This window comes from Streptomyces sp. NPDC054786 (assembly GCF_053611685.1).
Genome location: NZ_JBSHAW010000042.1, coordinates 1 through 55592 on the forward strand (window position 1 = coordinate 1; position 55592 = coordinate 55592).

General features: G+C 72.3%; 50 protein-coding genes, 1 pseudogene and 1 riboswitch (1 of these 52 running past the window's edge). Of the genes and pseudogenes, 23 read left to right on the forward strand and 28 right to left on the reverse strand.

Going from position 1 to position 55592, the window contains the following annotated elements; genetic code table 11:
• Positions 1 to 303: 303 nt before the first annotated feature.
• The gene (locus ACWGI6_RS29925; RefSeq protein ID WP_453270456.1) at positions 304 to 1209 is read right to left on the reverse strand and encodes a DUF3027 domain-containing protein; all 906 of its coding nucleotides are present in this window, start codon (positions 1207 to 1209) and stop codon (positions 304 to 306) included.
• A 430-nt stretch (positions 1210 to 1639) separates the two neighbouring features.
• Between ACWGI6_RS29925 and ACWGI6_RS29930 the strand changes: the two genes are divergently transcribed.
• From ACWGI6_RS29930 to ACWGI6_RS29945, 4 genes are all read left to right on the forward strand, one after another.
• On the forward strand, positions 1640 to 3028 hold the full coding sequence (locus ACWGI6_RS29930; RefSeq protein WP_453270457.1) for an MFS transporter: 1389 nt from the start codon (positions 1640 to 1642) through the stop codon (positions 3026 to 3028).
• 70 nt (positions 3029 to 3098) lie between these two features.
• Positions 3099 to 3602 carry a hypothetical protein gene (locus tag ACWGI6_RS29935; protein ID WP_453270401.1) on the forward strand — a complete coding sequence of 168 codons (504 nt, stop codon included), beginning with the start codon at positions 3099 to 3101 and terminating at the stop codon, positions 3600 to 3602.
• A 17-nt stretch (positions 3603 to 3619) separates the two neighbouring features.
• Positions 3620 to 4399 (forward strand): futalosine hydrolase, encoded by a 780-nt coding sequence (locus tag ACWGI6_RS29940; RefSeq protein WP_453270402.1) that lies wholly within the window; start codon positions 3620 to 3622, stop codon positions 4397 to 4399.
• A complete protein-coding gene (locus ACWGI6_RS29945) occupies positions 4396 to 5247 on the forward strand; it encodes a 1,4-dihydroxy-6-naphthoate synthase (RefSeq protein ID WP_393908521.1) in 852 nt (283 codons plus the stop codon). Before ACWGI6_RS29940 ends, ACWGI6_RS29945 begins: the two co-directional genes overlap by 4 nt.
• Positions 5248 to 5296: 49 nt before the next feature.
• Here the strand turns inward: ACWGI6_RS29945 and ACWGI6_RS29950 are convergent, their stop codons facing one another.
• The gene (locus ACWGI6_RS29950; RefSeq protein WP_018089689.1) at positions 5297 to 5680 is read right to left on the reverse strand and encodes a cold-shock protein; all 384 of its coding nucleotides are present in this window, start codon (positions 5678 to 5680) and stop codon (positions 5297 to 5299) included.
• A gap of 227 nt (positions 5681 to 5907) precedes the next feature.
• On the opposite strand from ACWGI6_RS29950, the gene ACWGI6_RS29955 reads away from it, so the two are divergent.
• Positions 5908 to 6168, forward strand: a complete 261-nt coding sequence (locus ACWGI6_RS29955) for a hypothetical protein (protein ID WP_453270403.1) — start codon at positions 5908 to 5910, stop codon at positions 6166 to 6168.
• Here the strand turns inward: ACWGI6_RS29955 and ACWGI6_RS29960 are convergent.
• Together ACWGI6_RS29960 and ACWGI6_RS29965 are read right to left on the reverse strand one after the other, a co-directional pair.
• Positions 6123 to 6770, reverse strand: a complete 648-nt coding sequence (locus ACWGI6_RS29960; RefSeq protein WP_453270404.1) for an HAD family hydrolase — start codon at positions 6768 to 6770, stop codon at positions 6123 to 6125. The two genes, ACWGI6_RS29955 and ACWGI6_RS29960, sit on opposite strands and share 46 nt — an antisense overlap.
• 58 nt (positions 6771 to 6828) lie before the next feature.
• Positions 6829 to 8013 (reverse strand): hypothetical protein, encoded by a 1185-nt coding sequence (locus tag ACWGI6_RS29965; protein ID WP_453270405.1) that lies wholly within the window; start codon positions 8011 to 8013, stop codon positions 6829 to 6831.
• A gap of 176 nt (positions 8014 to 8189) precedes the next feature.
• Here ACWGI6_RS29965 and ACWGI6_RS29970 point away from each other — a divergent pair, with 176 nt between their 5' ends.
• Both ACWGI6_RS29970 and ACWGI6_RS29975 read left to right on the forward strand, forming a co-directional pair.
• Entirely contained in the window at positions 8190 to 10733 is a 2544-nt protein-coding gene (locus ACWGI6_RS29970; RefSeq protein ID WP_453270406.1) for a helicase-associated domain-containing protein, read from the forward strand.
• 229 nt (positions 10734 to 10962) lie between these two features.
• A complete protein-coding gene (locus ACWGI6_RS29975) occupies positions 10963 to 12615 on the forward strand; it encodes a DNA repair helicase XPB (RefSeq protein ID WP_453270407.1) in 1653 nt (550 codons plus the stop codon).
• A 39-nt stretch (positions 12616 to 12654) separates the two neighbouring features.
• Here ACWGI6_RS29975 and ACWGI6_RS29980 read toward each other — a convergent pair whose 3' ends face one another.
• Together ACWGI6_RS29980 and ACWGI6_RS29985 are read right to left on the reverse strand one after the other, a co-directional pair.
• The gene (locus ACWGI6_RS29980) at positions 12655 to 13857 is read right to left on the reverse strand and encodes a glycosyltransferase 87 family protein (protein WP_453270458.1); all 1203 of its coding nucleotides are present in this window, start codon (positions 13855 to 13857) and stop codon (positions 12655 to 12657) included.
• Positions 13858 to 14132: 275 nt separating this feature from the next.
• Positions 14133 to 14342 (reverse strand): hypothetical protein, encoded by a 210-nt coding sequence (locus ACWGI6_RS29985; RefSeq protein WP_453270408.1) that lies wholly within the window; start codon positions 14340 to 14342, stop codon positions 14133 to 14135.
• A 370-nt stretch (positions 14343 to 14712) separates the two neighbouring features.
• Here ACWGI6_RS29985 and ACWGI6_RS29990 point away from each other — a divergent pair, with 370 nt between their 5' ends.
• The gene (locus tag ACWGI6_RS29990) at positions 14713 to 16857 is read left to right on the forward strand and encodes a HelD family protein (RefSeq protein WP_453270409.1); all 2145 of its coding nucleotides are present in this window, start codon (positions 14713 to 14715) and stop codon (positions 16855 to 16857) included.
• Between the two features lie 19 nt (positions 16858 to 16876).
• Here ACWGI6_RS29990 and ACWGI6_RS29995 read toward each other — a convergent pair whose 3' ends face one another.
• Together ACWGI6_RS29995 and ACWGI6_RS30000 are read right to left on the reverse strand one after the other, a co-directional pair.
• Positions 16877 to 19024 (reverse strand): serine/threonine-protein kinase, encoded by a 2148-nt coding sequence (locus tag ACWGI6_RS29995; RefSeq protein WP_453270410.1) that lies wholly within the window; start codon positions 19022 to 19024, stop codon positions 16877 to 16879.
• Positions 19025 to 19174: 150 nt separating this feature from the next.
• Positions 19175 to 19897, reverse strand: a complete 723-nt coding sequence (locus tag ACWGI6_RS30000) for a copper homeostasis protein CutC (protein ID WP_453270411.1) — start codon at positions 19895 to 19897, stop codon at positions 19175 to 19177.
• A 344-nt stretch (positions 19898 to 20241) separates the two neighbouring features.
• Between ACWGI6_RS30000 and ACWGI6_RS30005 the strand changes: the two genes are divergently transcribed.
• Both ACWGI6_RS30005 and ACWGI6_RS30010 read left to right on the forward strand, forming a co-directional pair.
• A complete protein-coding gene (locus tag ACWGI6_RS30005; protein WP_393908531.1) occupies positions 20242 to 20925 on the forward strand; it encodes an HD domain-containing protein in 684 nt (227 codons plus the stop codon).
• A gap of 330 nt (positions 20926 to 21255) precedes the next feature.
• Positions 21256 to 22584 (forward strand): Cmx/CmrA family chloramphenicol efflux MFS transporter, encoded by a 1329-nt coding sequence (locus tag ACWGI6_RS30010; protein WP_453270412.1) that lies wholly within the window; start codon positions 21256 to 21258, stop codon positions 22582 to 22584.
• A 201-nt stretch (positions 22585 to 22785) separates the two neighbouring features.
• On the opposite strand, the gene ACWGI6_RS30015 is transcribed toward ACWGI6_RS30010, so the two are convergent.
• The 3 genes from ACWGI6_RS30015 to ACWGI6_RS30025 form a co-directional block, all read right to left on the reverse strand.
• The gene (locus ACWGI6_RS30015; RefSeq protein ID WP_453270413.1) at positions 22786 to 23328 is read right to left on the reverse strand and encodes a pyridoxamine 5'-phosphate oxidase family protein; all 543 of its coding nucleotides are present in this window, start codon (positions 23326 to 23328) and stop codon (positions 22786 to 22788) included.
• A gap of 209 nt (positions 23329 to 23537) precedes the next feature.
• Positions 23538 to 23813, reverse strand: coding sequence for a DUF4031 domain-containing protein (locus ACWGI6_RS30020; protein ID WP_453270414.1), 276 nt, complete (start codon positions 23811 to 23813; stop codon positions 23538 to 23540).
• A 51-nt stretch (positions 23814 to 23864) separates the two neighbouring features.
• Entirely contained in the window at positions 23865 to 24227 is a 363-nt protein-coding gene (locus ACWGI6_RS30025; RefSeq protein WP_453270459.1) for a hypothetical protein, read from the reverse strand.
• A gap of 128 nt (positions 24228 to 24355) precedes the next feature.
• On the opposite strand from ACWGI6_RS30025, the gene ACWGI6_RS30030 reads away from it, so the two are divergent.
• The 3 genes from ACWGI6_RS30030 (at position 24356) to ACWGI6_RS30040 (ending at position 28137) form a co-directional block, all read left to right on the forward strand.
• On the forward strand, positions 24356 to 25303 hold the full coding sequence (locus ACWGI6_RS30030) for a MurR/RpiR family transcriptional regulator (protein ID WP_453270415.1): 948 nt from the start codon (positions 24356 to 24358) through the stop codon (positions 25301 to 25303).
• Positions 25304 to 25434: 131 nt separating this feature from the next.
• Positions 25435 to 26373, forward strand: a complete 939-nt coding sequence (gene murQ / locus ACWGI6_RS30035; RefSeq protein ID WP_393908537.1) for an N-acetylmuramic acid 6-phosphate etherase — start codon at positions 25435 to 25437, stop codon at positions 26371 to 26373.
• A gap of 117 nt (positions 26374 to 26490) precedes the next feature.
• Positions 26491 to 28137 carry a PTS transporter subunit EIIC gene (locus tag ACWGI6_RS30040; protein WP_453270416.1) on the forward strand — a complete coding sequence of 549 codons (1647 nt, stop codon included), beginning with the start codon at positions 26491 to 26493 and terminating at the stop codon, positions 28135 to 28137.
• A gap of 318 nt (positions 28138 to 28455) precedes the next feature.
• Here the strand turns inward: ACWGI6_RS30040 and ACWGI6_RS30045 are convergent, their stop codons facing one another.
• The 5 genes from ACWGI6_RS30045 to thrC all read right to left on the reverse strand — a co-directional run bounded on the left by ACWGI6_RS30045 (position 28456) and on the right by thrC (position 33574).
• Positions 28456 to 28665 carry a hypothetical protein gene (locus ACWGI6_RS30045; protein ID WP_393908539.1) on the reverse strand — a complete coding sequence of 70 codons (210 nt, stop codon included), beginning with the start codon at positions 28663 to 28665 and terminating at the stop codon, positions 28456 to 28458.
• Between the two features lie 671 nt (positions 28666 to 29336).
• Positions 29337 to 30962 (reverse strand): chaperonin GroEL, encoded by a 1626-nt coding sequence (gene groL / locus ACWGI6_RS30050; protein ID WP_453270417.1) that lies wholly within the window; start codon positions 30960 to 30962, stop codon positions 29337 to 29339.
• 345 nt (positions 30963 to 31307) lie between these two features.
• Positions 31308 to 31511: a cold-shock protein gene (locus ACWGI6_RS30055; RefSeq protein WP_003986833.1), complete on the reverse strand. Its 204-nt coding sequence runs from the start codon at positions 31509 to 31511 to the stop codon at positions 31308 to 31310.
• A 423-nt stretch (positions 31512 to 31934) separates the two neighbouring features.
• On the reverse strand, positions 31935 to 32213 hold the full coding sequence (locus ACWGI6_RS30060; protein WP_453270418.1) for a MoaD/ThiS family protein: 279 nt from the start codon (positions 32211 to 32213) through the stop codon (positions 31935 to 31937).
• Between the two features lie 77 nt (positions 32214 to 32290).
• Positions 32291 to 33574 (reverse strand): threonine synthase, encoded by a 1284-nt coding sequence (gene thrC / locus ACWGI6_RS30065; RefSeq protein ID WP_393908542.1) that lies wholly within the window; start codon positions 33572 to 33574, stop codon positions 32291 to 32293.
• 17 nt (positions 33575 to 33591) lie between these two features.
• Positions 33592 to 33752, reverse strand: a riboswitch (SAM riboswitch).
• Between the two features lie 170 nt (positions 33753 to 33922).
• Here thrC and ACWGI6_RS30070 point away from each other — a divergent pair.
• Positions 33923 to 34885, forward strand: a complete 963-nt coding sequence (locus tag ACWGI6_RS30070) for a glucosyl-3-phosphoglycerate synthase (protein WP_453270419.1) — start codon at positions 33923 to 33925, stop codon at positions 34883 to 34885.
• A 4-nt stretch (positions 34886 to 34889) separates the two neighbouring features.
• On the opposite strand, the pseudogene ACWGI6_RS30075 reads toward ACWGI6_RS30070, so the two are convergent.
• Positions 34890 to 35646 (reverse strand): annotated as a pseudogene (locus tag ACWGI6_RS30075) (GntR family transcriptional regulator).
• Between the two features lie 275 nt (positions 35647 to 35921).
• On the opposite strand from ACWGI6_RS30075, the gene ACWGI6_RS30080 reads away from it, so the two are divergent.
• The gene (locus tag ACWGI6_RS30080) at positions 35922 to 36152 is read left to right on the forward strand and encodes a hypothetical protein (RefSeq protein ID WP_453270420.1); all 231 of its coding nucleotides are present in this window, start codon (positions 35922 to 35924) and stop codon (positions 36150 to 36152) included.
• 71 nt (positions 36153 to 36223) lie between these two features.
• Positions 36224 to 37687, forward strand: a complete 1464-nt coding sequence (locus ACWGI6_RS30085; RefSeq protein WP_453270421.1) for an alpha,alpha-trehalose-phosphate synthase (UDP-forming) — start codon at positions 36224 to 36226, stop codon at positions 37685 to 37687.
• Positions 37688 to 37729: 42 nt separating this feature from the next.
• Here the strand turns inward: ACWGI6_RS30085 and ACWGI6_RS30090 are convergent, their stop codons facing one another.
• The 4 genes from ACWGI6_RS30090 to ACWGI6_RS30105 form a co-directional block, all read right to left on the reverse strand.
• Entirely contained in the window at positions 37730 to 38266 is a 537-nt protein-coding gene (locus tag ACWGI6_RS30090; protein WP_453270422.1) for a hypothetical protein, read from the reverse strand.
• Between the two features lie 305 nt (positions 38267 to 38571).
• On the reverse strand, positions 38572 to 39483 hold the full coding sequence (gene otsB, locus ACWGI6_RS30095) for a trehalose-phosphatase (protein WP_453270423.1): 912 nt from the start codon (positions 39481 to 39483) through the stop codon (positions 38572 to 38574).
• Between the two features lie 98 nt (positions 39484 to 39581).
• Positions 39582 to 39869, reverse strand: coding sequence for a DUF3263 domain-containing protein (locus tag ACWGI6_RS30100; RefSeq protein WP_453270424.1), 288 nt, complete (start codon positions 39867 to 39869; stop codon positions 39582 to 39584).
• Positions 39870 to 39966: 97 nt separating this feature from the next.
• Entirely contained in the window at positions 39967 to 41235 is a 1269-nt protein-coding gene (locus ACWGI6_RS30105; protein ID WP_453270425.1) for an ABC transporter substrate-binding protein, read from the reverse strand.
• Positions 41236 to 41500: 265 nt separating this feature from the next.
• On the opposite strand from ACWGI6_RS30105, the gene ACWGI6_RS30110 reads away from it, so the two are divergent.
• The 3 genes from ACWGI6_RS30110 to ACWGI6_RS30120 all read left to right on the forward strand — a co-directional run bounded on the left by ACWGI6_RS30110 (position 41501) and on the right by ACWGI6_RS30120 (position 44771).
• Positions 41501 to 42427, forward strand: coding sequence for an ROK family protein (locus tag ACWGI6_RS30110; protein ID WP_453270460.1), 927 nt, complete (start codon positions 41501 to 41503; stop codon positions 42425 to 42427).
• Complete coding sequence (gene nagA / locus ACWGI6_RS30115; RefSeq protein ID WP_453270426.1) at positions 42427 to 43638, forward strand: N-acetylglucosamine-6-phosphate deacetylase; 1212 nt, start codon at positions 42427 to 42429, stop codon at positions 43636 to 43638. The genes ACWGI6_RS30110 and nagA overlap by 1 nt, the downstream gene beginning before the upstream one ends.
• 197 nt (positions 43639 to 43835) lie before the next feature.
• Complete coding sequence (locus tag ACWGI6_RS30120) at positions 43836 to 44771, forward strand: 1-phosphofructokinase family hexose kinase (RefSeq protein ID WP_453270427.1); 936 nt, start codon at positions 43836 to 43838, stop codon at positions 44769 to 44771.
• Positions 44772 to 45091: 320 nt separating this feature from the next.
• Here ACWGI6_RS30120 and ACWGI6_RS30125 read toward each other — a convergent pair whose 3' ends face one another.
• Together ACWGI6_RS30125 and cdgB are read right to left on the reverse strand one after the other, a co-directional pair.
• The gene (locus ACWGI6_RS30125; RefSeq protein WP_453270428.1) at positions 45092 to 45997 is read right to left on the reverse strand and encodes a carbohydrate-binding protein; all 906 of its coding nucleotides are present in this window, start codon (positions 45995 to 45997) and stop codon (positions 45092 to 45094) included.
• A 261-nt stretch (positions 45998 to 46258) separates the two neighbouring features.
• Positions 46259 to 47935, reverse strand: coding sequence for a diguanylate cyclase CdgB (gene cdgB, locus ACWGI6_RS30130; RefSeq protein ID WP_453270429.1), 1677 nt, complete (start codon positions 47933 to 47935; stop codon positions 46259 to 46261).
• Positions 47936 to 48362: 427 nt separating this feature from the next.
• On the opposite strand from cdgB, the gene ACWGI6_RS30135 reads away from it, so the two are divergent.
• Positions 48363 to 48863: a flavin reductase family protein gene (locus ACWGI6_RS30135; RefSeq protein ID WP_453270430.1), complete on the forward strand. Its 501-nt coding sequence runs from the start codon at positions 48363 to 48365 to the stop codon at positions 48861 to 48863.
• 37 nt (positions 48864 to 48900) lie between these two features.
• Here ACWGI6_RS30135 and arfB read toward each other — a convergent pair whose 3' ends face one another.
• Positions 48901 to 49329 (reverse strand): alternative ribosome rescue aminoacyl-tRNA hydrolase ArfB, encoded by a 429-nt coding sequence (gene arfB / locus ACWGI6_RS30140; protein ID WP_393908555.1) that lies wholly within the window; start codon positions 49327 to 49329, stop codon positions 48901 to 48903.
• Positions 49330 to 49531: 202 nt separating this feature from the next.
• Here arfB and ACWGI6_RS30145 point away from each other — a divergent pair, with 202 nt between their 5' ends.
• Complete coding sequence (locus ACWGI6_RS30145) at positions 49532 to 50107, forward strand: TerD family protein (protein ID WP_453270431.1); 576 nt, start codon at positions 49532 to 49534, stop codon at positions 50105 to 50107.
• Positions 50108 to 50221: 114 nt separating this feature from the next.
• Here ACWGI6_RS30145 and ACWGI6_RS30150 read toward each other — a convergent pair whose 3' ends face one another.
• Positions 50222 to 50491: a helix-turn-helix domain-containing protein gene (locus ACWGI6_RS30150; RefSeq protein ID WP_393908557.1), complete on the reverse strand. Its 270-nt coding sequence runs from the start codon at positions 50489 to 50491 to the stop codon at positions 50222 to 50224.
• A 98-nt stretch (positions 50492 to 50589) separates the two neighbouring features.
• Here ACWGI6_RS30150 and map point away from each other — a divergent pair, with 98 nt between their 5' ends.
• Positions 50590 to 51357: a type I methionyl aminopeptidase gene (gene map, locus ACWGI6_RS30155; protein ID WP_453270461.1), complete on the forward strand. Its 768-nt coding sequence runs from the start codon at positions 50590 to 50592 to the stop codon at positions 51355 to 51357.
• 92 nt (positions 51358 to 51449) lie between these two features.
• Positions 51450 to 51947, forward strand: a complete 498-nt coding sequence (locus ACWGI6_RS30160; RefSeq protein WP_453270432.1) for a hypothetical protein — start codon at positions 51450 to 51452, stop codon at positions 51945 to 51947.
• A gap of 65 nt (positions 51948 to 52012) precedes the next feature.
• Here the strand turns inward: ACWGI6_RS30160 and ACWGI6_RS30165 are convergent, their stop codons facing one another.
• From ACWGI6_RS30165 to ACWGI6_RS30175, 3 genes are all read right to left on the reverse strand, one after another.
• Complete coding sequence (locus ACWGI6_RS30165) at positions 52013 to 52657, reverse strand: pentapeptide repeat-containing protein (protein ID WP_453270462.1); 645 nt, start codon at positions 52655 to 52657, stop codon at positions 52013 to 52015.
• A 191-nt stretch (positions 52658 to 52848) separates the two neighbouring features.
• Positions 52849 to 53952 (reverse strand): aminopeptidase P family protein, encoded by a 1104-nt coding sequence (locus ACWGI6_RS30170; RefSeq protein WP_453270463.1) that lies wholly within the window; start codon positions 53950 to 53952, stop codon positions 52849 to 52851.
• 404 nt (positions 53953 to 54356) lie between these two features.
• Positions 54357 to 55592, reverse strand: partial view of an aromatic acid exporter family protein gene (locus tag ACWGI6_RS30175; protein ID WP_453270433.1) — the 3' portion only. 42 nt of this gene lie beyond the right edge of the window; only the last 1236 of its 1278 coding nucleotides appear in the window; its start codon lies off the right edge, out of view; it ends in the stop codon at positions 54357 to 54359.

A 55592-nucleotide genomic window follows, 5' to 3' on the forward strand; every position in this document is an offset into this window, starting at 1 on the left:
ACAAGACGGAATAATTTTTCTTGTTCTGTCTGGTGGGTCGGTATTTGTTTATAAGAGCCCCCGGCTGGGGTGGTGTTCGGACGTAAAGCGAAGCAGTCCGCACACCCACCCCCGGAGGCCCGCCACCGGCACCCACCACACAGCAAGAGCGGCCCCCGCCCAACACCGCCACCCCCGCCGAAGGCGACACGCGGCCCCCGCCCAAACACCCCCACCCCCGCCGGAGGCGACCCGCGAAAGACGAGACGCGAAACGGCGCCGCAGAAAACAACGTGGAGCCGGGGGCCCAGCGCGCCGGCGCGCCTAGCTGTGGCCGAGCTCCTCGGCGGGCCCGGTCTCCTCGACCGACCCCCCGTCCCGCTCCGGACGCAGCGACAACGGCTCGACCACCGTCTCGTCGACAACCGGCGCGGCTGGCCGCGGCGGTTTCGGCATGACGGCGGCCTCGGAGTGCGCACCGCACCCGTACGCGAGGGAGACGACCCGCCCGTCCGCCGGGGAGAACTCATTGGCGCAGACGCCGAAGGCCTGGCCCAGGGAGCCGGGGAGCGGGGTGAGGAAGCCGCAGGTCGCGCAGGTGGCGGGGGCCGCCTGGGCCATGGGGGTCTTGGCTCCGAAGGCATCTTCCCAGCGGTCGGCGGCGGAGTGCAGGCCGTAGCGGGACAGCACCCGGGCCCGGCGCATGCCCAGCTCCTCGGCGACCGCCGCGATGCTGCCGCGCTCGGGGGCGGGCTGGATGGCGGGCGAGCCCGGGACGACGTCCGCCTCCTCGGAGTCGGCGACGTCGGCGGCCATGCCCTCGGCGACCGGGGAGTTCGGCGGCGGGGCGTCCTCGCCGGTGAAACCGGGCTCCAGACGCAGGTCATCGGCCTCGGTGGGCAGCAGATCGCCGGGGCCCATGTCGCCGGGACGCAGCCGCTCGCTCCACGGCACCCACTCCGGTGCGAGCAGCGCGTCGGGGCCGGGCAGCAGGACCGTCTCGTCGAGCGTGACGATCTTGGCGCGGGAGGCCCTGGCGACCGTCACGGCCCAGCGCCAGCCCCGGTAGCCGGCTTCGTTGCAGGCGAAGAGGTGGGTGACGACGCGGTCCCCGTCGGCCACCGCATCGAGGTGCTCGCCGACCATGCCGGGCAGTGCGGCCTCCTCCGCCGCCTCCCGGGCAAGGTCGACCGCCTCGGCGCACAGGCGGTCAGGGGTACGGCTTCGCATCGCAGCACTCACAAGAATCGATTCTCTCTTCTACGCCGTCTCACGAGTGCGCCAGCCGTAGCTGTCCTTGTCCTGTCCGGACGACCGGCGGTACCGGGGCGGGCGGAGCGGACCAGGGGACCGCGTCGACGTCCGCGCCCGGTCGTTTCGGTCGAGCGCACCTCTTACGTCCCATTCTGCGGGATCGCGAGGAGGCACGCGGCCAAAAACGACCGCCGGTGGCGCGCTACACACGCTACCCCTTCAACGGTGTACGACCCCTCGGTGGGAGGGCAAATGTCAGCGGCAGCGACTGCGGGCCGCTGCGCCTCGCGCGGGAGCGCGGAGAAAGTGCCCTCTCCTGGGCGAGTTGGGGCACTATGACCACGTGGCTGCCGCAAGGGCGTCGAAGGTGTCGAGGGTGTCCAGGACCTCAGGGAAGTCGTCACAGGTGTCGCGCGCCTCGACGCGAGGCGGGCATGGGGACAACCGGGCCCGCCGGGCGGGCCGGGTCGTCGGCCGTGCGCTGCACAGACCGTTCACCGGCGCGGCGCGGGGGCTGCGGCGTGCCACGCATGCGCACGGCGCGGGCGAGTCGGGTCTGGGCAAGCTGATCGAGCTGCATGCGGTGAACTCCGCCGGCGACGTGATGATCACCATCGCGCTGGCCTCGACGGTGTTCTTCGCGGTGCCGACGGACCAGGCCCGCGGCCGGGTGGCGCTGTATCTGGCGGTGACGATGGCGCCGTTCGCCCTGCTCGCGCCGGTGATCGGGCCGCTGCTGGACCGGGTGCCGCACGGCCGCCGGGCGGCGATGGCGGGCGCGATGCTGGCGCGGGCGGTGCTGGCGCTGACGATGTCGGGGGCGGTGGCGACCGGCGGGCTGCAGCTGTATCCGGCGGCGCTGGGGGTGCTGGTGGCGTCGAAGGCGTACGGCGTGGTCCGCAGCGCGGTGGTGCCGCGGCTGCTGCCACCGCGGATTTCGCTGGTCAAGGCCAACTCGCGAGTGACGCTCGCGGGGCTGCTGGCGACCGGGGTGGCGGCGCCGATGGGTGCCGGACTGCAGCTGCTCGGGCCGGGCTGGCCGCTGTACGGGGCGTGTGTGGTGTTCGCCGCCGGGACCTTCCTGTCATTCTCCCTGCCGCACAAGGTCGACTCCGCGAAGGGCGAGCGCCGGGCCCGGCTGGCGTCCCGGGAGGCATCGGCCCGGTCGGCGGGCGGACAGCGGAAGCCGGGGCTGCGTACGGTCGGGCCGTCGGTGCTGCACGGTCTGCAGGCCAATGCCTGTCTGCGGGCACTCTCCGGGTTCCTGACGTTCTTCCTGGCGTTCATGCTGCGCGAGCATCCGCTGGGCGGGCTGGGCGCGGCGGCCTCGCTGGGGCTGGTGGTGGTGGCGGCCGGTACCGGAAACGCGCTGGGGACGGCGGTCGGCGCCTGGCTGAAGGCCCGCGGGCCGGAGCCGATCATCGCGGCGATGCTGGGGCTGGCGCTGTGCGCGACGGTGCTGGCGGCGGTGTTCTACCCGGTGATGGCGGTGGTCGTGGTGCCCGCGGCGGCGGCCACCGCGGGGCTGTGCCAGGCGCTGGCGAAGCTGTCGCTGGACGCGATGATCCAGCGCGATGTGCCGGAGGAGGTGCGCACCTCCGCGTTCGCCCGGTCCGAGACGGCGCTGCAGATGTCGTGGGTGGTGGGCGGCGCGATCGGGATTTGTCTGCCGCTGATCGGCACGGTGGGGATGGCGGTGGCCTCCGGACTGGTGGCACTGGGCGTGGTGCTGGCCGTACGCGGACTGCTGAGCGCGGCCCGGCGGGGCGCTACATCGACCCCCCGGGTGGCCTGACACCCGACGGGCAACGCGGCACGCCGTACCCGGGCGTGGTGTGAGCTGGGGCGCCAGATAGCCTGCCCGTATGACCGTTGCGTTGATCTCCTGGGGCAAGGGCCGCCGTGCCGCTGCCGCCATCGGTGCCGTGTCCCTGGGTCTCCTCACCCTCTCCGCCTGCGAGAAGCCGACGTCGCTCGCGACCGTGACCGTCGGCTCGACGACGGTGCAGGCCGAGGCGACCCCCGGCTGCGACGGCGACGGCAAGGTTCTCTCCAAGAAGGCCGTCACCTCCTGCATCACCAAGAAGGGCGGCAAGACGATCACCGTCCACCCCGGCGAGAAGGTGCGCGTCGGCGTCGACCCGGAGGTCGCCAAGTCCGGCTGGATCGTCATCGGCGCCGGCCCGGTCATGCGCGAGCCCAGCAAGCAGACGTACCGCAGCTTCGACGCGGACACCCTGTTCATGCAGCAGAACCCGCAGACCGGTCAGACCTCCTACTCCAAGGACGTCACCCTCCAGGTCGCGGAGCTGAGCGGCAGCGACGGTCCCAAGACCCTGTGGCACTTCACCCTGAAGCAGAAGGACTAGGGCGGGAGAGCCGGCCGATGCGGGTCCTGGTCGTCACGGCGGTAGCCGCCGAGCGCGACGCGGTGGCTGCCGCGGCGGGGCCCTGCGACGAGACGGCACTGCCCGGCGGGTACGCGCTGCGCCGTGCGGCGGGTGCGCCGGTGGCGCTCGATGTGCTGGCCGCCGGTGTCGGTCCGGCCGCCGCGGCCGCCGGCACGGCCACCGCGCTGACCGCCGCCACGCTCGCCGGAGCGCCGTACGACCTGGTCGTCTCGGCCGGTATCGGCGGCGGCTTCGCACCCGGCGCACCGCTGGGCTCCGTGGTGGTCGCGGACGCGATCGTCGCGGCCGACCTGGGCGCCGAAACCCCCGACGGCTTCACCCCGGTCACCGAACTCGGCTTCGGGACGGTGGCGCACCGTCCCGACCCGGCGTTGGTCAAGGCCGTCGCCGCGGCGGCCGGTGCGGCGGCAGGCACCGTCGTGACCGTCTCCACCGTCACCGGCAGCGCGGCCCGCACCGCCGAGCTGGCGGTGCGTCACCCGGGCGTGCTGGCCGAGGCGATGGAGGGCTTCGGGGTCGCCGAGGCGGCCGCCGCACACGGTGTGCCGGTGCTGGAGATCCGTACGGTCTCCAACGCCGTCGGCCCCCGCGACCGCGGCGCCTGGCGGATCGGCGCCGCGCTCACCGCCCTGACCGGTGCCTTCCGTACGCTTCCCGGAGCCCTGACGGCCGCCACCGGACCGGCTCCGGACCCTCCCCCACGCTCGACTTCGCTCACGCGGGGGACCCCCACGTCCCTGAGGAGGACCCCGTGACCCGGCCGCTGAACATCGCGTACTCGCCGTGCCCGAACGACACCTTCGTCTTCGATGCGCTGGCGCACGGCCGCGTCCCGGACGCGCCGGAGCTGGCGGTCACCTTCGCCGATATCGACCTCACCAACGGCATGGCCGAGCGCGGTGAGTTCGATGTGCTGAAGGTGTCGTACGCGGTGCTGCCGTGGGTGCTCAAGGACTATGCGCTGCTGCCCTGCGGCGGGGCGCTGGGGCGCGGCTGCGGGCCGCTGGTGCTGACCAGGGAGCAGGGCCCGGCGGCGGATCTGGCGGGCAAGACGGTCGCGGTGCCCAGTGAGCGGTCCACCGCGTATCTGCTGTTCCGGCTGTGGGCGGCGGCCGAGGTGCCGGGCGGGGTCGGGGAGATCGTGGTGCTGCCGTTCCACGAGATCATGCCGGCCGTACGCGACGGCAAGGTCGATGCGGGCCTGGTCATTCACGAGGCGCGCTTCACGTACCAGAACTACGGCCTGGTGTGCCTGGCCGACATGGGCGAGCACTGGGAGCTCACCACCGGCCTGCCGATCCCGCTCGGCGCGATCATCGCCAAGCGGTCGCTGGGCGAACGGGCGTTGCGCGACCTCGCGGCGGCGGTCCGCAGCTCCGTGCTGATGGCCTGGGACGATCCCGAGGCCTCCCGGCCGTACGTCCTGGAGCACGCCCAGGAGATGGATCCGAGGGTCGCCGACCAGCACATCGGGCTGTACGTCAACGAGTTCACCGCCGACCTCGGCGAGGACGGCTATGCCGCGGTGCGCGGGCTGCTCACCCGCGCCGCGGCCGAGGGGCTGGTTCCGCCCCTCGGCCGCGATGCGTTGAGTTTCGTGTGAGGTGTGCCGCGCGTGACGGCTGGTTGCCGCCGCCCACGGGCAGGCGTGCTCAGACGTCCAGTTGGTCGGCGACGGCGCGCAGCATGCCGGCGATCTTCGCGCCGTGCACCTTGTCCGGGTAGCGGCCGCGCTCCAGTTGCTGGGTGACGTTCTCCAGGAGCGTGGTCAGGTCCTGGACGATCGAGGCGAGTTCATCGGGCTTGCGGCGTTGCGCCGCGGCTACCGAGGGTGCGGGGTCGAGGAGCGTCACGGTCAGCGCCTGGTCGCCGCGCTGGCCCGCGACGACGCCGAATTCGACGCGCTGGCCAGGCTTGAGTGCGGCTACGCCGTCGGGCAGCACCGACGAGTGCACGAAGACGTCACCGCCGTCATCGCGGGAGAGAAAGCCGAAGCCCTTCTCACTGTTGAACCACTTGACCTTGCCGGTAGGCACGTCTGTCCTCGTCCTCGTACTCGTTGGAAAAAACTTGGGCCGGGTCTCCTGCGGAAACTGCGGGCTGGGGGTCTCCCGCCCGGCGGAGCCGAGAGCGGAAGAGGGGCTGGAGAGCAGTGCAGCGGGCCGCAGGACCCGCCGTCACCAAGGCTAATGGTCCCAAGGCCGGTGACAAGACGCCGCCGGGTGGATCCTCAGTGCTTCTGGCCCGGACTTACCCTGGTCAGGTGTCTGACGAAACTCCCCAGGCCGGGGATCTGCTGGTCCGAATCGGCGCGATCATGTTCCTAGTTGGCGCAGTGGCCACTCTCGCCACGGTGGCGCCGCTGTTCCTCGGGACCGAACCGCTGCCGTCCGTCTTCTACTGGCTGTGCATGCTGATGGGTCTCGGCTTTCTGATCGCCGCGGCCGGAGTGATCCGTTCCGCCACCGCTCGGCGCCGTCAGGTGGCGGCGCCGTCGCCCCCGTCCGCGCCCTCCGCCACATAGCGCGCCAGCCAGGACGGAAACTCCGTCAGGTCCGCGAGTACCACCTCGGCACCGGCGTTGCGCAACTCCGTGGCATCGCACGGGCCGGTGGCGACCGCGACGGACAACGCGCCCGCGGTGTGCGCCCCCACGACGTCGCCGAGATGATCGCCGACGTAGACCTGGGCGTGGTGCTTGCGCAGCGCCTCGGCCTTGCCCTCCGCCCACAGGGAGCCGCAGAGGGCGTCCACGTCGAGGCCGAGGTGTTCCAGGTGCAGCTTGGCGTTGGGCTCGTACTTCGCCGTCACCACGATCACCCGGCCGCCCGCCGCATGCACCGCGGCGAGGGCCTCACGGGCGCCGGGCAGGGCGGGCGACGCCGCGACCGCGTGCTCCGGATACAGCTCGCGGTAGAGGCCGGCGATCTCCGCCACCCGCTCCTCGGGGAACCACTGGCGGATCTCCTGCTCCAGCGGGGGCCCCAGCCGGGTCACCGCGAGGTCGGCGTCGACGAAGGTGCCGGTCCTGGCCGAGAGCTCCTGATACGCGGCCTTGATGCCGGGGCGGGAGTCGATCAGCGTCATGTCGAGGTCGAAGCCGACCGTGAGGGAGTGCGCAGCCATGCCTGCCATTGTGCCTGCGGCGGCATCCCCGGCCGGAAAGGCCCCTGACCCCGCCCCCTCACCGCGGCACCCGCCGCATCCGCCACACCAGGAACAGCGCCGAGGCGACCGCCGCCACCCGCACCACTCCCGGCAACCCGTCGAGCATCTCCTGCCCCAGCCGCCCCTGTGCGATCGGCTCGCCCCAGCGCCCGTCGAACCGGCCCCACAGCCACACCACCAGAGCGCCGACGACGGTCCCCGGCACGCCGAGCGCCGCGAACTTGGCCTCGGCCCGGCTCAGCCGCCGCGATACGTAGGCGAGCCCCCAGCCGCCCGCCAGCGCGAGCCACGACCCCAGCGCCGCACCGGCCACCAGCAGGACCACGGCCAGCGCCAGCACCGGGCTGAGCGGCGCCCGGACCGGCGCCGCCACGACGTCCTCCCCGGCTTCGGCCGCGGGCGCCGCCCCGGCCCCGCGCCGCCGGCCGAGCACCCGCCGGACCAGCCGTCGCAGTGGACGTGCCGTCGGCGCCGCGCCGCCGTCGTCGGCGCCCGGCTCCTCGTCCTCCTCGGCGCCGTCCTTCTTCAACGAGAGGGGGTCGTTCTTCGGCCGGTCCCATATCTCGGGGATCTCGATCCCGCCGACGAACCCTGGCACGGTCTCCCCCGGCCCGAACGGCGCCGGCTCCACCCGCCACCAGTCGGGCGCGTCACCGGCGTCGCCCAGTTCGTCCGAGCCGGCCAGATGCGGCGGCAGACCGACGGACGGCGCGGTGTCCGGCCCCCCGTCGCGCGGGGCGGGCACCGTGCCGTGCGGGGCGTCCTTGCCGTTCGCGGGCGGCTTGCCCGTCAGCCCGCCGCGCCAGGCGAGACCGGTGAGCTTCTCGCGCGCGGCGGTCCACGGGCGTGGCGGCTCAGCGGGCTGCGACGGCTGCGCGGGCGACCGGCCGACCGGCACGGCGGGCCCCGCTTCGGGGGCGCTCCCGGCATCCGGCCCCTGGCGCGTCGCCGGGCCGCCCCAGGAAGCCCCCGGCACCCGGTCGTCCGTGCTCCCCGCGGCCGCGACCACCGCCTCCGGCGTGCCCAGCCGCGCCAGCAGCCGCTTCACACCGGATACCGAATCTGCTTGCTGTCCGTCTATCTCGGCCCGGAGCCCGGTGACCAGCCGCATCCGCGTGGCGGCGGGCAGTCCCCGCTGCTGGGCCAGGTCGCCCACCCGGCTCAGATAGTCATAGACGAGCTGATCGCTCTCGATCCCCACGAAATCCCCTGCGGCGTCCGCTGGTTGCTGCCCCGACGGTACCGCTTCGGCCGGCCGCCGGGCCGGAGGCCGCGGGGGTCGGGGCGGGGTGGCGCAGGCGTGGCGCGGCGGCGCTCCGTGGACGGCATGCCGCCGCTCGGTCCCCCGTCCCGCCCCACCCCGCTAACGTAGGACGAATGACCGGTACACCCCGCACCCTCGCCGAGGAGCTCAGGACCCGCGCCGACAGCGGGCTGATCGGGCTGCTGCGGGCACGGCCCGACCTGCTCAATCCGGTGCCGGGCGATGTCACCCAGCTCGCCACCCGGGCCGGGACGCGGGCGTCGGTCGTCCGCGCGGTGGAGCGGCTCGACCGGTTCGTGCTGCAGGCCGCCGAGGCGCTGGCGGTGGCGCCCGACCCGTGCCCGTACGACACGCTGGGTGCGCTGATGGCCGGGGACGCCGGGGACGCGGCGGTCGCCGCCGAGCTGCCCCGGGCGGTGGCGGAGCTGCGGGCGCAGGCGCTGGTGTGGGGCCCGGACGACCGGCTGCGGCTGGTGCGTACGGCCCGTGAGCTGCTCAGCCCCAGCGCCACGCATCCGTCGCCGACCGGCCTGGGCCCGACCGTCGCCGAGGCCATGTCCGGTATGTCGCCGGGGCGGCTGCAGGACATCCTCGCCGCGGCCGGACTGCCCGCCACCCACGATCCGGTCACCGCGGCCGCCGCGCTCACCGGGCTCTTCTCCGACCGCGCCCGGATGGCGGCGCTGCTCGACACCGCGCCCGCCGAGTCCGTCGCCGTCCTCGACAAGCTGCTGTGGGGCCCGCCGTACGGCGGGGTCACCGAGCGGCCGGCCCCGCACCTGCTGTGGCTGCTGGACCGGGGCCTGCTGATCCCGGCGGGCGCCCGCAATGTCGTACTGCCGCGGGAAGCGGCGCTCCATCTGCGCGCCGGGCGCGCACATCACACCCCCGAGCCGGTCCCGCCCGCGCTCTCCCCCGCCACGGAACGCGATCCACAGCTTGTGGACAACGCCGCCGCAAGCCAGGCGTTCACCGCGCTGGCGACCGTCGAGGAGCTGCTCAAGGAGTGGGACCTGGGCGGTCCTGCCGTCCTGCGCGCCGGCGGTATGAGCGTGCGCGACCTCAAGCGGACCGCCGCCGCCCTGGACACCACCGAGCAGCTCGCCGCCTTCTGGCTCGAACTCGCCTACGGGGCCGGGCTGATCGCCTCCGACGGCGAGGCCGACGAGCGGTTCGCGGCCACACCGGCCGCCGAGGAGTGGCTGCAGCTGCCCGACCACGAGCGCTGGGCCCAGCTGGCGGCCGGCTGGCTCTCCGCGACCCGCACCCCGGGTGTCGTCGGCACCGCCGACGCCAAGGGCCGCGCACTGGCCGCCCTCGGCCCGCACCTCGACCGCTCCCCGGCCCCCGAGGTCCGCCGCCGCGCCCTCGCCCTCCTCGCCACCCTGCCGCCGGGCGCCTCCGTACCGGCGACGGCGGTCCTGTCCCGGCTGCGGTGGGAGCGTCCGCTGCGCAGCGGCGCGGTCGCCGGCCAGGTTCCGGCACCGGCCGCGGGCCGGGCGCCGGCCGCCGTCGACGGCGCAGCACACCTGCCCGGCCCGGCCGGTTCCGCGCCCGGCGACGACCTCCGCTCGCGCCTCGCCCAAGGGACCCTGACCGAAGCCGAGTTGCTGGGCGTGACCGGCCGTGGCGCACTCTCCACCCACGGCCGCGCCCTGATCGACAGCTCCTCGCAGGCCGCCGCGGCCCCCACCCCCGGGGACACCGACGCCGCCGCGACCCGCGCCGCCGCCCTCCTCGCCCCTCTGCTCCCCGCACCCGTCGACCACGTCCTCCTCCAGGCGGACCTGACCGCCGTCGCCCCCGGGCCGCTGCGCCGCCCGCTCGCCGAGGCGCTCGGCGTACTCGCCGACATCGAGTCCAAGGGCGGTGCGACGGTCTACCGCTTCACCCCCTCCTCGGTACGCCGTGCCCTGGACGCCGGACGCTCCGCCGCCGAGCTGCAGGAATTCCTCACCACCCACTCCCGCACCCCGGTCCCCCAGCCACTCGCCTACCTCATCGACGATGTGGCCCGTAAGCACGGCCGGCTGCGGATCGGCGCGGCCACCGCCTACGTCCGCTGTGACGACGACGCGCTGCTCTCCGAGATCCTCGCCGACCGCCGCGCCGCCCCCCTGCGGCTGCGCCGGCTCGCCCCGACCGTGCTCGCCGCCCAGACCTCCCCCGACCAACTCCTCGACGGGCTCCGGGCGATGGGCTACGCCCCGGCCGCCGAGTCCGCCGCCGGTGACGTCCTGATCGCCCGCGCCGACACCCACCGCACCCCGCCGCGCACCGCGCCCGCCCCGGTGCCGGACGGCCCGCCGTCCCCCGACCCGACCCTGCTCGCCGCGGCGGTCCGTGCCATCCGGGCCGGCGACCTCGCCGCCACCGCGGAACGCAAGCCCGTCCACGCTCCCGCTCCGGCCCCCGGCGCCCTCCCCCGCACCACCTCCTCCGAGACCCTCGCCACCATGCAGGCCGCGGTCCTGACCCACTCCGCGCTGTGGATCGGCTACGTCAACGCCGACGGCGCCGCCAGCCAGCGCGTCATCGCGCCCGTACGCGTCGAAGGCGGCTTTGTGACGGCCTACGACCACACCTCCGACGAGGTCCGTACCTACCCGCTGCACCGGATCACGGGTGTGGCGGAGCTGGCGGACGACTCGGTCTGAGAAGCGGGCCGGTGCGGGACGCCGCTGCCGACCCGGCCGCCGTTGACGCCGGCCGGCGCTCCCCCCTTGTCGCACAAGGGCCCGCCGTCCATCGCTGACGGCCGCCGCGGCAATGCGGCACACTGGACGTTTGGCCGTATGTGCGGTCGATGTCTGCGGTCGTGATCAACGGTCGAGGTCTGCGGCCGGTCCCCGGCGGCCGCCGGCCGGGTAGCGAAAGGCGAGGCGCGTGAACGGACCCCTCATCGTCCAGAGCGACAAGACGCTGCTGCTGGAGGTGGACCATGAGCTGGCGGACGCCTGCCGGCGGGCCATCGCGCCCTTTGCCGAGCTGGAGCGGGCGCCGGAGCACATCCATACCTACCGGGTGACGCCGCTCGGACTGTGGAACGCGCGGGCGGCCGGGCACGACGCCGAGCAGGTCGTCGACGCGCTGGTGCAGTTCTCGCGGTATCCGGTGCCGCATGCGCTGCTCGTCGACATCGCCGAGACGATGTCGCGCTACGGACGCCTCACGCTCGCCAAGCACCCCACCCACGGGCTGGTGCTGACCACCACCGACCGCCCCGTGCTGGAGGAGATCCTCCGGTCGAAGAAGGTGCAGCCGCTGGTCGGCGCGCGGCTGGACCCGGATTCCGTCGTGGTGCACCCGTCGGAGCGCGGGCAGATCAAGCAGACGCTGCTCAAGCTGGGCTGGCCGGCCGAGGACCTGGCCGGCTACGTCGACGGGGAGGCGCACCCGATCGCGCTGGACGAGAACGGCTGGGCGCTGCGGCCGTATCAGCAGCAGGCGGTCGAGGGCTTCTGGCACGGCGGCTCGGGTGTGGTCGTGCTGCCGTGCGGCGCGGGAAAGACGCTGGTCGGGGCGGGTGCGATGGCGCAGGCCCAGGCGACCACGCTGATCCTGGTGACGAATACGGTCTCGGCCCGGCAGTGGAAGCACGAGCTGGTGAAGCGGACCTCGCTGACCGAGGACGAGATCGGCGAGTACAGCGGGACGAAGAAGGAGATCCGGCCGGTCACCATCGCCACGTACCAGGTGCTGACGACCAAGCGGAAGGGCGTCTACCCGCACCTGGAGCTGTTCGACTCCCGGGACTGGGGTCTGGTCATCTATGACGAGGTGCATCTGCTGCCCGCACCGGTCTTCAAGTTCACCGCCGATCTGCAGGCGCGGCGGCGGCTGGGGCTCACCGCGACCCTGGTGCGCGAGGACGGCCGGGAGTCGGACGTCTTCTCGCTCATCGGGCCCAAGCGCTTCGACGCGCCCTGGAAGGAGATCGAGGCACAGGGGTACATCGCCCCAGCGGACTGTGTCGAGGTCCGGGTCAATCTGACCGACTCGGAGCGGCTGGCGTATGCGACGGCCGAGACCGACGAGAAGTACCGCTTCTGTGCGACCACCGCCAGCAAGCAGAAGGTGACCGAGGCGCTGGTCCGCCGGCACCAGGGCGAGCAGACGCTGGTCATCGGGCAGTACATCGACCAGCTGGACGAGCTGGGCGAGCATCTGGACGCGCCGGTGATCAAGGGCGAGACCACCAACGCGCAGCGCGAGAAGCTCTTCGGCGCCTTCCGGGAGGGCGAGATCTCGGTGCTCGTCGTCTCCAAGGTCGCGAACTTCTCCATCGACCTTCCGGAGGCCACGGTCGCGATCCAGGTGTCCGGCACCTTCGGCTCGCGCCAGGAGGAGGCCCAGCGGCTGGGCCGGGTGCTGCGTCCCAAGGCGGACGGGCACGAGGCGCGGTTCTACTCCGTCGTCGCGCGCGACACCATCGACCAGGACTTCGCGGCACACCGCCAGCGCTTCCTGGCCGAGCAGGGCTATGCGTACCGCATCGTGGATGCGGATGAGCTGCTGGCGGCGGACGAGGACGTCTGAGCCGGCGCCCTCGGCGGACGCCGCCCGGCGGGTCCCGGCTCAGACCGCCCGGGACCGGCTGGGCAGCTCCTGCTCGGCGCGCGGCGTCGGCACTCGGCCGCCCGGCGCCCCGGCGGGGCCGGGCGCGCCGGCGGGCTGCCGCGTCCACCGGAGCACGGCCGCCAGCAGGGCGAGACCGAGCAGCGGATACGGGGCCGCGAACGGCTGCTGCCACCACGAGAAGTGCAGGTCGAGATCGCCGGAGTGCGGGACGATCCACATCGTGCGGGCGGTGAAGGCGAGGGTGACGGCGGCCAGCAGCGCCCTGCGCCACGGGCTGCGCCGGGTGTGGGCGGCGAGCGCGACCAGCAGCGGCACACACCAGACCCAGTGGTGGGACCAGCTGATCGGCGAGACCAGCAGCGCCGTGACGGCCGTACACAGCACACCCCAGCCGTCCAGGCCGCGCCGCACATACACCCGGCGGGCGGCGTAGAGCCCGGCCGCGGCGGTCAGCAGCGCGGGCACCGCCCAGAGGAGGCCGGGCTCGGGGTTGTGCAGCACGCGGGCGATCAGGCCCTGGAGGGACTGGTTGTCGATGATCCATACCTTGCCGACCCGGCCGGTCTCGAACATCCGCCGTGTCCAGAATTCGATGCTCGCGGTGGGCAGAACCAGCCAGCCCAGCAGTACCGAGGCCAGAAACCCGCCGAGGACCGTGAAGGCGGCCTTCACCCGGCCGGTGACGAGGAGATAGACGCCGAAGATCGCGGGCGTGAGCTTGATGCCCGCCGCGATGCCGGTGGCGAACCCCTTGAAGCGGGCCCCGTCCGGACGGGAGAGGTCCCACAGGACCAGGCAGGTCAGGACGAGGTTGACCTGCCCGAAGACAAAGGTCTGGAAGACCGGCTCCAGCCAGAGGCCGAGCGCGGTGGCGGCGAGGATGACGGGCGCGGCGCAGGCGGCCTTGCGCAGACCGGCGGCCTTGCAGGAGAGGTGGATCAGCAGCGCGAGGAGGGCCGCGTTGACGAGCACACCGACGACTTCGAGGGTGCCGAGCGAGAGCCAGGTGGTCGGTATGAAGAGCACGGCCGCGAAGGGCGGATAGGTGGCCGGAAGTGCCCACTTGGTGACCGTGAAACCGTAGAGATCGCCGCCGCCCGAGGCCGCCTGGCCCTCGGCGCGGTAGACCGCCAGATCGGACATCGGCAGCGGCTGGACCTCGTACAGCAACCACAGTCCGGCAAGTGACGCCATGAGCAGCGCCGCTGCGAGCACCGAGCGGCGGGGGCGGGCGATGCCCTGCCCCCAGGTCCGTCTCCACGTCCGCGTCCCGTCGGCAGACACCCGTTGTCCCCTCCCCGTCGCCCTGAGTGCGCTCTCCGCGGCGACGCTAGTGGATCGGGGCCGACGGGCCGTAACGGTTTCCGGTCATCCGGATGGCGAGGCGGGGACCGCGGAACCGGGCGTCGTGGCAGGCGCGGGTGGGGTGGGGCATGCGTGAACTCGGGCTCCCGTGGAGTCGGGCGTCCGTGGGATCAGTCGTCCGCGTACTCGCCCATGACGACGACGCTGAAGGCGGCCGTGGCGAAGACCTTGATCGCGTGGAGTGCGTTGCCCACGAAATAGCGGTGCTCGTGGCCGGCCGCCGCACCGCGCCCTGGGTCCTCGCGGAGGGCCGTGGCGCCCTCGACCGGGTGGAGGGAGATGGGGTGGACGGAACCTGGGGGAATCGCTGCGCTGCTCATGTCTCCATGATGAAATTCACGCGATTGCAGCACATCGGTCCATAGGTCCATCCCTGAGGTGCCGGACGTCCGTCTCCAGACCCATCCCGCCCCTACGGGAGGTCTACGGCGCTCTCAGGGTCCGTCGGGCCCGGAACGACCGCCGCAGGCCGCCGGAAATCCGTTGGCGCCCTCCTGAGCTGCTGACTACAATCGCGCGTCTGCCTGCCTCCCGTTGAGGAGTGCCGCCGACCGGTCGGAAACCGGACGGTCCTTCGCTTCACGCCGCTGACCCGCGCCTCGCACGACCTGCGCCACGCACCGACACCGGCCCGCCGCGCCCGCTCGTCCTGGCACGCCCGCCGAAGTACCCGCCACCGGAGGCAACGCCGTGCCCTCGCACGCCCACCCGTCACCCGACCCCCACCCCTCATCGACAGCACCATCGGACCCCCTCCAGCGCGAGAAGTCGCACCTGGCCGCCTCCCGGGCCGCCCTGCGTGCCATGCGCGAGGACGCCGAGGCGCTGAATATCGCCGATGTCACCGCGAACTGGGTCAACGCCGAGGTCCTCCAGGGCGAGATCGACGCCCGGATCAAGGCGCTCGCCGACCTCTCCCACACCCCGCTCTTCTTCGGCCGCCTCGACTATCTCCACGCCCCCGGCCTCGACCTCGCCGAAGGCGCATCACGACGGGCGGCGCAAAACGCCTCCGGCGAGGGGGATGGTGCACGCCGCGAGGGCGAGAACTTCTATATCGGCCGGCGGCATGTCCACGACGCCGACGGCGACCCCATGGTCATCGACTGGCGCGCGCCCGTGTCCCAGCCGTTCTACCGGGCCTCCAAGAAGGACCCGATGGACCTCAGGCTGCGCCGCCGTTTCGGTTACACGGCCGGTGAGTTGACCGCTTACGAGGACGAGCACCTCACCGACCCCGCGGAGGCGGAACGGACCAGCCGGCTCCTCCAGTCCGAGATCGAGCGCCCGCGCGTCGGCCCCATGCGGGACATCGTCGCCACGATCCAGCCGGAGCAGGACGAGATCGTGCGCGCCGGCATCGGCGGCTCGGTCTGCGTGCAGGGTGCGCCGGGCACCGGTAAGACGGCGGTCGGGCTGCACCGGGTCGCGTATCTGCTGTACGCGCACCGCGAGCGGCTGGCCCGCTCCGGCACCCTCGTCATCGGCCCGAACCGCTCGTTCCTGCACTACATCGAGCAGGTGCTGCCGGCCCTCGGCGAGCTGGAGGTCAAGCAGGCCACGGTCGACGACCTGGTCGGCCATGTGGACGTACGCGGCACGGACGAGACGGCCGCCGCGACGGTCAAGGGCGACGCCCGTATGGCAACGGTGCTGCGGCGGGCGGTGCGCTCGCACATCACCATGCCGCAGGAGCCCTGCATGGTCGTCCGCGGCTCCCGCCGCTGGCGCGTACCGGCGTACGAAATCGAAGAGCTGGTACGGGAGTTGATGGACCGGGACATCCGCTACGGAGCCGCCCGCGAGGCGTTGCCGCAGCGGATCGCGCACGCCGTGCTGGTCCGGATGGAGCAGGCGGGCGAGGCCCCGGACGACCGGGTACAGGACGCGGTGGCCCGAAATCCCGCAGTGAAGGCCGCGGTCAAGGCGGTCTGGCCGCCGGTCGACCCGGCAAAGCTGGTGCTGCGGCTGCTGGGCGACGCGGAGTTCCTGGCCGAGCAGTCCGAGGGGATCCTGACGGCCGAGGAGCAGAAGACCATCCTGTGGACCAAACCGGCCCGTAGCGTGAAGAGCGCCAAGTGGTCGTCCGCGGACGCGGTGTTGATCGACGAGACGATGGACCTGGTCGCGCGCACCCACTCTCTCGGCCATGTGGTCCTCGACGAGGCGCAGGACCTCTCCCCCATGCAGTACCGCGCGGTCGGCCGCCGCTGCACGACGGGCTCCGCGACCATCCTCGGTGACATCGCCCAGGGCACCACCCCGTGGGCGACCGACACCTGGGAGGAGGCGCTGACCCACCTGGGCAAGCCCGGCTCCACCGTCGAGGAGCTCACCCAGGGCTTCCGGGTACCGCGCGAGGTCATCGCCTACGCGTCCCGGCTGCTGCCCGCCATCGCCCCCGACCTGACGGAGGCCACCTCCATCCGCGAGTCGGCGGGCGACTTCGAGATCCGTACGGTCGACCCCGCGGATCTGACCACCGCCACCCTCGCGGCCTGCGACGATGCGCTGACGAAGGAGGGCTCGGTCGGCCTGATCGCCGCGGAGGCCCGTATTCCGACGCTGCGCACGGCTCTGGAGGCGGCCGGCGTGACCTGCCTCGCTCCCGGCGAGGAGACCTCGGCCGAGGCCCGGCTGACGCTGGTGCCCGCCACGCTCGCCAAGGGACTGGAGTACGACTACGTCGTCCTGGACGAGCCGGCCGCGATCGTGGACGGCGAACCGGACGAACGGACCGGCCTGCGCCGCCTGTACGTCTGCCTGACCCGGGCGGTGTCCGGCCTGACGGTGGTCCATGCGGCGGCGCTGCCGGAACAGCTGGCCGGCCGCTGAGGGCCGGCCACCGGGGGCGTCAGGCGACCTTGGCGCAGATCATGGTCCGGCCGTCGTAGACGTTCCATGAGTAGCGGTAGCGGCCCGGCTCGCCCGGGCAGGCATTCGTGCCCGCCGACGACGGCAGGAGGGCCGTGACCTGCATGATGTAGCTGAACTCCGGTGGGACCTGGCCGGCGCTGCAGTTCCAGGCGGTGAGGAGGTTCGCCGGGCCGGGCCGGCCGCCCGCCGACTTGGCCAGGAAGCACTGGCCCTTCCGGAACTGCCGCTCCACACACAGGTTGGTGAACGCGTAGTCCACCCCCGTGTGCCACCAGCTGCCGCGTCCGCCGCCGGACGCGCAGCCGCCCCCGCTCCGGGTCACCTGCCGCACCCGCAGATAGGCGTTGGCCGCACCACAGCCGACCTGCTGCGGTGCCGGACGGCTCCAGCTGCCGTAGCCGTTCTGGTAGGCGTCGAGGCAGTCGCCGGTCCGTACGGAAGCAAAGGCCTGGTCGGCCGCGCTGGGGGTGCGGGATGCGGCGGTCGTGGGCGCCGAAGCCGTCCCGCCGCTCGTATACGTGCCGCTCGTGGGCGCGGAACCGGTCCCCCCGCTGGTGTACGTACCGCTCGTGGGCGCGGAACCGGTCCCGCCGCTCGTGTACGTACCGCTCGATGTGCCGCTGCTCGATGTCCCGCTGCTGGTCGAGCCGGCGCTGTCGCTGCCGTCCCAGGGCTTCCAGATGAAGACCACGAACGCGATGACCGCGATCACCGCCCAGAAGCAGCCGGATGAGGAACCGGATGAGGAACCGGCGCTCTGCGAAGCGGACGAGGACGGGGACGGAGACGAGGGCGGGGACGGAGTGGTCGCACCGGTCTTCGGGCCGGCCGGCGGCCGGGGCGAAGAGGCCGTGCCCGCCTGCCCCGAGGCCCGTGCCCGCTGCTCGTGCCCCTCCCGCCGCGCCTGTTCGGCGCGCTGTTGCCGCTCCCGCTCCTTGCGTTCGCGGCGCTGCTTCTTCTCGTTCTCCGCGGTCGCCCGCGCCCTGGCCGCCGCCCGGCTGCGGTTCTCCGCCTCCTTGCGCTCCCGGGCCTCGCGCGCCGTGCGCTCCCGCTCGGCGCGGTCCCGCTCGTCCTGCTCCTTGCGCGCGGCGCGCGCTGCCTCTTCCTGCCGCGCGGCCCGCTCCTGCGTGTAGACCCGGGTGGGCCCCGGCGGCGGCACCTGCCGCGTCCGCGCGTCCGCCGTCGGCCCCGCCGCGCCCTCCCCGCCCCCGTCCTCGCGTAACGCCCGCCCCTGGGCCTCGTACGCCTCGATCAGTGCGGTCCACCGCGGCGGCAGCCAGCGCTCGCCGCGCTGCGACGTAGGTGCCCGGTCGAGTTCCTCCAGGAACTGCCGCAGGACGTCGGCGGGTTGGGGCCGGTCGTCCGGGTCGGCGGCCAGACAGGGGCGGATCAGCGGGGCGAGTTCCTTGGGCAGCCCCGTCAGGTCGAGGGCGCCGCGCTGTACGAGGGTCAGCAGCCGGATCGTGTCCACGGTGTCGGGGTAGGGCGGGCGGCCGACGGCGAGGTGGAAGAGCGTGGCGCCCAGCGAGTACACATCGGACGCCGTGGTGGACGGCTCTGCGCGCGCCTGCTCCGGCGAGGTGAAGGCGATGGTGCCCAGCGTCAGCGACGTGCGGGTGATGTCGTTGGCGTGCGAGATGCCGAAGTCGATCAGGCGGGGCCCGGCCAGGGGCAGCAGGATGTTCTGGGGTTTGACGTCCCGGTGGACGATGCCCGCGTCGTGCAGGATCACCAGGGCCTGCGCGGTGCCCGCCGCGATCCAGCGCACCGCCGAGCCCGGCAGCCGCCCCTCGCTGCGGACGAGCTCGGACAGCGCGGGTGCCGGTATGTACTCGATGGCCATCCAGGGCTGCTCGGCGTCCGGGTCGGCACCGCGTACCCGGGCCGTGAACGCGCTGTCGATCCGCCGGGCCAGCGTCACCTCGCGAGCGAACCGCCGCCGGTCGGTATCGCTGACGAGGCCCTCGGCCAGCAGCGTTTTGACCGCCACGAGCGAGCCGTCCGCCGTGGACCGCGCCAGATAGATCCGCCCCATACCGCCCGAGCCGAGTCGCCCCAGTAGCCGGTAGCCCCCGAGCCGCTGCGGATCATCGCCACCGAGCGGCTTCATTCCGATGCCGGTCATGCCGTGTCACCCTCCCCCTGGTCCCACCGCCGTGACACCTGTCAAACAGTGGCACGGCGGCGGGAGTTGAGGAAGCGGGCGAGCGGGGAGCCCGAGGGCGCGAGTGCGCCCGTCCGGCGCACCGGCAGCCCGGGCCCGCCGGGCGACGGCTCAGGCCCGCTGCGCGACGGGCTGGTCCAACGCCTCCCGCCACGCCCGCACCGCCGCCGCATCCACTGGTGCCGACCAGCCGGCGGGCCGGGCGGCGCCCCCGATGTGGAACGCGTCGAGGCCGGCCGCGCGCAGCGCCGGCAGCTGACCGAGCCCGAGCCCGCCGCCGACCAGGATCCGCGGCTCATAGCCGGGTTCGCCCGCTGCCGCACGGGCCCGCTCGGCCAGCAGCGTCGGCATCCCGGCGTCGACGCCCTGCGCGGCACCGGCCGTCAGATAGGTGTCGAGCCCCGCGGTGCCGGGCGCCCCCGACAGCTCCTTGCGCAGCGCGTCCCGGTCGGCGGCCCGGTCGATGGCCCGGTGAAAGGTCCACCGGCAGCCGTCGATCACCTCGGCCAGCGCCGCCACCACATCGAGATCCGGCCGCCCGTCCGGCGTCAGAAATCCGAGGACGAACTCCTCGGCACCCTCCGCCCGCAGCGCCGCGGCCTCCTCGCACAGCGCCGCCACGTCACCGGCCGCGAAGCCGTCGGCGGCCCGCAGCATCACCCGCAGCGGAAGGCCGACGGCCGCCCGGATCGCCGCGAACGTGGCCCGGGGCGGGGTGAGCCCGTCGGCCGCCATGTCCGTGACCAGCTCCAGGCGGTCGGCCCCGCCGGCCTGGGCGGCGACCGCGTCCTGCGGGCCGAGCGCGATCACCTCCAGCAGCGCGCGCTTGCTCATATGACCCAATCCTTCGATGACGACGTGACGAGACGGACGGACCGCCACAGACAACAGGTCTAGTCCAATATCCCAGACTACGGGCCACCCGGCGCCCCGGAGGCCACCGCACCACCGGCACGACCGGAATCCGCCCATACGCCTTACCCGTACACCTACCCGGATCACCGACCGCCGACCGAGGACGGGGGCTCGCCCCGGGGGCCCACGCGCACACCCGCCGCCCCTCGGCAGGGGCTCGACCGGCGGGCACGCACGCCCGCCGCCCCCTCCTGCCGCGACCGCCCCGGGCCGGACCTCGCCCTCCGCCCCGGTTTCCCCGGTGCCCGAGGCACAATGGCGGGATGACCCCCGTGTCCCGTACGGCAGACACCACCGACCCGGCGCCGGAGCTGCGGCAGCGCTGGGCCGTCACCGTCGCCAAGGCCCGCGGCACCAAGAACCCCACGGCACCCGACCCCGCCCCGTACGCGGACAACCTGCTGTCCCGTTGGCGCGAACCGCAACGCCGCTATCACACCGTCGACCATCTGACCGCGGTCCTCTACCGCATCGACGAACTGGCCGGGTACGCCGACGACTTGCCCACCGTCCAGTTGGCAGCCTGGTTCCACGACGCCGTCTACCGCCCGGACCGCTCCGAGAACGAGGAGCGCAGCGCGGCCCTCGCCGAACGCGCGCTGCCCGAGCTCGGCATCGGCCCGGCCCGCACGGCCGAGGTCGCCCGCCTGGTGCGGCTCACCGTCACCCACGACCCGGCGCCCGACGACCCCGACGGCGAAGTCCTGTGCGACGCCGACCTCGCCGTGCTCGCCGGTTCCCCCGACGAGTACGCGGCCTATGCCGCCGCGGTCCGCGCCGAGTACGGCTTCGTCCCCGACCCCGACTTCCTCGCCGGCCGCTCCGCCGTGCTGTCCCAACTCCTCTCCCTCCCCCGCCTGTTCCGCACCCCCCGCGGCTACGACCGCTGGGAACACCTCGCCCGCCGCAACCTCGCCACGGAGTTGGATCTGCTGCGGGGGGCGTAGGGCTTGTGGGTTGGCTTCGGGGCCGGTGAGACCGGGCGGGGCGGGGTCTCGTGTGTGCCGCGCGGCCGGGCCGGGCCGGCGCCTGGCCGTGGCTCTCGTCTGTGCCCGTCCGGCGCTGCGGGGCCGGGCCTGGCCGCTGTGGGTCTCGTCTCTGCCGACCGACCGACTCGGCGGGGCCGGGGGCCGGGCCGTGGGCCTCGTCTGTGCCCGTCCGGCGCTGCGGGGCCGGCGCCGGGCGGGCCCGTGGTTGCCGCGGGGGTTCCCGTCCGCGGCCCGGCGGCACCGTCCGTACCGGGAATGTAAGCCGTCCTACCACTGTTAGTAGCTGACATGCCAGCACCGTCCGACCGCGCCCGCCTGCCCATAGCCGTGTACGTCCTCGGCCTGTCCGTCTTCGCTCTCGGCACGTCCGAGTTCATGCTCTCCGGCATCCTCCAGCCGCTCGCCCGCGACCTGCGGGTCTCGATTCCGCAGGCCGGGCTCCTGGTCTCCGCCTTCGCGATCGGCATGGTGGTCGGCGCACCGGTGCTCGCCGCCGCGACGCTCCGGCTCCCGCGCCGGACGACCCTGATCGCACTGCTCGCCGCCTTCGGACTGGGCCAGGTGGCAGGCGCCCTGGCCCCCTCGTACGGCGTGCTGTTCGTCTCACGCGTCGTGAGCGCGCTGGCCTGCGCCGGCTTCTGGGCGGTCGGCGCGGCCGTCGCCGTCTCTCTCGTACCGGTGACCGCACGGGCCCGCGCGATGGCAGTGATGGTCGGCGGCCTGAGCATCGCCAACATCGCGGGCGTCCCGGCCGGCGCACTGCTCGGGCAGCACGCCGGCTGGCGCGCCGCGTTCTGGGCCGTCGCCGGTCTGTCCGCGATCGGCCTGCTCGGCGTGATCGCGCTGGTGCCGCGTACGGCCGTGCCCACCGGCGACGACCGCCCGCAGCTGCGCCGCGAGCTGACCATCTACAAGGACAAGCAGGTCTGGCTGGCGCTGACCGCCACCGCCCTGAACGGCGCCGCGGTCTTCGCGCTCTTCTCGTACCTCTCGCCGCTGCTGACCGACACCGCCGGCCTGGCCGAGAGCTGGGTGCCGACGGTGCTCGCACTGTTCGGCGTCGGCGCACTGATCGGTACGTTCATCGGCGGCCGGATCGCCGACGCGCACCTCTTCGGGACGCTCTTCGGCGGCATCGCCGCTTCCACGATCGTGCTGGCGGTCCTGGCACTGACCGCGCACAGCGCGGCCGCCGCCGTCGCGCTCTCGCTGATGCTCGGGGTGACCGCGTTCACCACCGCCCCGGCGCTCAACGCCCGGATGTTCAACGTGGCGAACGCCGCGCCGACGCTGGCCGGCGCCACCACCACCGCCGCCTTCAACATCGGCAACACCCTCGGCCCCTGGCTCGGCGGTCTGGCCATCGGCGCAGGCTGGGGCTACCCGTCCGTGGCCTGGACCGGCGCCGCACTGGCCGCGGCCGCCGTCGTCACCACTGCCCTCGCCTTCCGGCTGCACCGCGCAACAAGCCACTCCCGGCTGATCGCCTCCTCGGCGACGGCCAGCGCCGCACCGGCGACACACAAGACAGCGGAGGCGGCGGTGACGGCGGTGGCGGCAGGGACGGCGGCCACCGCAGGGACGGCAGAGGCCGGGGACACAGCGGGGCGGCACTGAGCCGCGTTAGGGCATAGGGGGCGGGCCTCGGGGGAAGCGCGGGGCACCGGCCGGAGGAGCACCGCGGGCCAGCACCCGGGTAAGCCCGGGGCGCCGCCCAGGGGAGCGGAGGGACCACCCGGGTTCCTCGGGGCACCACCCGGGGAAGCACCGCGGGCCGGCACCACGGCAGCCCCATCACCCCCGGCCGTCACACGGGCCTCACACCCCGCCCTCGAACCTCCAGCGCGTCTGGCTGTATGTCTCTCCCCGTCCGAACCCGAAGGCCGTGACCGGCTCGACCCGGAAGACCACGGCCCGGTCGGCCTGCCCGTAGAACGCGCCGTCGCGGACGTCGAAGTGCCAGTCGCTGCCGTACTTCCCGGCGTACAGATCGGCCAGCCGGCGCAGTGTCGGCTCGTCGCTGACCTGCACCGCATCGCCTTCGACGACCACATCGAGCCCCACATGCAGATCGTTGCCACCGGCGGTCGAGGTCGTCAGCACACAGTGCGCGTTGGTTTCGAGGTTCTTGGCCTTGCGTTCGCCGGGGCCGGTGCAGAAGTGGAGGGCGCCGTCCGACCAGACGGCGAGCAGCGGGGTGACATGCGGACGGCCGTCAGGCCGGACGGTGGTGAGCCAGAAGATCTCCGCCTCGGTCATCCCGCCGACGGCCGCGGGCCATCCGGTCGCCGTGGCGCCCTCACTGCTGTAGCCGGGGTCGAGATCGGTGGCCGGTTCCCGGCCCGGTTCGCTGGCTGACATGACTGTCCCCTTCCGATGCGGCGCACGGTCAGGCCCATCGTGCGGGGGCACGCCATCACGCCGCCGCTACGACGCGCCGCAGCGGGCGGTACGGGCTGCGGCAGACCTCGGGGCCGAAGCCGAGGCAACGCGGTGCCGGAGAACCGGGCCCGGAGAACCAGGGTGCCGGGGTGCCGGGGGCGACGACCTCACGGCCGACGGCGACGGCCTCACCTCTGCGGCGCCGGCCGGTTCTTGGGCCGGCGCAGCCCCGCGGCCGTCAGCCGGCGCAGCAGCTCCTTGCTGCCGACCTCCACGGCCCCGGCACGCACCGCGTCGCCGTACCGCTCCGCCGGCAGGTCGTAGTGGTCGCGCTCGAACGCCCGGCGGGGCGCGCCGATCCCCGCGGCGAAGGCGTGCAGTTCGTCGAAGGAGTGGTCGCTGACCAGATGCGACCACATCCGGCCGTGGCCGGGCCAGGTGGGTGGATCGATATAGATCGCCACGTCAGCCCTCCGGCCGGATCACCGCATCAGCCCGCCACACCCTCAACCGCCTCACCCCTCCACGGGGGCACCCAGCCGCCCGACCCGAGCCACCGCTACCGCCGTCTTGGGGCAGACCCAATGCGGGTCGGGCCCCAACTCCGGTTCGACATCGAGCGCATGGGGATCGCCCGACTCCGTGCACACGGGGCACAGCGGCCAGCGGCCGTACCGGTCCAGAAGGGCGTCCTGGACGTCCTGCGCTATCAGTCCCGCGACGAATGCCGCGCCTTCAGGCCATTGCTCCACCCACCACCGGCGGTGGACGACCGCGTCCTCCACGAGCGAGACGATGTCGGCGTCGGCCACCTTGTCCGCCATCAGGTCAGCGAGCACCAGCGCCCGCGCGGCGTGCAATGCCTGTTCCAGCTCCATGCCCCCATTGTCCCCCGACCACCCACCGGCGAACGGCGTTGTCCACAGGCCGAGGCGGATCATGCGCTCTGTCCACAGCACTCACAGAGGGTATTGACGCCGAGCGTCGATGAAATTACTTTTCAAGCGTGAGCAGCAGCGTGAAGGAAACTTTCAAGGACGCGGCCGTCGAGACCCGACCGGCCCCGGCCCCACCCGCCCCCGCCGCACTGGCCGCCAAGGTCCGCACCCTCGCCCCGACGATGACCCGCTCCATGCAGCGGGTCGCCGAGACCGTCGCGAGCGACCCGGCCGGCTGCGCCGCCCTCACCGTCACCGGCCTCGCGGAGCGCACGGGCACCAGCGAAGCCACCGTCGTGCGGACGTCCCGGCTGCTCGGCTACCCGGGCTACCGCGATCTGCGGCTCGCACTCGCCGCGGTCGCCGCGCAGCAGGCGGCCGGCGGCGCGCCCGCGGTGACCGCCGACATAGCGGTCGACGACTCCCTCGTCGATGTCGTCGCGAAGCTGGCGCAGGAGGAGCAGCAGTGCCTGGCCGACACCGCCGCGGCACTGGACGTCACCCAGCTCGAAGCCGCCGTCACCGCGCTCTCCGGGGCCCGCCGCATCGATGTGTACGGCATCGGGGCCTCCAATCTCGTCGGCCAGGACCTCGCCCAGAAGCTGCTGCGCATCGGCCTGATCGCGCATGCGCACGCGGACCCGCATCTGGCCGTGACGAACGCGGTGCAGATGCGGACCGGTGACGCCGCCATCGCGATCACGCACTCCGGGCGGACCACCGATGTCATAGAGCCACTGCGGGTGGCCTTCGACCACGGCGCGACGACCATCGCCATCACCGGCCGCCCGGACGGCGAGATCGCCTCGTACGCCGACTACATCCTGACCACGTCCACGGCCCGCGAGAGCGAGCTGCGGCCGGCCGCGATGTCGTCCAGGACGAGCCAGCTGCTGGTCGTGGACTGCCTGTTCATAGGCGTCGCGCAGCGTACGTACGAGACCGCCGCCCCCGCGCTCTCCGCCTCCTACGAGGCCCTCGCCCACCGCCACTCACCACGCAACAACCAGCGCTGACCTCACGCCGCCCCGCCGTTGGGGCCCGTGCCGCGACGGCGGCAGGGGCGGCACAGCGGCACCCCCGCGACGAGGCAGCCGAAAAGCACCGGCCCCCCGACGAGCCCGACTCGAAAAGAGCCGTCATTGCCATGACCTCCACCGCCGACTACGCCCATCTGCGCGCCCAGTTGGACACCCTCACCACCGAGGCATTCCGGCCCGAGCTCGCGGACATCGACCGCCGCTCCACCCTGGACATCGCCCGCACGATGAACGACGAGGACGCCACCGTCCCCGCCGCCGTCGCCCGGCGGCTCCCCGAGATCGCCGCCGCGATCGACGCCACCGCCGCGCGCATGGCCCGCGGCGGCCGGCTGATCTACGCAGGCGCCGGTACGGCCGGCCGCCTCGGGGTGCTGGATGCCAGCGAATGCCCGCCGACCTTCAACACCGACCCGTCCGAAGTCCTCGGGCTGATCGCGGGGGGTCCGTCCGCCATGGTCACCGCCGTCGAGGGCGCCGAGGACAGCAAGAAGTTCGCCGTCGAGGATCTGACCGGGATCGGCCTGACCGACGTGGACACCGTCGTCGGCATCTCCGCCTCCGGCCGCACGCCGTACGCGATCGGGGCCGTCGAATACGCCCGTGACCTGGGCGCCCTGACCATCGGCCTGTCCTGCAACGCCGATTCGGCGCTGGCCGCGGCCGCCGAGCACGGCATCGAGATCGTGGTCGGCCCCGAGCTGCTGACCGGCTCCACCCGGCTCAAGGCGGGCACCGCCCAAAAGCTGGTGCTCAACATGCTCTCGACCATCACCATGATCCGCCTGGGCAAGACCTACGGGAATCTGATGGTCGACGTCCGCGCCTCCAACGAAAAGCTGCGGGCCCGCTCGCGCCGTATCGTCGCGCTCGCCACCGGCGCCACGGACCTGGAGATCGAGACGGCACTGAGCAGCACGGACGGCGAGGTGAAGAACGCCATCCTCACCCTCCTCGGCGATGTCGACGGCCCCACCGCCGCCCGTCTCCTCGAAGCCGCCAACGGCCATCTGCGCGAAGCCCTCCAGGCCGCCAAGCCCCACTGAGACACCGGGGCCCGCCGGGCCCCACCGCTCACACACCCCCGGGGCCGGACCTCACCCCGGCCCCGGCCCCGCCCCCAACCCCTGCTCCTGTTTTGTCTCCACAGCAAGGCACCGCATATGCCCGAAGACAAGAACCGCGCCACCGCCGCCGCGATCCTCCCCCTCGTCGGCGGCGCCGAGAACCTCACCTCCGTCGCCCACTGCATGACCCGGCTCCGCCTCGGCGTCCAGGACCGCTCCCTGGTCCAGGACGAAGCCCTCAAGGCGCTCCCGGCCGTCATGGGCGTGGTCGAGGACGACACGTACCAGATCGTGCTGGGCCCCGGGACGGTCGCCCGGGTCACCCCCGAGTTCACGCGCCTGGTCGAGCAGTCCCGCACCACGGCACCGGAGGCCACGACCGTCGGCCCCCAGGCCACGACACCCGCATCCGCACCGGAACCCCCACCAGAGGCCGCCGTCCCCACGGCACCCACCGGCACCACAGCCACTCGCGAGCCTGCCCCCGCACCCGCCACCGCCGCGGAGCTGGCCGCTCAAGGCGCCGCCCTCAAGGCGCGGCAGAAGGCCAGGAACTCCACCCCGGTGAAGCTGTTCCTCCGCCGGATCGCCAATATCTTCGTCCCGCTGATCCCGGCCCTGATCGGCTGCGGCATCGTCGCCGGTATCAACGGTCTGCTGGCCAACCTCGGCTGGCTGCCGTCCGTCGTCCCGGCGCTCGCGGCCATCGCCTCCGGCTTCATGTCCCTCATCGCCGTCTTCGTCGGCTACAACACCGCCAAGGAGTTCGGCGGCACACCGATCCTCGGCGGCGCGGTCGCCGCGGTCATCGTGTTCCCGGGCATCGCCCAGATCACCGCCTTCGGCCAGAAGCTCGCACCGGGCCAGGGCGGCGTACTGGGCGCACTGGCCGCGGCACTGCTCGCCGTCCGGGTGGAGAAGTGGTGCCGCAAACTGGTACCCGAGGCGCTGGACGTCCTCCTCACCCCGACCCTGACCGTCCTGGTCACGGGCCTGGTCACGATCTTCGGCCTGATGTTCGTCGCGGGCGAGGTCTCCACCGCCATCGGCACCTTCGCCAACTGGCTGCTGGCCCACGGCGGGGCCTTCGCCGGCTTCATCCTGGGCGGCCTCTTCCTGCCCCTCGTGATGCTCGGCCTCCACCAGGCCCTGATCCCGATCCACACCACCCTCATCGAGCAGCAGGGCTATACGGTCCTGCTCCCGATCCTCGCCATGGCAGGAGCAGGCCAGGTCGGCGCCGCCCTCGCCGTCTACCTCCGGCTCCCCCGCAACCGCTCGATCCGTACGACCATCAAGTCCGCCCTCCCCGCGGGCTTCTTGGGCGTCGGTGAACCGCTGATCTACGGCGTCTCGCTCCCTCTGGGCCGCCCTTTCATCACCGCCTGCATCGGCGGCGCATTCGGCGGCGGCTTCATCGGCCTCTTCAACCAACTCGGCGACGCCGTCGGCTCCACCGCCATCGGCCCCTCCGGCTGGGCCCTGTTCCCCCTGGTCAAGGGCGACCAGAACATCGCCACCACCCTCGTCATCTACGCCCTCGGCCTGGGCGTCGGCTACCTCACCGGCTTCCTCGCCACCTACTTCTTCGGCTTCAGCAAGCAGATGCGGGCAGACCTCAACACGGACCCCGACACCGACACCGCCCCTGGCCCCGCAGCCGCATCCACGGAGACCGACCCCGCAGCCACTGAAGGAGGCCCCACCACACACGGCACCCCGGCCGGCCTGGGGGCACGCTGAGCGGCCCGGCCCGGCCCTACCCGACCCGGCCCGGCCTGGCCTGGCCTGGCCTGGCCTGCGAGGTTCATGAAAGAACGCCCGTTGGCCCTTTCCCTCAGGGCATCCGGCTCTCCCGGTTCAGCTCGCTGACGCGCGCCGCCAGTACGGCGGACGGCGGCGCGGTGTGCAGTAAGTACGGCGGGCAGGTCCACGGTCGGCCGCCACCGGGTGGGCGGAGCTTCAGCAACACCCCCTGGTGGCCCACGACCCGGCCGACACGCCTGTCCCGCCTGTCCCGCCTGTCCCGCCTGTCCACCGCACAGTTGCCGAACGACGGGATCACGGCTGTCCCTCCTCCGGGCCGTGGCCGGGAGCGGCGGTCTTGGCGTAGTCCACCAATACGTCGGCCAGCCGCTGGGCGGTGTCCAGATTGCAGCGCCCCAGCTCGACCAGTGGCGCCATGACGGTGCTCGCGCACGACACCGGGTCGACGCAGAGGGAAGGCAGCGTGACTCCCACTGCCTGGAGTGCGGTGTGCAGTTCCGCCATAACACCCTCGGCCTGCCGTACCCGATCACGCGCCGTCAACATTTCGCCTCATCACCTTCCACGCTGAGTGTTCCCACTGTGCACACAGCGTGGCGGTTGCGGGCCTAGCCTGCAGAGAGAAGCGGATCCAACAACCGATCGTGTGTAACAGGGAGTTGCCGCGATGCCCGGAACCCAGCCCCACGCCCCGTCCTCGTCACCCCGCGCCACGCTCGGGGCCGAGTTACGACGACCAGCGGGAGGGGCCGGGCCTCACCGAGACCGGGACGGCCGCTTCCCCCAGCATCTGTGCGGCAGTTGACCCACAAGAGACCCACGGGGAGGTGGGGAGGCCCGTCGTGGAGCGGCGAACCAGGCACGAAGCCGCGGTACCGGGGCGGGGTGCGGCCGGACCGCCGTCGCCCGCATCGGCACGGCAGTAACGTCGGCGGCAGGCTGATCCGGGTTACGCCGCCCCTGGCGCGCCAGGCCGGCCGGGGCGCCGTGCGTCGCGGGCTGCCTCATCGGCCGTCGGCGGTAGCGCGTCCGACGGGCATCGGACGGCGCCCGTGCACGGCACGCCGGGTGGTGGTGCCCCGGAAACGCCGCCGGGGCGGCACCCCCTGGGAGGAGGGTGCCGCCCCGACGTACGTGTGGACGTGATCCGGGAGGATCAGCTCTGATCCAGTGGATCAGAAGTCCATGTCACCGCCCGGCATGCCGCCCGGAGCGCCGGCCGCGCCGGCCTTCTCCGGCTTGTCGGCAATGACGGCCTCGGTGGTGAGGAAGAGCGCCGCGATGGAGGCGGCGTTCTGCAGCGCGGAGCGGGTGACCTTCGCCGGGTCGATGATGCCCTCGGCGATCATGTCGACGTACTCACCCGTCGCGGCGTTGAGGCCGTGACCGATGGGCAGGTTGCGCACCTTCTCCACGACGACGCCGCCCTCAAGGCCGCCGTTGACGGAGATCTGCTTCAGCGGGGCTTCCAGGGCCAGCTTCACCGCGTTGGCGCCGGTGGCCTCGTCGCCGTCGAGCTCCAGCTTCTCGAAGACCTGGGAGGCCTGGAGCAGGGCCACGCCACCGCCGGCGACGATGCCCTCTTCGACGGCCGCCTTCGCGTTGCGAACGGCGTCCTCGATGCGGTGCTTGCGCTCCTTGAGCTCGACCTCGGTGGCGGCACCGGCCTTGATGACGGCCACGCCGCCGGCCAGCTTCGCCAGACGCTCCTGGAGCTTCTCGCGGTCGTAGTCCGAGTCGCTGTTCTCGATCTCGGCACGGATCTGGTTGACCCGGCCCTGGACCTGCTCGCTGTCGCCGGCACCGTCGACGATGGTGGTCTCGTCCTTGGTGATGACGACCTTGCGGGCGCGGCCGAGCAGTTCGAGACCGGCGTTCTCCAGCTTGAGACCGACCTCCTCGGAGATGACGGTGCCACCGGTGAGGATGGCGATGTCGCCGAGCATGGCCTTACGACGGTCACCGAAGCCCGGGGCCTTGACGGCGACGGACTTGAAGGTGCCACGGATCTTGTTGACGACCAGGGTCGACAGGGCCTCGCCCTCGACGTCCTCGGCGATGATCAGCAGCGGCTTGCCGGACTGCATGACCTTCTCCAGGAGCGGCAGCAGGTCCTTCACGCTGCTGATCTTGGAGTTGACGATGAGGATGTACGGGTCGTCGAGCGACGCCTCCATACGCTCCATGTCGGTGGCGAAGTACGCCGAGATGTAGCCCTTGTCGAAGCGCATACCCTCGGTGAGCTCCAGCTCCAGACCGAAGGTCTGGGACTCCTCGACGGTGATGACGCCTTCCTTGCCGACCTTGTCCATGGCCTCGGCGATCAGCTCGCCGATCTGGGTGTCAGCGGCGGAGATGGAGGCGGTCGAAGCGATCTGCTCCTTGGTCTCCACGTCCTTGGCCTGCTCCAGCAGGGCGGCGGAGACGGCCTCGACGGCACGCTCGATACCGCGCTTGAGGGCCATCGGGTTGGCGCCGGCGGCTACGTTGCGCAGGCCCTCGCGGACCAGAGCCTGGGCCAGGACGGTCGCGGTCGTCGTGCCGTCACCGGCGACGTCGTCCGTCTTCTTCGCGACCTCCTTGACCAGCTCGGCGCCGATCTTCTCGTACGGGTCCTCGAGCTCGATCTCCTTGGCGATGGAAACACCATCGTTGGTGATCGTGGGGGCGCCCCACTTCTTCTCGAGGACGACGTTGCGGCCCTTGGGGCCGAGGGTGACCTTGACGGCGTCGGCGAGCTGGTTCATCCCGCGCTCGAGACCGCGCCGTGCCTCCTCGTCGAACGCGATGATCTTGGCCATGTGAAGTGGTCCTCCCGGACTGGGGTGGATTGCTCCGGACCGCGCTGGCGCCCGCGACGGACGACCTGCAAACCCGTGTGGTTCCTTGCCCCACCCGGCCTGCGGGCCTCACCGACCCGGTCCTTCGTTGTCACTCTCACTGGGAGAGTGCTAACGCAATGATTAGCACTCGCACCCCTTGAGTGCAAGGCGGCTTCGAAGAAGCCTCCCATTGGAGTGGTGACCGAGTGACGGGTGAGCACGGGCGCCCCGGGGGGCCGCCCGACCGTCCGCCGACGACGGACAGCAGAAGGCCCGCACCCCTCAGGGGCACGGGCCTTCACTACGCTGCAGTCGGTCGGCGCCTCAGCCGGCCACCCGGACCATGTCCGCCTGCGGCCCCTTCTGGCCCTGCGAGATCTCGAACTCGACCCGCTGGCCTTCCTCGAGGGTGCGGTAACCGTCCATCTGGATCGCGCTGTAGTGGACGAAAACATCCGCACCACCGTCGACCGCGATGAAGCCGTACCCCTTCTCCGCGTTGAACCACTTGACGGTGCCCTGAGCCATGCCTAACTCCCCTATTACTGGCCCTTGCGCAGGACCGCACTCCGCGGACCCGGGTCAGACCTCACCCCGCGAAAATCCCGTGGGATGTGCGCCGGAACGCGTCGACCGCCGCTGAATGTATCTGCACAGATGCCCAGCGCAACAGGTCAATCGGACGAGAATTCTGGGGCCGGAGAATCGGCAATATGCCGTGAAATCCCGGTTCTCCCGGGCAAGTCGGGCCGGGCATAGCGCACCTAAGCGACAAATGCTGCACACACTTTGGGCACAACTGATCGCGGCCTCATATGCGTTCGGCACACGCACGCGTTATAGCGCAGGGGGATCACCCCAATGGTATCCCCTTTCACAACACGGAATTGCCCCGTCCGCTTTCTGGCGGACGGGGCAATTCCGGTCAAGCAGGGGAAGAGATGGCGCAAATCAGCAGCCGCCGGCCACCGCCGGAATGATCGAGATGCCCGCGCCGTCCGGGGTCGGCGTCTCCAGGCCCTGCTCGAAGCGCACATCGTCGTCGTTGACGTACACGTTCACGAAGCGGCGCAGCTTGCCGGCGTCGTCCAGCACTCGCGCCGCGATGCCCTGGTGGTTCTTCTCCAGGTCGGCGATCACCTCGGAGAGGGTCGCGCCCTCGGCGGGAACCTCGGCCTGGCCATCGGTGTACGTGCGGAGGATGGTGGGGATGCGGACCTTGACGCTCATGGTGGTGCCTTCCAGGAATGACGGAGTACGAGTTCGGGGGCTGTGGCGCGGCCTCGTCCGCGGACCGGCCGACGGCCTCAGCGTGCCAGGCCGGCCGCGCGGAACGCGTCCAGATCGGGACGGATCGTCGCCGTGGGTCCGGAGGTCGGGGCGACCGCGTCCAGTGTCTTGAGGCCGTCACCGGTGTTCAGGACGACGGTGGTCAGGGAGGGGTCGAGCAGACCGGCCTCGACGAGCTTCTTGGTCACGCCGACGGTCACCCCGCCCGCGGTCTCCGCGAAGATGCCTTCCGTCCTGGCCAGCAGCTTGATCGCGTCCACGACCTGCTCGTCGTTGACGTCCTCGACGGCGCCGCCCGTACGGCGGGCGATGTCGAGCACATACGGGCCGTCGGCCGGGTTGCCGATCGCCAGCGACTTGGCGATGGTCTTCGGCTTCTGCGGGCGCACGACGTCGTGCCCGGCCTTGAAGGCCGTGGACACCGGCGAGCAGCCCTCCGCCTGGGCGCCGAAGATCTTGTACGGCTTGTCCTCGACCAGGCCGAGGGCGATCAGCTCCTTGAGCCCCTTGTCGATCTTCGTGAGCTGCGAGCCGGACGCGATCGGGATGACGATCTGGTCCGGGAGCTGCCAGCCCAGCTGCTCGCAGATCTCGTACGCGAGGGTCTTGGAGCCCTCGCCGTAGTACGGGCGCAGATTGACGTTGACGAAGCCCCAGCCCTCGCCCAGGGGATCGCCGATGAGCTCCGAGCAGAAGCGGTTGACGTCGTCGTAGTTGCCCTCGATGCCGACCAGGTCACCGCCGTAGACCGCGGCCATGACGACCTTGCCGGCCTCCAGGTCGTGCGGGATGAACACGCAGGACTCGAAACCGGCGCGGCGGGCCGCGGCGCCGACCGCACCGGCGAGGTTGCCGGTGGAGGAGCAGGAGAGCGTGGTGAAGCCGAACGCGCGGGCGGCCTCGACGGCGATCGCCACGACGCGGTCCTTGAAGGAGTGCGTCGGGTTGCCGGAGTCGTCCTTGACGTACAGACCGCCGGTGACGCCCAGCTCGGCGGCGAGCCGGTCGGCCTTGACGAGCTTGGTGAAGCCGGGGTTCAGGTTGGGCTTGTCGGCCACGTCGGCGGGGACGGGCAGCAGCGGGGCGTAGCGCCAGATGTTGTCCGGACCGGCCTCGATCTGCTTCCGCAGGCCCTCGGGGTCGCCGCTCGGCAGGTCGTACGCGACTTCGAGCGGCCCGAAACATTCCTGGCACGCGAAGATCGGGCCGAGCGGGAAGCGCTGACCGCACTCGCGGCAGGACAGCGCGGCGGCGGGGCCCAGAGCGACGGTGGGGGTGTTTTCGGTGACTTGCACAGCCATGGAGGCGAGGCCCTTTCTCCTCATCTTCCTCGCGACGAATCTCGCCACGAGACGGATTTGGCACCTTCCCAAGCCGGGAGCCTCGCGCACGCGGGACGTCAGCGTCCTGGCGGCAAGACCGGCTGGAGGGTTGCCGGGGCTTCAACGGGCCGTATCCCTCTGCCCCTCTGGATGAGCGGTATGGCGCTGGGCCGAAACCCAGGCGTTTGTGGCGCGGACCCCGACATGCGACGGCCATCCGCGTTGTTCAAGACTGTAACCGAAGGCCGTGACTGTTGAGATAGTCGTCCGAACCGCGAGATGGATCACACAGGCCGCCGATCCGGCGGCGACCGAGGAGTCGTAGACGTGCTGGAAGAGGTGGAGGGCTGGCTGAGCAGCCGCTCCTGGTCCGCCGCGGACCGCCCGCTGGGGCAGCTGCTGGAGGCGAAGCGCCAGACGGGCCGCACGGTCAGTGTGGTGCTGCCCGCGCTCGACGAGGAGACCACCGTCGGGGCGATCGTGTCGGTGATCCGCGCCGAGCTGATGACCGACACGGTCCCGCTCGTCGACGAGCTGGTGGTGCTGGACTCCGGCTCCACCGACCGCACCGCCGAGATCGCGGCGGCGGCCGGCGCCCGGGTCGTCCACCGCGACAGCGTCCTGCCGCGGCTGCCCGCCCTCCCCGGCAAGGGCGAGGTGCTGTGGCGCTCCCTGCTGGTCACCACGGGCGACATCGTCTGCTTCATCGACGCCGACCTGCGCGAATTCTCCGCCGGCTTCGTCTCCGGGATCGTCGGCCCGCTGCTCACGGATCCGGACATCCAGTTCGTGAAGGCGATGTACGACCGTCCCCTGGAGACCGGCGCCGAGGGCGCCGGGGCCGGCCAGGGCGGCCGGGTGACGGAGCTGGTCGCCCGTCCGCTGCTGAATCTGCACTGGCCGCAGCTGGCCGGCTTCGTCCAGCCCCTGGGCGGCGAGTACGCGGCCCGCCGCTCCCTCCTGGAGCGGCTGCCGTTCCCGGTCGGCTACGGCGTCGAGCTCGGCCTGCTCGTCGACGCCCTGCACACCGTCGGCCTCGATGCCCTCGCCCAGGTGGACGTCGGCGTACGCAAACACCGCCACCAGGACGGCCAGGCCCTGGGCCGGATGGCCGCCGCGATCTACCGGACCGCGCAACTGCGCCTGACTCGCGGCCACTTGGTGCGCCCCAGGCTGACCCAGTTCGACCGCGGCGAGCAGGGCTTCGTCCCGCGCACCACGGAGGTCGACACCGAGGAGCGCCCCCCGATGGCCGAAATCCCGGAGTACGCGGAGCGGCGCGCGGCCTGAGGACTCAGGCGTCGAAGTCGTACTCCAGCACGTAGGCGGACGAGTCGAGGATCATCTCGTTGACCTCGACGGTCCGCCCGTCCGCGGTCATGGCCGTGCGGCTGATGAGAATGACAGGCGTGCCCGCCGGAAGGCGCAGCCGAGCGGCCTCCTCCGGCGTCGGCATGCGTGTCCGCACCTCCTCCCTGAAGCGGGCAGGCCCCGCACCCAGCTCGGCAAGCCGGGCGTATGTGCCACCCGCCCCGGTATCCAGCTGCGCGATCGCCGATCCCCCGACAAGAGCAGCAGGGAGGTAGGAGGTGGACAGCAACACCGGCTTACCGTCGAGCACGAACCTGCGACGCCGCACGATCATCGCGTCTCCAGGCGCTATGCCGAGCTGCGCAGCGACGGCTTCAGCCGCCGGTTCCTCGTCCACGGTGACCTCGTCCACCACCAGGTCACGGTCGGGGACATCGGCCGACCAGACCGAACGCCCCTCACCCCATTGCTCCCGAGCCAGACGCGGGACGCCACGGCGCCGGATCGGCTGGAACGCCCGCACGAAGACCCCGGCACCCTTGCGGGCATCGGCAAGACCCTCCGAGGTGAGCACACCGAGCGCCTGTCGCGCCGTCATCCGCGCCACGCCGTGCCGGTCCATCAGCTCGTTCTCCCCGGGCAGCCGGTCACCGGGCCGGAAATCCCCCCTCCGCGATCGCCCGCTTCAGAGCGTCGGCGATCCGGCGGTACTTGGGCGACGAGCTCTCCTGTGCGGCCATGGCGACGCATCCCTCCTGGCGATCTCTAGACATCCTAGAGATCTGTTCGAGTGCCCTGGGGCACCGCTCACCTCAACCCTCAACATCTCTAGAGAACTAGTTGACGCTGTGCACTCGTTTCGATTCAATGTGTAGCGATCCAACTTCTCTAGAGAACTGGAGTCGCCATGAAGCCTCCCGTGCGTCCACGCCTGCTTCCCTGGTCAAGTCCGGAGGGGAAACCGTGCTACCTGCTCTCCGACGGGGAAGGCCCTGTCACCCGGCAAGCGGACGCTGTGGAGTACGCCCAGCTCGCATCCGGTGAGACCCTCCTGGGACACGCCCGTGCCCTCCTCGGCGACAACGGGACCACCACACCCGAACTGCGCTTTCTGGCCTGTTGCTTGACAGGCGCGCTCGGCGACACGCTACGTATCTCCCGCAGCCGGGGCGACCGCCTCGGCTGCGGGCATCCGGAGGGGGAACCGTCGTTGCCCCTCGACGCGTTACGGCCGGGCGACGCCTGAGGAGCCCCCGCCCCCACCCCTTGGCCGCTTCCGTACGTTTGCGCGGATCTGTTGCGGGTTACCTTCGCGACATGGTCTCCGAGCGCAGTGCGGCCCCAGCAGGTGCCGAGGTTCTTGTCGCGTCGAATCGCGGGCCGGTCTCCTACGGTCTGACGGAGGACGGCACGCTCACCGCCAAGCGGGGCGGGGGCGGGCTGGTGTCCGGGCTGTCGGCCATCGGGCCCGGCACGAACGCGGTGTGGGTGTGCGCCGCACTGGGCGACGGGGACCGGGAAGCCGTACGGCGGACGGGTGGTGCGCTGGAGCCGGGGGACACCGGTGGACAGCGCGTCCGGATGCTGGACATCCCGGCCGAGGTGCATGCCGAGGCCTACAACGGCATCGCGAACTCGGTGCTGTGGTTCGTCCACCACATGCTCTACCAGACGCCGCTGGAGCCTGCCTTCGGTGCGGAGTTCCGGGCGCAGTGGGCGTCGTACGAGGCGTACAACCGCACCTTCGCGCAGGCGCTGGCCGACGAGGCCGCCGAGGGTGCGGCGGTGCTGGTGCAGGACTACCACCTGTCCCTGGTCCCGGGGATGCTGCGGGCGCTGCGGCCCGACGTACGGATCGCCCATTTCTCGCACACGCCGTGGGCGCCGCCGGAGTACTTCCGGATGCTGCCGGACGACATCGCCGAGCAGCTGCTGCGGGGAATGCTGGGCGCCGACCGGCTGGGGTTCCTCACGCACCGCTGGGCGGACGCGTTCCGCGCGTGCTGCGCCGAGGTGGTCGACGGCACCGGCGAGACCCGGATCGGTGTGCACGGGCTCGGGGCGGACGCCGGGTTCCTGCGGGAGCGGTCGCAACAGGCGGACGTCAATGAGCGGCTGACCGCCCTGCGTGAGCAGATCGGCGTGGGGCCCGACGGGACGGCGCGCAGGACCGTCGTCCGGGTGGACCGGACCGAGCTGTCGAAGAACATCGTGCGGGGACTGCTCGCCTACCGGGAGTTCCTGGTGGGGCATCCGTCGTGGCACGAGCGCGTCGTACACGTCGCGTTCGCCTATCCGTCGCGCCAGGACCTGGCCGTCTACCGGGAGTACACGGCACAGGTCGGACGGCTCGCCGAGGCGATCAACGCCGAGTACGGCACGGAGAGTTGGCAGCCGGTCGTGCTGCATGTGAAGGATGACTTCGCGCGCTCGCTGGCCGCCTACCGCCTGGCGGACGTGGCGCTGGTCAACCCGATCCGGGACGGGATGAATCTGGTCGCGAAGGAGATCCCGGTGGTCTCCGACCATGGCTGTGTGCTGGTGCTCTCCCGGGAGGCCGGGGCCCACGAGGAGCTGGGCGAGGACGCCCTCACGGTCAACCCGTACGACGTCAGCGGCACCGCGCGGGCGCTGCACGCGGCGCTGTCGATGGCGGCCGGGGAACGCAGCGAGCGTACGGCTCGGCTGGCCGCTGCCGCCACGGCGCTGCCGCCGGCGCAGTGGTTCCTGGAGCAGTTGCGGGCGCTGAAGGAGGACACCCCGAAGCGGGATGCCCCCTGAGCCGTTCTCCGCTACGGCCGTTCCGGCCCGCAGGCCGCGTGGTTACGTTCGCTCGGGGGAGCTGCCGGCCGGGGCGGCATCGAGGAGGCCGCGCAGGGTCTCGCGGTGCAGGTCGGCGATCGGGCCGACCAGGTCAGGGTGGCGCAGCAGCGGCGCCGCACGGTGATCGCGAGGGCTGGGAATCGTCAGCCGGCGGGCGGTGCCCACGTTGTCCGCGCCGTGATGGGTTGCGGCCAGGCAGGCCGCCGCCACCACGGCGAGATCGGCGTCGGCCAGCAGGCAGGCCGCCCAGCTGACGACGGTTTCGTCCACCCAGCTGCGCCAGGCGTCTGCGGCTCCCTCCGGCGGAGGGGCACCGGCGCCGGTGACGGAGTCCAGCCGGGCGGAGCCGCCGGGGCCGAGCAGGATCACCAGTTCGGCGTCCAGCTCGGTGGGGTAGCGCAGGGCGGCGGCGATGGTGACCGCGTGACCTGCCTGGGCCTCGGCCAGGGCATCGTCCAGCGGGCCGGCCACCGACGGGAATGCCGACAGCAGCCAGCGGGTGGAGGCAGCTATGACGGGCGAGAGAGCAGTGTGCATGGAGGAACCGTCCTTCACATGTGCCCGCCGAGGCGCTGTCACCTGTGCGTGATCCGGTCGCGGGCACTCGGCGCGCCCAGGGCGCGCGTGGCAGGTAGGAGCGTAGAGCGGCGGCCCTGAGCGGGGACAGGACCTACATCACAGCCGGGTCCGGTCGGCGCGCACGGCCGCGGCCTGCGGCGGCCGGCTGAGCGGCAACGGGACGCACATCACAGCCCGGGGCCGGTCGCCCACCACGGCCCGCAGCCGTGACCGTACGGCCACGGCGCTTCAGGTCGAGCGTGCTGCGGCGCGCGAGGGCGCCCTCAGGGGCGCGCGCCCTGACCCTCGTCCAGCCGGTCGGCCAGGGCGGCGAGCAGCCCGACGACCCCGGTCGGGCCGTCGACCACCAGATCCGCGCGGTCGGCGAGCTCGGCGACCTCGTTGCTGCCGCTGCACACCAGGACGCCGTTGAGGCCGTCGGAGCGCAGCTTTTCGACGGCAGCGAAGGCCGCCAGGTCCCCCAGGTCGTCACCGGCGTAGAGGACGGTGGCGGCACCGGTCTCGCGGACCCAGTCGGCCAGGGCGACGCCCTTGTCCATGCCCGGCGGGCGGAGCTCCAGGACGAGACGGCCCGGCTCGACGATCAGGCCGTGGCGTTCGGCGAGCGCGGTGAGCGGGCCGCGCAGCCGGTCGAAGGCGCCCTGGGGGTCGGTGGCGCGGCGGGTGTGTACGGCGATGGCGCGGCCGCCCTTGCGCTCGATGGCGGTCTCGACCCAGGTGCCGTGCCAGACGCCGGAGGCATCCAGGACGCCGGGGAGCTCGCCCTGTATGGCGGCGACGCCGGGGTGCGGCGCAGGCGCGTGGACGGTGCCGGTGGCCGCCTCCCAGCGCTCGGCGCCGTAGTGGCCGAGGACGGTGAGATGGTCCAGGCCCGGTACGTCGGCGAAGCCGCCGAGGCGGACCGCGACGGTGGCCGGGCGGCCGGTGATCACCGCGGCGGCGCGCAGCCGGGGCACCAGACGGCCGAGGGCGGCGACGGCGCCGCCATGGGCGCGGGCCTTCTCCGGGTCGGGGACGATATCGGCGAGGGTGCCGTCGAAGTCGAGGGCGATGACGGCGCGTTCCGGGTGGGCCAGCAGCGCGGCGAGGCCGTCGCGGCCGGCCGGGGTGCGCGGGGCCGGCACGGATCCGGGTGTCGGCTGGGAGTGCGGCGCGGCGTTCGGGGGGCTGCCCATGGCGCCGACCCTACCGGGGTGGAACGGGCGCCGGGGGGAGCTTCCGGCGGCAGGGGGAGGGTGCACGGGCGCATCGGGGCGGCGGCCGGGCGCCCGCGTCAGCGGCGGGCGCGGCGGGCGTCCCGGACGCGGCGCAGGCGGTTGACCGTGACGGGGTCGTGGGCGAGCGCCCGGGGGTCGTCCAACAGGGCGTTGAGGAGCTGGTAGTAGCGGGTCGGGGAGAGGCCGAGCCGCTCGCGGATGGCGCGCTCCTTGGGGCCGGGGCCCGGCCAGGAGCGCCGCTCGACGGCGAGCACCGCCTCGTCGCGGGCGGAGAGCCCCGCGGAGCTCTCACCGGCCCCCGTACCGCCGGCCGGGCCGCCCGTGCCTTCCGTACCGCCTGTCATCACGCTTCCACGATAAGCGCACGGTCGGACAACGCCCGGCCCGTCGCCCCGGCCGGCACCGGCCCGGCCGCCCGCCCGCACCCCCGCGTCCCCACCGTCATTCGCCGGTGTTGTCCGCCGCGTCCGCGGTGTTCTGGATGTCGGTGAGCACCCCGGCCGGGTTGCCCCGCGGTCCCACCGCGGCGCCCATCTTCGCCTTGATGGTCTTGGAGATGAGTGGCCACGAGGTCTTGTCGGCCGGGTAGAACTCGGCGTTGGCGAGCTGCTTGAGGAAGCTGTGCAGCTTGGCGTACTTGTCGTCGGCCAGCATCGCCTGCGAGGCGAGGCTGGTGACCGGCAGCAGGCCGTAGTCGCCGGAGAACTTCTCGACGTTCTTGTCGCTGTAGACGAAGTCGAGGAACTTACCGACCTGGGCGCGGTGGCCGCCCTGCTTGAACGCCATCATCCAGTCGGCAACACCCATGGTGGCCTTGGCCTTGCCGTGGGCGCCGGGGAGCTCGATGCTGCCGTAGTCGATGCCCTTGGCCGCGGCCTGCTTCATCAGGGTGGGGTGGCCGTTGAGCATGCCGACCTTGCCGTCGGCGAAGCCCTGGAAGGCGTCCTTGCGGTTGAGCTTGGCCGGGTCGCTGCCGGTCAGGCCCTTGCCGACGAGGTTCTCCTTCAGCCAGTTGAAGGTCTTGACGTTCTCCGGCGAGTCGATCGTGTACTTGCCGATGCTGTCGGTGTAGCCGCCGCCACCGCTGAGCATCCACTGCATCGTCTCGGCCTGGGTCTCCTCCCGTCCGAGCGGCAGCGCGAAGGGCATCTTGACGCCGTGGGCCTTCAGCAGCTGGGCGTCGTGGGCTATGTCGTCCCAGTTCTGCGGCGGGGCGGTGATGCCGGCCTGGGCGAACAGCTTCTTGTTGTAGAAGAGCCGGCGGGTGCTGGCCCCGAAGGGCATGCCGTACTGGACCCGTTCGTACTCGCCGGCCTCCGCGAGAGAGGGGATGAAGTTGCTCTCGGTGGTGACGTTGAGCAGCTTGTCGACGCTGTAGAGCTTGCCCTTGGCGGCGTAGTCCGCGTACGCGCCGGTCTGTGCGAGGTCCGGGGCGTGCCCGTCCTTGACCAGCTGCTCGACCTTCTTGTCGACGTCCGTCCAGCTGTAGACCTGGACATCGACCTTGATGCCGGGGTTCTTCTTCTCGAAGGCGCGGACGAGTCCGTCCCAGTACTGCTGGGAGCCGTTGGACTTGCTGTCGCCGTAGTCCGCCGCGATCAGCTTGAGGGTGACATCGCCGTCGCCCGAGCCGAGGCCACAACCGGTAAGAGTCAGTGTCATGGAAGTGGCGATCGTCGCCGCCGCCAGGCTCAAGTACCGCCGCTGCACCGCTGTTACCGCCCTTTGTCCTGAAATTCCGTGCTTGCCGGGTATTAACCCCGCCGTCTCAGGGGTCCCCCTCCAACGGCATGAACAGCGAGTCTCCCCCGCGCTCTTTACAAGGTCTACACCACCCCCCGTTTACCGGAGGTACCCCCTTCGCGCCGTTCACTCCGTGCGATCCACCCGGTGAGTGGACTAGACCTTTCAGGCCGGATCGCGCAAAACTGTTCCCGTGAGACACGTCATCGCCCTCGATGTGGGCGGCACCGGCATGAAGGCCGCCCTCGTAGGGGTGGACGCGGCGCCATCCGGGGGGACATCGGCCGGCCCCCCCGTTCTGCTGTACGAGGCACGGCGCCCCACCGGCCGCGAGCGGGGCCCGGACGCGGTGGTCGAGGCGATCCTCGGCTTCGCCGCCGAGCTGCGCGACCTCGGCGCGGCCCGCTTCGGCGTCCCCGCCGAAGCGGCCGGCGTCGCCGTCCCCGGCATCGTCGACGAGCGCTCCGGCACCGCCGTCTACGCCGCGAACCTCGGCTGGCAGGACGTACCGATGCGGGCGCTGCTGTCCGAGCGGCTCGGCGGGGTGCCGGTCGCCCTCGGCCACGACGTCCGCACCGGCGGCCTGGCCGAGGGCCGGATCGGCGCCGGCCGGGACGCCGACCGGTTCCTGTTCGTACCGCTGGGCACGGGGATCGCGGGAGCCATCGGCATCGGCGGCCGGATCGAGGCCGGGGCGCACGGCAGCGCGGGCGAGATCGGCCACATCGTCGTGCGGCCCGGCGGACGCGTCTGCGGCTGCGGTCAGCGCGGCTGTCTGGAGACGCTGGCCTCGGCCGCCGCGGTCGGCCGTGACTGGGCGGCGGTCTGCCAGGACCCGCAGGCCAGCGCGGCGGACGCGGCCAAGGCCGTGGAGTCCGGCGACGAGCGGGCCCGCGCCGTCTGGCAGAACGCCGTGGACGCCCTCGCCGACGGTCTGGTCACCGGCCTCACCCTGCTCGACCCGCGGACACTGATCATCGGCGGCGGGCTCGCCGAGGCGGGCGACACGCTGTTCACACCTCTGCGGGAAGCGGTCCGCCGCCGCGTTACCTTCCAGCGGCTCCCCTCGATCGTTCCGGCGGCCCTGGGGGACGCCGCCGGGTGCCTGGGCGCAGGACTGCTCGCCTGGGATCTTCTCTCCACGGAGGTAACCGCCTGATGGCACAGCAACAGTCCGCGCAGCGGCCCTCGGACCCCGGGCGCACCGTTCTGGCCGGCGCCCGGGTCGCCCGGCCGTCCGGCGTCGTCGAGCGCGGCCGGATCACCATCGAGGGCGGCCGGATCGGCGATGTCCACAGCCGTGACCCCGAACTGGACGAGGCGGCGTCCGGACGCGTCGTGGACCTCTCGGGCCACCTCATCGTCCCCGGCTTCGTCGATATGCATGTGCACGGCGGAGGCGGCGGCTCGTTCTCGTCCGCCGACCCCGAGGAGTGCATGACGGTGGTGGAGACCCACCGCAGGCACGGCACCACCTCGATGGTCGCCTCCACCGTCACCGGCGAACTGGCCGACCTCGCCCGGCAGGCCGCGGTGCTCGCCGAGCTGGTCCAGCAGGGCGAGCTGGCCGGTATCCACTTCGAGGGCCCGTTCATCTCCGCGCAGCGCTGCGGCGCCCACCAGCCGGAGCTGCTGCGCGACCCGGACCCGGCCGACGTCCGCAAGCTCATCGGCGCCGCGCACGGCACCGCGGCGATGATGACCGTCGCGCCCGAACTGCCCGGCGGCCTGGAGTCCGTACGGCTGCTCGCCGACGCCGGGGTGATCGCCGCCGTCGGCCACACCGACTCCACCTACGACGCCACGCGTCAGGCCATCGAGGCCGGCGCCACCGTCGCCACCCACCTCTTCAACGCGATGCCCGCGCTGGGCCACCGCGCGCCCGGCCCGGTCGCCGCGCTCCTGGAGGACGAGCGGATCACCGTCGAGCTCATCAACGACGGCACCCATCTGCACCCCGCCGTCCTGCAGCTCGCGGTCCGCGAGGCCGGCGCCGGTCGGGTCGCGTTCATCACCGACGCCATGGGCGCGGCCGGTATGAACGACGGGATGTATCCGCTCGGCCCGATGCAGGTCGAGGTCAAGGACGGGGTCGCGCGGATCAGCGAGGGCCCCACGGCCGGTTCGATCGCCGGCTCCACCCTCACCCTGGACCGGGCCTTCCGACGCGCCGTCACCCTCGACGGCCTGACCATCGACCAGGCCGTACAGGCACTTTCGGCCACCCCGGCCCGCCTCCTGGGCATCGACGGCCGCACCGGCTCCCTGCAGACCGGCAAGGACGCCGACCTGGTGGTGCTGGACGCCGCGTACGACCTGGTGGGGGTCATGCGCCGGGGCGAGTGGCTGGTGCGTCCGGCGGGCGTCTGACGCACGTACGGCGGCGGGCCGGCCGCACCGCCGGCCGGCCCTCCGGCCGGCCCCGGAGCATCCGGCGGCACTGCCGGGTCTGGGCCAACCACCACCGGCGATGGCATGATCGCTCGCGCACTTGTCCGTATGCCGCCGCCGCGTGCGCGGTTGTCCGACGCCCGGCCGCCCGGCCATGACTGCCCGGAGGGGCGACCATGATCCTTACGGTCACGCTGAACGCCGCCCTGGACATCACCTACCGCGTTCCCCAGCTCCTTCCGCACACCACGAACCGGATCACCGAGGTGTCCGAACGCCCCGGCGGCAAGGGCCTGAACGTCGCCCGGGTCCTGGCCGCGCTCGGCCACCGCGTGGTCGCCACCGGCTTCGCGGGCGGCGGCACCGGCGAGGCGCTGCACGCGCTGCTCGCGGAGACCGAGGTCACCGACGCACTGGTGCCGGTCGGCGGCGCCACCCGCCGCACCGTCGCCGTCGTCGACGCGAGCAGCGGTGACACCACCCAGCTCAACGAGCCGGGCCCGACCGTCTCCCCCGCCGAATGGGACACCTTCCTCGGCACCTACCGCGAACTGCTGGGCGAGGCACGGGCGGTGGCCCTGTGCGGCAGCCTGCCGCCGGGCGTTCCGGTCGATGTCTATGCCCGGCTCACCCGGGCCGCGCGCAGCGCCGGCGTCCCGGTCCTGCTGGACACCAGCGGCGAACCGCTGCGCCGCGGCCTGGCCGCCCGCCCCGACCTCGCCAAGCCCAACGCCGATGAACTCGCCGCCCTCACCGGCAGCACCGAACCGCTGCGCGCCGCCCGCGACGCCCGCCGCCGCGGCGCCCATGCGGTGGCCGCCTCACTCGGCCCGGACGGCATGCTCGCGGTGACCGCCGACGGCACCTGGCAGGCCGTCCCGCCACGGCGGATCGCCGGCAACCCGACCGGCGCCGGCGATTCCGCTGTGGCCGGCCTGCTGTCGGGGCTGGTGGAGGAGCTGCCCTGGCCGGACCGGCTGACCCGCGCGGTGGCGCTGTCCGCGGCGACCGTACGGGCCCCGGCGGCGGGCGAGTTCGACGCGGCTACGTATGAAGAGCTGCTGCGGACGGTGAGGGTGGCAGCGCCTTCGCCGGAGGCACGCGGTACATGAAGTGACTGCCCGTCAATTGCGCTGGCCGGTATGTGCCTTGTTGCGAGCTTCTCGGCCGGTGAGCGTCGCTCTACCTTGATCCTGCTGGCGCGGGGGCCCGTCGGACAACGATTGCCTCAAGGTGGTGTGGGGCAAACAGGTCGGGCTGGGTCGCCGCCGCCTGCGTGGAGGGTGGCCGCGTCCAGCCTGACGGAGCGGACGCCACATCGGACGAGAAGGCGCATCCCGTACGCGTGGGGAGCTCGACCGTCCAAGTGGCCGATGCGCCTCCCCTGTTGAGCGTCACGGGGCCACCTCTCAGCGGCGCCGCCACCGGCCCGTCAGCGCCTGGCCAGCCACACCTTGTCCAGGTTCACATCGCACTGATTCCCACTCTCGCAGGACAGCTTGACGGTGTTGGTGCCCTTGTTTAGCTGCACATACGACCAGGTCCTGGTCCAGCCCTTGTCCCAGGCGCCTTCCGGGGCGTGCGCGAAGTTCTCCATGTTGATCGGCCGGCCGTCCGCAGCGCCGTTCACGTTCAGCGTGAGGTTGGCGTCCTTGCCGGGAACGCCGTAACCGACCCAGAGCTTGTACTTGCCGGGAGCCTTGACATCAACCGTCCACGTGGCCGCCGCGCCGGGGGTGTTCATGCCCGCCACATACGTCCCGCCGGGCGAGCGCGCGCCCGGGATGTCCTTGGCGGTCGTCGCCCCGCCGTCCAGCCGCAGGCTGCCCGCGTTCTCCTTGGGCAGCTTGCCGGGAGCGGGCTTCTTGGGCTTGTCACCAGGGGCCACCGTGTCACCGGCCGTCGGTCCCGGCTTGCCCGCGGTGTCCTTGGCGTCCTTGCCGTTGGTGAGCATCGCCACGCCGATGCCTATGCAGACCACCGCGACCACCGCGACGGCGCCGATCAGCAGGCCGTTGCGGCCGCGGCGCGGCTCCGGGCCGCCGTTGCCGGGGGCCGGGGCGGAACGCGTGCGGTCACCGCCGGGCAGCGTTTCCGGGGCGGCGTAGTGGGCGTTCTGCTGCCCGTACGTCACCTGCTGCGGGGCCTGCTGCCCGTACTGGCGCTGGCCGACCGCCCGCACCTGGTTGTAGGAGGTTCGCGGGACGCCCGGCTGCCGCGCCGCCGCACCGTCGCCCGACGGGCCCGCCGCGCCGCCCTCGCCGCCTTCCGAGCGGTAGAGGTAGCCGAACGGGTCGTCGTTCTCCGGCGTGTCCGCGCCGTTGTTGCCGGCCGTCATTCCGTGTCACTCCCAAGCGATCTGTGCGCGTCTGTACGCGTCTTCCCGCGTGCGCTGTCGTCTTCTGCGCGAACTGTCTTTCGGGCCCCCGTCGGCGCCGCGCCGCATCGGCGCAGCCTACCCCCTCAAGGCCTGCACACACCGAGGCCGGAGGGCCACAAGATCGCTACGGATCGGTGAACTGCTGGTGCGGGGGCCGGAGCGCGCCCGGTGTGAGATACGCGGCACCGGGCCGGGCCGTCGCGGCGGGCCGCCCGCTGCTCAGCCCGCCGCCCGCCGGTTCGCCTTCGAGCGGGAGCGCTTCTCGACGTACATCCGCTGATCGGCCGACTCCAGCACTTCCTCGGCCGACATCCCGCAGCTCGCCCAGCCGATGCCGAAGCTGGCACCCACCCGGACCGCCCGGCCCTCCACCCGGATCGGCGGGATGATCGCGTTGCGCAGCCGGACCGCGAGGTCCTGGGCGTCGGCGGTGCCGAGGCCGTCGGCGAGCACCACGAACTCATCGCCGCCGAGCCGGGCGACCGTATCGCCGTCCCGGACGCCGCTGGTCAGCCTGCGGGCGACCTCGATCAGCACCGCATCGCCGGTGTTGTGCCCGAAGCGGTCGTTGATCGACTTGAAGCCGTCGAGATCGCAGAAGAGGACCGCGAGCCCCTTGGAGCCGTCGTCGGCCGGCCCGTCCGCCGGGGCGGCGAGATGGACGTGGTGGTCGAACGGGGCCGGGGGCCCGCCCTCGAAGCCGTCGAGCCCGTCGAACGGCTCCTTGCCGTCCGGCCGGAAGCCGTGCGGACCGCGGGAGACGGAGCCAAGGCCGCCAGAGGAGGCGTAGGCGTCCGCCATCGAGCCCGGCGCGCGCGAGCACAGCCGGGCGCCGAGCCGGGCCCGCAGCTCGGCGCTGTTGGGCAGCCCGGTCAGCGAATCGTGGCTGGCGCGGTGCGCGAGCTGGAGCTCGTGCCGCTTGCGCTCCTCGATGTCCTCGACGTGGGTGAGCAGGAATCGGGGCCCGTCGGCGGTGTCGGCGACGACGGAGTTGCGCAGCGAGACCCACACGTAGGTGCCGTCCCTGCGGGCCAGCCGCAGCTCGGCGCGGCCGCCCTCGGCGGAGGTGCGCAGCAGCGTGCCGATGTCCTCGGGGTGGACCAGGTCGGAGAAGGAGTAGCGGCGCATCCCGGAGGCCGGGCGGCCCAGCAGCCGGCACAGCGCGTCATTGGTCCGTAGCAGCCGCCCGTGCTCTTCACCGCCCATTTCGGCCACGGCCATCCCGCTCGGGGCGTACTCGAACGCCGCCCGGAAGCTCTCCTCGCTGGCGCGCAGCGCCTGCTGCTCGCGCTCCAGCCGGACCAGGGCGCGCTGCATGTTCGCCCGCAGCCGGGCGTTGCTGATCGCGATGGCGGACTGGAAGGCGTACATCTGCAGGGCTTCCTGGCCCCAGGGGCCGGGCCGCCGGCCGTTGCGCGGCCGGTCGACGGAGATCACTCCGAGCAGCTCGCCGCCGCCGGTCGCCGTGGTGTACATGGGCGCGAAGAGGCGGTCCATGGGGTGCCACTCGTCGGGGAACCGGGGCGCGGGTCCGGCCGTGTGCCACTGCGGTACGTCGTCGTCATCGAGCACCCAGCCCTCGGTGTGCGGGATGAAGCAGAGGTCGCCCCAGCGCTCGCCCATGGACAGCCGGCGGTCCCAGGAGGTGCGGGAGCCGACCCGTCCGGCCATCAGCGCCTCGGCGCCCGCGCTGCCGGCGACGGCGGCGACCACGAGATCGCCGTCGGGGCGGACGAGATTGACCGCGGCCAGCTCATAGCCGAGCCCGGTGATCGCGCCGTCGGCGACCGTCTGCAAGGTGTCCGCGAGGCTGCGTGCGGTATTCAGCTCGGCGACCACTTGGTGCAGCTGCCGCAGGGTCGCAAGACGGACGTATGGCTCCGACTCGGTCTCCATCGCTCGCTCTCCCTGAGACCTCGACAGCAAACTCCACGATTCTTTGTCGTCCGATTCCCAGCTCACTGAATCACAGTGAGCTGTTCACCCGGTACACAGGGTCAACAATTAGCGCCTGCTGTGACTCAAGTCACAAACCCTGCGGAACGTTTGGCGATCTTCCATCCATCCGACACGGGAGCGCGCCTTCACTATTTCTACACTTCCTGAACGCAAATTTCCGAACGTTCCGGACTTCCGTCGTCAGACCTAGGACGCGGGTGGTCCCCGGGCCCGATGCGCGCAGGGGGCGGGCGAAGTTAGCGTTTATGGCGTGTTCACGAAAAGCCCTGCCGATGCGGCGGCCTCCGAGGCCGCCGCTCCTTCCGCGCCCGCCGTCGCCCTCACCTCCGTGCCGGGCGGCCCGCCCATCCCGCATTCTGTTGGGGTGAGTGACGACGAGTTCCGTGCCGCACTGTCCCGCCTCGCCGCCGGCGTGGTGCTGATCACCGCCCACGACCCGGACGACGGGCCGCACGGCGAGGACGTCGGCATGACCGCCACGGCGTTCCTGTCCGTATCCCTCGACCCGCCGCTCGTGATGGTGAGCGTTCGCAACGACTCACGGATGGACGACCTGCTGGAGCTGCAGCCGCTCTGGGCCGTGTCGGTGCTCTCGGGACATCAACGGCAGATTGCCGGACGGTTCGCGATGAAGGGCCGCATCAGCGACCGGCTTCTCTTCGAGGACATTCCGTCCGTACGGGGTGAAGTGTCCGGCGCCCGGCTCATCGGCGGCGCGCTGGCGACCCTGGAGTGCCGCACCGAGCAGCGGGTCGCGGCCGGCGATCACACGCTCGTCATCGCCCGCGTCCTGGCCACGTCGGTCTCCAGCGACGACGACGGGCCGCTGACGTACTTCCGCGGGAAGTACCGGCAGTTGGGGTGAGTCCGCAGGGCACGGCGGCCGGGGGCGGCGGGGGCGGTCAGCCCCAGTCGCGGCCCGAGCGGCCGCGCTTGGTGTCGCCGCGCTGCTTCTTCTCGCGCAGCCGCCGCTCGTTGATGCCCCGTGGGATCCGTGACTTACGGCGGGGCTTGGGCGGTGGCGCGGTGGCCTCGGCCAGCAGCGATGCCAGCCGGACGGCGGCGGTCTCGCGGTTGCGCCACTGCGAGCGGTGCTCGGAGGCGCGTACGGACAGCACGCCGTCGACCAGCCGGCCCGCCAGCCGCTCCAGGGCGCGCTCCTTCCACACGGGCGGCAGCGCCTGCGTCTTGTCGAGGTCGAAGCGCAGCTCGACCTGGCTGTCGCTGGTGTTGACGTGCTGGCCGCCCGGACCTGAGGAACGCGAGAAACGCCATACGAGCTCGGCCTCTGGAAGAGCGACCGAACCGCGGATGACATAGGGCCCGGACATGAGTCCTATGATCCCGCGTGTCACCGGGCCCCGTCACCCGCTTTTCGGGGTCGTCGCCGGACGTCCACATCAGGATTCGGCAAAGAGAGTAAAGACTGCTGGAACCTGGCGGTCCCCTGATGGCGTTGTGGAGGGTGACGGTAGCTTCGTCCGCAGTACGGAGCCCGACGCTTCGACGAGTCGACAAGGAAAGGGACATCCCATGGCTGTAAGCCTGTCCAAGGGTGGCAACGTCTCGCTCACCAAGGAGGCACCGGGCCTGACCGCCGTCACGGTCGGCCTTGGCTGGGACGTCCGCACCACCACCGGCACGGACTTCGACCTCGACGCCAGCGCGATCGCGGTCAACCCCAGCGGCAAGGTCTACTCGGACCAGCACTTCATCTTCTTCAACAACAAGGCCGCGCCGGACCAGTCGATCGTGCACACCGGCGACAACGTCACCGGCCAGGGCGAGGGCGACGACGAGCAGATCAACGTCAACCTGGCGGCGCTGCCGGCCGACATCGACAAGATCGTCTTCCCGGTCTCGATCTACGACGCCGAGAACCGCAGCCAGAACTTCGGCCAGGTGCGGAACGCCTTCATCCGCATCATCAACCAGGCCGGTGGCACCGAGATCGCCCGCTACGACCTCAGCGAGGACGCGGCCACCGAGACGGCCATGGTCTTCGGTGAGCTGTACCGCAACGGCGCGGAGTGGAAGTTCCGCGCGGTGGGCCAGGGCTACGCGTCGGGCCTCGTCGGCATCGCGCAGGACTTCGGCGTCAACGTCTGAGCCACGCCTGCATCCTGGCGCGGCCAGGTCAGCGCAACGGAGGGCCGGTTCCCCATGCGGGGGCCGGCCCTCGGCGTGTTCGAGGGGGCCGCGGTGGGCGCTGTGCGGCCCCGCTCAGGCGACCGCGTCCTCGGCCGCTCCGGGGGGCACGGCCAGCACCGCCACCTCGTCCAGTGACAGCCCGAGCGTGCCGGCCAGCGCGGCGACCGTGAAGAACGCCGGTGTCGGAGCCCGGCCGGTCTCGATCTTCCGCAGCGTCTCGGCGGACAGCCCCGCCGCCGCCGCGACCTCGACCATGCTCCGCTCGCCGCGCGCCCTGCGCAGCAGCGCGCCGAGCCGCTCACCGCGTTCGCGTTCCCAAGGAGTCAGTGGAGTGCGCACCATGCCCGTGATACTAATACCGGTAAAGAAATACCGGTAAAGAAATACCGCCCGTGCTGCCGCTGTGCGGTGCGGGCGGCAACGAGCGGGAGGTCGTACACATGGTGGAGATCAAGACGGATGCGGCACTGGACGCCATGCGGGTGGCGGGCCGGGTCGTCGCCGACGCGCTGGCCGCGGCGCGTGCGGCGGCCGCCCCTGGCGTGCGGCTGCGGGACCTGGACGAGGTCGCCCGTGCGGTCCTGCGCGAGGCGGGCGCCGACTCACCGTTCCTCGGCTACCAGCCGTCCTTCGCCCCCACCCCCTTCCCCGCCGTCATCTGCGCCTCCGTCAATGACGCGATCGTGCACGGCATCCCTGACGGGTCCCGGCTGCGCGACGGCGACCTGGTGAGCATCGACTGCGGCGCCCTCGTGGACGGCTGGGCCGGCGATGCGGCCGTCAGCTTCACGGTCGGCACCGCCCGCGCCGAGGACCAGCGGCTCATGGACACCACCCGGCAGGCGCTGGCGGCGGGCATCGCGGCGGCCGTGGTCGGCGCCCGGATCGGCGACATCTCCCATGCGATCGGCAGCGTCGGACGCGCGGCCGGCTACGGCATCCCGCGCGACTTCGGCGGGCACGGCATCGGCCGCCAGATGCACGAGGACCCGGCGGTCCCCAACGACGGCCGACCGCACCGCGGCTTCGTCCTCCGCCACGGACTGGTCCTCGCCATCGAGCCGATGTTCCTGGCCGGCGGCAAGGACGCCTACGGCGAGGACGACGACGGCTGGACCCTGCGCACCGTGGACGCGTCCCGCGCCGCCCACTTCGAGCACACGGTGGCGGTGACCGACGAGGGGCCGCGGGTACTGACCATGGCGTAGGGGGGAGGGCGGGCCGCAGAGGGCGCGGGGGCGGGCGCCGGCGGGGCGGATGCGGGCGCCTGTCCGCCGCACCGGCGTGACACCATCAAGACGTGATCGACCTCGGCTACTCCCTCTCCCGCCGCTTTCCGGATCCGCCGCAGACGGACTACCGGACCGCGGATGTGCGCACGCTGCGCCATGACCTCTTCTGCGGCGACGTCTACCTCGCCGACACGAAGAAGGACCGCGAGCTGTCCACGGCCTGGGGCTGGGTACCGGTCCTCGACTTCGCCTGGGCGCTGTGCGACATCGTCGAGCAGCTCGACACCGACCCCCGGGGCAACCGCTCCGCCCGCCCGGTCCACGCCGAGCTGGACTTCACCGAATCCGCGGACCGGATCTTCTTCGAGCGCCGCTTCGGATGGGTGGACGTGGATGCCGACTGGATGCCGGCCGACGAGGCCCCGCTCACCTTCAACCACTCCGCACTGCGCCGCGAGGCCCGCGACTTTCTGCACGACCTGATCGCCGACCTCACCGATATGCACGACGGCCTCGACGACAACCCGGCCATCTGGGACCTCCAGGCCCGCTTCCCCCGCATCTGAGCACCGGCGGGGCCGGCCAGGGAGCTTGCCGGCATCCCCTGATCCGCAGGACAGGCCCCGACGGCTCACTCCACCCGCACTCCTGCCTGCGCCGCGAACGCCGGGGCCAGATCGAGCAGTTGGGACGCGCTGATCACCGCACCCGACAGCCGCTCGATTCCTCGCGCGACATCCAGCGCGGCCGCACCCCGCAGATCGACGTCCTTCATCCGCACCTCGGAGAAATCCACCCGCGCCAGGGTGCAGTCGTCGAACGTCACCCGCTCCAGCTCGGCCCCCGCGAAGTCCGCCTCGACCAGCACACACCCCTCGAAGGCGACATCCCGCAGCTTCGCCTTCCGCAGATTCGCGAAGTCGATCTTCCCGCCACGCACCACGACGCGCTCCAGCACCGCACCGTGCAGCTGCGTCCCGCCGAGCCGGGCGTCCGACACCTCCACATCGCGCAGGGACGCCTGGGAAAAGTCCGTGCCGACCCCGCGCACACCGCTCAGCACGCTGTCGATGATCCGCGCCCGGCTGAACACCGTCTCGTCGAGCGTGCACCGCCGTATCGCGCAGTCCATGAAGCGCGCGCCGCGCGCCGACTGCCCCGCCCAGTCGGCGTCCGCGAACTCCAGCCCGTCGTAATCCCCCTCGGTCTCCAGCTCCGCGCCGTCGTACGCCGCCAGCTCCGGCAGTCGCACCTCCGGCCGCCGCACCGCCCGCACCGTCTCCTTGCCGCGCCCTGCCACGCGGTCACCGCCTTCCCTGCCGGCCCTACCGGTCCGCCGTGCCTGTCCACGCCTGCACACCCCATCGTGAACCACACCACTGACAACCCACCCTGACCTGCAGAAACACCCGGCTCATCGACGGCTTGCCGAGGCCGCGGCCGTCCTCCGCCGAAGCGGCCGGGGTCCTACCGCACCACCGCCATCTCCCGCGCCGTCTCGTTCAGCCGCCGCCCGCCCGACTCCGTACACGTCACGATGTCCTCGATGCGGACGCCGAACCGCCCCGGCAGATAGATCCCCGGCTCGATCGAGAAGCACATCCCGGGCACCAGCGGCAGATGCTCGCCCTCCACCAGATACGGCGGCTCGTGCGTGGTCACCCCGATGCCGTGCCCGGTCCGGTGGATGAAGTACTCGCCGTACCCGGCAGCCTTGATCACCTTCCTGGCCACCCGGTCGATGTCCTGGCACGCGACGCCCGGCCGCACCGCCTCGAACGCCGCCTGCTGCGCCTCCCGCACGATGTCGTGCACCTTGCGCTCCTCGGCGCCCGGCTGCCCGACGTGCACGGTCCGCGACGTATCCGACCCGTACCCGTCCTTGAGGCCACCGAAGTCGAGCACGACCATGTCGCCGTCCTCGATGACCCGGTCCCCGGCCTCGTGGTGCGGATTGGCGCCGTTGGGGCCCGACCCGACCACCGTGAAGTCCACCTGGCTGTGCCCGTGCTCGGTCAGCAGCCGCGCCAGATCCGCCGCCACGTCGGACTCCCGCCGACCACCGAAGCGCACCCGCAGGATCCCCTCGTACGCCGCATCCGCGGCGGCGCCGGCCGCGGCCAGCCGCGCCACCTCATGGGCGTCCTTGACGGCGCGCAGCATCGGCAGCGCCTCCGTCAGCGCGGCGTAGCCGGCCCCTGGCAGCGACCGCTGCAGCCCCAGCAGATGCAACGCCCATGTCGAGTCGGACACCCCGTAACGCCCTTGCGGATCCACCCACTTGGCGACCTCCGCATACGGTTCCGAGCCGTCGGTCCACCCCGACACCTCCATCGCCGGCGCCCCGGCCGAGCGCTCCGCATCCGGGTACTCCAGTACGGGCACCAGCAGCCGCGAGCGCCGCCCCGGCTCGATCACCAGGGCGGTCAGCCGCTCGGTCGCCGCGGGCGGCCGGTAACCGCACAGCCACAGCAGATCCGGACCCGGCGTCACGATCAGCCCGGCCAGCCCGGCGTCGGCGGCGGCCCGGCCCGCCCGGTCCATCCGCCGCTCGTAGTCCTCGTGCGTCATCAAAGTCACCATGCCGGTGAACTTACGCGGCTACGCCCCTCCCGGCTCGTCAAAACCCCTCCTCCACCGGCGCCTTCACCCCTCCAGTTCACCGTCCCGGTCGCCCCTACGGCTCATCCCCCGGTAGGTCCTGCCAGGTCACCCCGCCACTTCCCCTCCCTCCTCGGCTCACCCGGCGCCTCCCGGTTCACCGCTGGCACACGGCGGCACGGTGACCGTACGCACCGCACCGGGCAAGCGCAGCACCTTCACCGTCACACTGCCCGCACCACGGTGAACGGCCGACGGGCCTTCCCCGCCACAACTGCCTGCGCCACGGAGAAGGGCCGACGGGCCTCCCCGCCACAACTGCCCGCACCACGGAGAACGACCGACCGGCAGGCCTCCCCCGTCAAGCGACCCGCTCAGCGCGGCGCAAGCTCCGTCCCCCCTCGCCCATTCCCATTCCCATCCCCATTCCCATCCCCATTGCCATCCCCTTCTCCCTGGTCGACGTAGCGCCGGAGTACGTCGCAGGTGTACTGGAACTCGTCCATGAGCCGGGTGGATTCGACGACCAGGACCCCGTACGGGCGGGCCGGGTCGGCAAGCGGCAGTTCGGCCCGCTCGGCCTCCTCGGTCACCTGGCGGCACCGTCGCTGCGCGGCGTCCGCCAGCCGGCACAACTCCTGAGCCTGCTCGTGGAGACGGTCCTCGTCGAGCGTGCCGAGGACCCGCGTGATCTCGGCGACGGCTTCCAGGAAGTCGGCGTAGCGCCCGAGGAAGGACCGGTAGGAGTGGTTCTCCTCGGCCTCCTGCCACTTGTCCAGGCTCCGCGTGAGCGACGCCACCTGGTACAGCGCCCGTTCCAGCGAATCCAGCACCGCGCCGTACCCCTGGAACGTGGTGGGCCCCTGGTACCGGCCGAAGAGCCGCCGGGGGTTGTAGTAGAGGCTCTCCCGGGCGGTGCGCAGCCCGGACCTGGCCTGCGAGATCAGCTCTTCGGTCTGCGCGGCCCGGGTCCGCCAGTGGTTGCTGCGCTCCGCGTCGAGTTCGCCCTCGCGCAGCGCCGGATGCATGTCACCGACCAGGTCGCACAGTGCATGGGCGAGGGTGCGGATGCCGTGCTCGGCACTGCGGTAGCGCATCGGGGGCACCACAGCGACGTTCACCACGACGCCTACGCCGCAGCCGATCAGGACCAGCAGAATGATCTGCCCGAGCTGGGTGACCTTGTCGAGGTCCGAAGTGGCCGAGATATAGGTCGAGAAGGCGAAGAACGCCGCCGTGACGACCTGGGAGCCCTGCGACCCGAGCGCCGGCCACCGCCCGATGATCAGCGCGACCAGTGCCACCAGCACGAACGTCGGCAGGTCGGGGCCGACCAGAAACCCCAGGGCGGCCTGCACGGCCACGCCGGTCACCACGGCCCCCACGTAACGCAGCGACTGCAGCAGCGACTGGTAGACGGTCACCTGCATAATCAGCACCGCGGAGAACGGCGCGAACGCCGGCGACTGCGCATTCAGCAGGTGGTACGAGATCACCCACGCCACCGTGGCGGCCAGCGTGCTCTTGCCGGTCAGCAGCAGGGTGTCGCGCTCATGGCCCGCCGACCCCCACGCCCGCCGCCACCACTGGCGCGCCCGGTGGACCCGCCC

What these genes read in the sequence shown, in the direction of transcription:
- ACWGI6_RS29925 (WP_453270456.1), bottom strand. Translation starts at nt 1,209, where the DNA reads ATGCGAAGCCGTACCCCTGACCGCCTGTGCGCCGAGGCGGTCGACCTT.
- ACWGI6_RS29935 (WP_453270401.1), top strand. Translation starts at nt 3,099, where the DNA reads ATGACCGTTGCGTTGATCTCCTGGGGCAAGGGCCGCCGTGCCGCTGCC.
- ACWGI6_RS29940 (WP_453270402.1), top strand. Translation starts at nt 3,620, where the DNA reads ATGCGGGTCCTGGTCGTCACGGCGGTAGCCGCCGAGCGCGACGCGGTG.
- ACWGI6_RS29960 (WP_453270404.1), bottom strand. Translation starts at nt 6,770, where the DNA reads ATGGCTGCGCACTCCCTCACGGTCGGCTTCGACCTCGACATGACGCTG.
- ACWGI6_RS29970 (WP_453270406.1), top strand. Translation starts at nt 8,190, where the DNA reads ATGACCGGTACACCCCGCACCCTCGCCGAGGAGCTCAGGACCCGCGCC.
- ACWGI6_RS29985 (WP_453270408.1), bottom strand. Translation starts at nt 14,342, where the DNA reads ATGAGCAGCGCAGCGATTCCCCCAGGTTCCGTCCACCCCATCTCCCTC.
- ACWGI6_RS29995 (WP_453270410.1), bottom strand. Translation starts at nt 19,024, where the DNA reads ATGACCGGCATCGGAATGAAGCCGCTCGGTGGCGATGATCCGCAGCGG.
- ACWGI6_RS30000 (WP_453270411.1), bottom strand. Translation starts at nt 19,897, where the DNA reads ATGAGCAAGCGCGCGCTGCTGGAGGTGATCGCGCTCGGCCCGCAGGAC.
- ACWGI6_RS30005 (WP_393908531.1), top strand. Translation starts at nt 20,242, where the DNA reads ATGACCCCCGTGTCCCGTACGGCAGACACCACCGACCCGGCGCCGGAG.
- ACWGI6_RS30010 (WP_453270412.1), top strand. Translation starts at nt 21,256, where the DNA reads ATGCCAGCACCGTCCGACCGCGCCCGCCTGCCCATAGCCGTGTACGTC.
- ACWGI6_RS30015 (WP_453270413.1), bottom strand. Translation starts at nt 23,328, where the DNA reads ATGTCAGCCAGCGAACCGGGCCGGGAACCGGCCACCGATCTCGACCCC.
- ACWGI6_RS30025 (WP_453270459.1), bottom strand. Translation starts at nt 24,227, where the DNA reads ATGGAGCTGGAACAGGCATTGCACGCCGCGCGGGCGCTGGTGCTCGCT.
- murQ (WP_393908537.1), top strand. Translation starts at nt 25,435, where the DNA reads ATGACCTCCACCGCCGACTACGCCCATCTGCGCGCCCAGTTGGACACC.
- ACWGI6_RS30040 (WP_453270416.1), top strand. Translation starts at nt 26,491, where the DNA reads ATGCCCGAAGACAAGAACCGCGCCACCGCCGCCGCGATCCTCCCCCTC.
- ACWGI6_RS30045 (WP_393908539.1), bottom strand. Translation starts at nt 28,665, where the DNA reads ATGGCGGAACTGCACACCGCACTCCAGGCAGTGGGAGTCACGCTGCCT.
- groL (WP_453270417.1), bottom strand. Translation starts at nt 30,962, where the DNA reads ATGGCCAAGATCATCGCGTTCGACGAGGAGGCACGGCGCGGTCTCGAG.
- ACWGI6_RS30055 (WP_003986833.1), bottom strand. Translation starts at nt 31,511, where the DNA reads ATGGCTCAGGGCACCGTCAAGTGGTTCAACGCGGAGAAGGGGTACGGC.
- ACWGI6_RS30060 (WP_453270418.1), bottom strand. Translation starts at nt 32,213, where the DNA reads ATGAGCGTCAAGGTCCGCATCCCCACCATCCTCCGCACGTACACCGAT.
- thrC (WP_393908542.1), bottom strand. Translation starts at nt 33,574, where the DNA reads ATGGCTGTGCAAGTCACCGAAAACACCCCCACCGTCGCTCTGGGCCCC.
- ACWGI6_RS30085 (WP_453270421.1), top strand. Translation starts at nt 36,224, where the DNA reads ATGGTCTCCGAGCGCAGTGCGGCCCCAGCAGGTGCCGAGGTTCTTGTC.
- ACWGI6_RS30090 (WP_453270422.1), bottom strand. Translation starts at nt 38,266, where the DNA reads ATGCACACTGCTCTCTCGCCCGTCATAGCTGCCTCCACCCGCTGGCTG.
- otsB (WP_453270423.1), bottom strand. Translation starts at nt 39,483, where the DNA reads ATGGGCAGCCCCCCGAACGCCGCGCCGCACTCCCAGCCGACACCCGGA.
- ACWGI6_RS30100 (WP_453270424.1), bottom strand. Translation starts at nt 39,869, where the DNA reads ATGACAGGCGGTACGGAAGGCACGGGCGGCCCGGCCGGCGGTACGGGG.
- ACWGI6_RS30110 (WP_453270460.1), top strand. Translation starts at nt 41,501, where the DNA reads ATGAAGGCCGCCCTCGTAGGGGTGGACGCGGCGCCATCCGGGGGGACA.
- nagA (WP_453270426.1), top strand. Translation starts at nt 42,427, where the DNA reads ATGGCACAGCAACAGTCCGCGCAGCGGCCCTCGGACCCCGGGCGCACC.
- ACWGI6_RS30120 (WP_453270427.1), top strand. Translation starts at nt 43,836, where the DNA reads ATGATCCTTACGGTCACGCTGAACGCCGCCCTGGACATCACCTACCGC.
- ACWGI6_RS30125 (WP_453270428.1), bottom strand. Translation starts at nt 45,997, where the DNA reads ATGACGGCCGGCAACAACGGCGCGGACACGCCGGAGAACGACGACCCG.
- cdgB (WP_453270429.1), bottom strand. Translation starts at nt 47,935, where the DNA reads ATGGAGACCGAGTCGGAGCCATACGTCCGTCTTGCGACCCTGCGGCAG.
- arfB (WP_393908555.1), bottom strand. Translation starts at nt 49,329, where the DNA reads ATGTCCGGGCCCTATGTCATCCGCGGTTCGGTCGCTCTTCCAGAGGCC.
- ACWGI6_RS30145 (WP_453270431.1), top strand. Translation starts at nt 49,532, where the DNA reads ATGGCTGTAAGCCTGTCCAAGGGTGGCAACGTCTCGCTCACCAAGGAG.
- ACWGI6_RS30150 (WP_393908557.1), bottom strand. Translation starts at nt 50,491, where the DNA reads ATGGTGCGCACTCCACTGACTCCTTGGGAACGCGAACGCGGTGAGCGG.
- map (WP_453270461.1), top strand. Translation starts at nt 50,590, where the DNA reads ATGGTGGAGATCAAGACGGATGCGGCACTGGACGCCATGCGGGTGGCG.
- ACWGI6_RS30170 (WP_453270463.1), bottom strand. Translation starts at nt 53,952, where the DNA reads ATGACGCACGAGGACTACGAGCGGCGGATGGACCGGGCGGGCCGGGCC.